Genomic DNA, 56,386 nt, shown 5'->3' with positions numbered 1-56,386 from the left:
TCGGCGACCTCGAAGGACGGCACGGCCATCCCCTACTTCCTCGTCCACAAGAAGGGCTGGAAGCTGGACGGCCAGAACCCGACCCTGCTGCACGCCTATGGCGGCTTCAATCTTTCCAAGCTGCCGGTCTACGATCCCCTGATCGGCAAGCTGTGGCTGGAGCGCGGCGGCGCCTATGCCGTCGCCAATATCCGCGGCGGCGGCGAGTTCGGCCCGGCCTGGCACGAGGCCGCGCTGAAGGCCAACCGCCAGCGGGCCTATGACGACTATTTCGCCGTGGCCGAGACGCTGATCGCCGACAAGGCGACCACGCCGCGCCACCTGGGCGCCTATGGCCGCTCGAACGGCGGCCTGCTGATGGGCGTGGCCCTGACCGAGCGTCCGGATCTGTGGAACGCGGTGGTGGTCGAGAGCCCTCTGCTGGACATGATCCGCTATACCTACCTGCCCGCCGGGGCCTCGTGGATCGGCGAGTATGGGCGACCCCGCCATCCCGGCCGAACGCGCCTGGATCGAGAAGTACAGCCCGTACCAGAACCTGAAGGCGGGCGTGAAATACCCGCTGGCCTACATCACCACCTCGACCAAGGACGACCGCGTCCATCCGGGCCACGCCCGCAAGTTCGCGGCCCGGATGGACGATCTGGGCGTCGACCACCTCTATTTCGAGAACACCGACGGCGGCCACGCCAATGGCGCGGATCCCAAGAACAACGCCCGTCGCTGGGCCCTGCACTACACCTACCTGTCGCGACAGCTGATGGATCACTAAGTGCGTAAGCTTCTGACCGTTCTCTTCGCTTCAACGAGCCTGATGACCATCACCCCCGCGATCGCCGCAGAATCAAAGATGTCAGCCGACCAGCCCAAGGCCGCCGAAGAAGCCCGCACCCCGCTGACCGAGCTGGGCAAGAACGATCCCTATCTCTGGATGGAGGAGATCGAGGGCGCGCGCGCCATGGACTGGGCCAAGGCCCAGAACGCCAAGACGCTGCCCGTTCTGCAGGGTGACAAGCGCTATGCGGACCTGGAGGCCAAGGCCCTGGCGATCCTGAACGCCAAGGACCGCGTGCCCGGCGTTTCGTTCGCCGGCGACGGCTCCCTGCGCAACTTCTGGCAGGACGCCGACCACGTGCGCGGCGTCTGGCGCAAGACCAGCCTGGAGAGCTACCGCACGGCCGATCCGGCCTGGGAGACGATCCTCGACATCGACGCCCTGTCCAAGGTCGAAGGCGCCAACTGGGTGTTCAAGGGCGCGTCCTGCCTGCCGCCCGAGGACACGCGGTGCCTCGTGACCCTGTCGGACGGCGGCAAGGACGCCGTGACGGTCCGGGAGTTCGACACCGCCACGAAGAGCTTTGTGTCGGATGGCTTCGTCCTTCCGGAGGGCAAGCAGAACTACACCTGGCTCGACAAGGACACCCTGCTGGTCGGCCGCGAGTGGAAGCCGGGCGAGCTGACCAAGTCGGGCTATGCCTATGTCCTGAAGACCCTGAAGCGCGGCCAGACCCTGGACCAGGCGGTCGAGGTGTTCCGGGGCGTCGACACCGACGTCTCGGTCAATCCGTTCGTTCTGCGCGACGCCGACGGCAAGGCCGTGGCGGTGATGGCCGGCCGAGGCGTGACCTTCTTCGAGGCGGAAACCTATCTGATCGAGGGCGACAAGCCCGTGAAGCTGGATTTGCCGCTGAAGAGCTCGGTCCAGGGCTATGTCGCCGGTCAGATGATCGTGCTGATGGAGCAGGACTGGAAGGGCTTCAAGACCGGCGACCTGGTCAGCTTCGACCTGGCCAGGCTGAAGGCCGCGCCGGACCACGCCGTGGCGACGCTGGTGCTGCGCCCGACGGCCCGCCAATCGGTCGAACAGGTGACCACCACGCGCACCAAGCTGGTCGTGGGTCTGCTCGACAACGTCAAGGGCGCGGCGCGGGTCCTGACCCACGGCCCGAACGGCTGGACCTCGCAAACGCTGGACCTGCCGGCCAACAGCGCCATCGGCCTGGGTTCGACCGCCGAGAAGGACGAGCGCCTGTTCGTCACCGTCACCGGCTACCTGGCTCCGACCACCTACTGGCTGGCCGACGCCGGCACGTTGAAGCTGGAACAGGTCAAGGCCTCGCCGGCCCGCTTCGACGCCGGGGCCCACGTGGTCGAGCAGTTCGAGGCGACCAGCACCGACGGCGCCAGGATCCCCTACTTTGTCGTGCGGCCGAAAGGCCTCAAGTACGACGGCCAGGCCCCCACCCTGCTCTACGCCTATGGCGGCTTCCAGGTGCCGCTGACCCCCGGCTATTCGGGCGTGATGGGGCAAGCTTTGGCTGGAGCGCGGCGGCACGTATGTCGTCGCCAACATCCGGGGCGGCGGCGAGTTCGGCCCGGCCTGGCACGAGGCCGGCCTGAAGGCCAACCGCCAGAAGGTCTATGACGACTTCTTCGCCGTCTCCCAGGACCTGATCGCGCGGAAGATCACCTCGCCGCGCCGGCTGGGCATCATGGGCGGCAGCAACGGCGGCCTGCTGATGGGCGTGGCCCTGACCCAGCGGCCCGAGCTCTACAACGCCATCGTCGTTCAGGTGCCGCTGTTCGACATGATCCGATACAGCCAGATCGGGGCCGGCGCCTCGTGGGTGGGCGAGTATGGCGACCCGGCCATACCGTCCGAGCGGGCGGTGATCGCCAAGTACGACCCCTCATCCAACCTCAAGGCCGGCCAGAAGTACCCCGAGGTGTTCATCGAGACCTCCACCAAGGACGACCGGGTCCATCCGGCCCACGCCCGCAAGGCGGCCGCCAAGCTCGAGGCCCTGGGCTATCCGGTGCTCTATTACGAGAACATCGACGGCGGGCACGCGGCCAGCGCCAACCTGGCCGAAACCGCCCGCCGCCAGGCGCTGGAATATGTCTATCTCAGCCGCAAGCTGATGGATTGAGCGGGCGGCGCGGCGTTTTCGGATAACGCCGCGCCGTCAACCCGAAACGAAAGTTATCGGCGTCAGGATGCGCTCCGACAAAGCTGTCGGATCCGTCACAGTGCCCATCCAAGTCGTCAAAGCCCTGGACCTTTCCCCCGCCGACATCGCGCGGTGGATGGAGCTAGCTTAGCCAGGCGCGGCTGGACTCGCCGTTCCTGTCGCCGCACTGGGCCTTGGCGGTCGCCCGCGCCCAGGGCGACAAGGGCGAGGCCGTCAAGGTCGCGATCGTGCGCGGCGCCGAGGGCGAGGCCCTGGCCTTTCTTCCAGCCCGCATCCGCCAGGGCGTGGCCATGCCGGCCGGCGCGCCGATGTGCGACTATCAGGCCCTGGTCTCGGCCCCGGGCGTCGCGGTCAATCCGCGCGACCTGCTGGCGGCCCTGCACGCCTCGCGCATCGACTTCTGTCACATGCTGGCCGACGACGAGACCCTGGCCCGCCACGGGCGTGGTCAGGCGGACTCCTGGATCATCGAACTGCCGGACGGCTACGAGGCCTACGCCGCCGAGCGCAAGGCCGCCAATGTCGGCGTGCTCAAGGACATCGACAAGAAGCGCCGCAAGGCCGAGCGCGAGGTCGGGCCCTCGCGCTACACGGCCATGTCGGAAAGCCGCGCCGACTTCGACCAGTTGATCGCCTGGAAGCGGGCGCAGCTGCTGGCCACCGGCCAGACCGACCTCTTCAAGACGCCCTGGGTCAATGACCTCGTTCGAGGCGCTGTTCCAGAATCGCGCCCCCCACTTCGGCGGCGGGCTCTACACCCTGCACCTGGGAGACCAGCTGGCGGCCGTGCACCTGCACCTGCGCGGCGAGCACACGATCCACGGCTGGCTGATCGCCCACAATCCCGAGCTCGACCGCTATTCACCCGGCATGCTGCTGTTCCAGGACATCCTGAAGAGCATGGACGGCGCGGACTATTCGCGTCTGGACCTCGGCACGGGCGACTACCGGTTCAAGCGTGAGCTGTCCAACGCCCGTCAGACGGTGGTGTTCGGCTTCCTGGGCTCGCCCTCGCTGCCGACCCTGGTCCGCCACGCCGCCTACGGCATGCGCAGCGTCGCCGAATCCCTGCCGCTGGGCCGGATCTCCGAGATCCCCGGCAAGGCCATGCGCCGCATCGATCTGCTGCGCGGCCTGCACTGATCCCTAGTGAAGGGCGTTGATCCGCATGGCGCGCGGATCAACCGAACCGGCCGCCCAGGCGCGGGTCCAGCCGTATTTCAGCTCGCCCTCGCGGAAGGCGAAACGGTCCAGGTGCTTGGCGACCACGTCCTCCAGCCGGGCCAGACCCTCGAGGTCGGCGGCCTCGACGGTGATGTTCGAGGCCATCGGGATGGGCCACCATCCGGCAGGTTCCCAACGGCAGCGGAAACACGGCCGAGGTCTCGTCATAGGCGACCTCGAACTTGTGGCTCCAGTGCTTGGCCAGTTGGGTCATGTAACGGGCCGCCTTGTCGGTGGCGACGCGAGCGTGGCTTTCCATGCCGTCCCTCCTTCCGCTTAGATGGCTTCGATGACCGCCGCGGCGTCGTCCATGGCCTTGGCGATGGCGGCGATCTGCTCGGCGCTCAGTTGGCCGCCGTGCAGCTTGAGACGCAGCGCGGTCTTGAGGTTCTCCCGAGCCCGCATGATCTGCGGCGAGAAGGCGGCGCTGGCGGACGCGGCCTCGGCCATGCGCTCGAACAGCGAACGGACGGGCGCGTCGTTGCTGGCCAGGAACGCCTCGCCTTCCGGCGTGATCGTGTAGAGCTTCTTGCCGCCGCCGGCGTCGCTGGCGGTGACGTAGCCCAGCTCTTCCAGCAGGGTCAGGGTCGGATAGACCACGCCCGGGCTCGGGCTATAGGCGCCGCCAGCCGCCGTCTCGATGGCCTTGATCAGTTCGTAGCCGTGGCTGGGCTTCTCGGCGATCAGCTTGAGAACCACGAAGCGCAGGTCGCCATGATCGAAGAACCGGCCCATTCGGCCGCCGCGACCGCGCGGGCCGCCATGATGACCGGCGGGACCGCCGTGGAAACCGAAGGGATGACGGCCGTGATGCTCGTCGGCCTGACCGCGCCAGTGGCCGCGGTGATGGTGATGTCGTCCAAACATTGTGTTTTAGATCCTGTTTCGTTATATCGGATTTATAGATATATCGGATCTGAATTGCGTCAAGAGCTATTTTCGATATATCGGATTATGTCGGAAAACACGACGCCGCGACGTCGCCGCTTTGCGACCGGCTGGTTCAAGTCAGGGCGATTTGAAGCAAGGCCGCCCAACGTGGCCGAAATACAACGTAATCAGTCTTGATACGGATTGCGGCGTGAATACATGCCGGCGTGTAGACTTAGGAGCACGGGCTTGAACGACCAGGATAACGGCCTCCGCCACAGGGCGACCGGTCGGCGCATCGCCGCCATGGGGCTTGCCGCGGCCGCCAGCCTGGCGACGTTCTCGCCGGCCCTTGCTCAAGAACAGGGCGTTACGGGCCAGTCGGTCGGCACCACCGCGAACGTCGAGGCGGCCAACGATCCGCTGGAAGGTTTCAATCGGGGTTCCTTCAAGCTGGGCATGGGCCTGGACCACGTGATCCTGGCGCCGATCGCCCACGGCTACATGGCGGTCACGCCCCGCGTGGTCCGCAACCGGGTCAGCTCGGCCGTCTATAATCTGGGCGAGCCGAACACCGTCATGAACATGGTTCTGCAGGGCAAGCCCAAGCAGGCCATGCGCTCGACCACCCGCTTCGTGGTCAATTCAACCGTCGGGGTGCTGGGCCTGTTCGACGTGGCCTCCAAGATGAACCTGCCGCGCCGCGATTCCGATTTCGGCCAGACCTTTGGCAAATGGGGCGCCAAGCCCGGCGCCTATCTCTATGTGCCCCTGATGGGTCCGCTGAACGTCCGTGACGGCGTCGGCCGCGTCCTGGACATCGTCACCGACCCCGTCTCGCTGTATGTCGGCGGCCTGTCCACCGACTTCGGCAAGGCCCGGACCGGCGTGACCATCGTCGACGTGCGCTCGAACGCCGACCCGGCGTTCCAGGCCTTGAAGGACGCCGCCGACCCCTATGTCACCACCCGTTCGGCCTACACCCAGTATCGCGAGGCCTTCATCCGCGAAGCGACCGGCGACGCCGAGGTGCTTCCCGACTTCGATGCGCCGCCCCCGGAAGCTCCGCCCCAGGACGCTTCACCCGCGGCGCCCAAACCATGACCGGTAAGACCATGACCAACACCCCCTCCACCCGGCGCGCGCCAACGCCGCGCTTTTGGCGTTCTTCGGAGCTGTCGCGATCGGCGGTACGGCCCTGGCCCAGAACAGCGCCCGCGACGCCGGCGCCGAGGCCTTCGTCCAGACCAAGGCCCAGCGCGTGATCACCGTGCTGGCCAACAAGAGCATGAGCGACGCTCAGAAGACCCAGGTCTTCCACCAGGCGGTGGACGAACTGGCCGACGTGCCGCGCATCACCAACTTCGTGCTGGGCAAATACGCCCGCACCATCACGCCCGAACAACGGGCCCGCTTCACGCCGGTGTTCCGCGCCTATGCCGAGAACGTCTATCAGAGCCGCATCGACGACTATCGCGGCGAGCAGCTGAAGGTGGTCGGCTCGGTGGTCAACAAGCCGGGCGACGTGACGGTCAAGACCCTGATCTCGGGCGGCCAGATCACCCAGCCCCTGCCCGTCTCCTGGCGCGTGCTGGGCGGCGGCCAGACCTGGAAGGTCGTCGACGTCCAGTTCAAGGGCATCTGGCTGGCCATCACCCAGCAGCAGGACTTCGTCTCGACGATCGACAACGCCGGCGGCAACATCGACGTGCTGATCAATCAACTCCAGAAGGGCGGCTCGGCGCCTTCTGGCCGTCGCAAGTAGCGGCGGGACGACTGGCTTAAAGACCAAGGGGATTTGGCATTGCGCGAACAATGGGCCGAGACGGCCATGGGCGTCGTCGTCCTCGCCCTGGCGGCGGGGTTCCTGATCTATTCGCTCAGCGTGGGCGGGGTTCACATGAAGAGCGGAAACTATGAGATCAACGCCAAGTTCGGCGAGGCCGGCTCGCTGGCCCCGGGCGCGGCGGTGAGCGTGGCCGGCGTCAAGGTCGGCACCGTCTCGCAGATCACCCTGGAGCCGAAAACCTTCCTGGCCGTGGCCAAGCTGAGCATCGATCCGACCGTGAAGCTGCCGTCGGACTCGACCGCCAAGATCACCAGCGACAGCCTGCTGGGCGGCGCGCACGTCTCGATCGCGCCGGGCGCGGCCATGGACGACATCAAGCCGGGCGGCCAGATCGAGAACACGCAAGGCGCCGTGGACATCTTCGGCCTGATCGGTTCGGTGATCCGTCCGCAGAGTGGTTCGGATGCGACGGCTTCGTCGGACTCCGCCGCGCCGGCCGCCTCGCAACCCGCCGTGAGCTACTGACATGACCGCGGTCGAGGCGACACAGCGGGTCGCCCCTCGTTCTCCTGGCAATCCCGTTCGGGCTCTGGGTCGCTCGACCCTGGCCGCCGTGCGCATGGTCGGGTCGGTCGGCGTCTTCGCCGTGCGCGGCGTCGCCGCCGCCCTGACCCCGCCCTGGTTCCTCGGCCAGCTGTGGCGCCAGTTCGTGGCCATCGGCTTCTTCTCGCTGCCGGTCGTGGGCCTGACCGCCATCTTCACCGGCGCGGCCCTGGCCCTGAACATCTTCACCGGCGGCGGGCGCTTCAACGCCGAGCAGGTGATGCCGCAGATCGTGGCCCTGGGGATCACCCGCGAACTGGGTCCGGTTCTGGCGGCGCTGATGCTGGCCGGCCGGGTCTCGGCCGCCATCGCCGCCGAGATCGGCGCCATGCGCGCGACCGAGCAGATCGACGCCATGCGCACCCTGTCGACCGACCCGTTCCGCTATCTGGTCGGCCCGCGCCTGCTGGCCGGCGTCCTGATGACGCCGCTGCTGACCGCGGTGGCCGACACCATCGGCGTCGCCGGCGGCTGGCTGGTCGCCACGCGGGTGCTGGACTTCAGCTCGGCCGTCTACATTCGCAACACCATCGACTTCCTGCAGAGCTGGGACATCGTCTCGGGCCTGATCAAGGCCGCGGTGTTCGGGTTCATCGTGGCGCTGATGGGCTGCTACCATGGCTACAACGCCAAGGGCGGGGCGCGGGGCGTCGGCCGGGCCACCACCCACGCGGTGGTCTCCTCGGCGATCCTGATCTTCGGCTCCGACTACCTCCTGACCACCCTCTTCACCCACGCTTCATGACCGACGTGACCCCGAAACTCGCCTGGAAGGGCGTCACCAAGCGCTTCGAGGGCCGCGCGGTCCTCGACGGTCTCGACCTGTCGGTCGCGCCGGGCCGGTCGCTGGTCATCATCGGCGGCTCCGGCCAGGGCAAGTCGGTGACGATCAAGACCGCGCTGGGCCTGATGCGCCCGGACGCCGGCAAGATCGAGCTGGACGGCAAGAACACCGTCACCCTGTCGGAAGGCGCCCGCCGCAAGCTGTTCTCCCGCGTGGGCGTGCTGTTCCAGGGCGCGGCCCTGTTCGACAGCCTGACCGTCTGGGGAAAACGTCGCCTTCCGCCTGATCAACGCCGACGGCCTGAACCGCAAGGCGGCCAAGGAGAGGGCGATCGAGGCCCTGGAGCAGGTGCGTCTGTCGCCCGACGTCGCCGACCGATTCCCGTCCGAGCTGTCGGGCGGCATGCAGAAGCGCGCGGGTCTGGCCCGCGCCGTCGTCGCCCAGCCGGAGATCCTGTTCTTCGACGAACCGACCACGGGCCTGGATCCGATCACGGCGGCGGCGATCAACGAACTGATCTCCCACCAGGTGCGGCGCCTGGGCTCGACCGCCGTGTCGATCACCCACGACCTGGCCTCGGCCCAGACCATTGGCGACGAGATCGCCATGCTGCATGGCGGCAAGATCATCTGGCGCGGGCCGGCCGCCGAGCTGCGCACGACCGACAACCCGTATGTCCGCCAGTTCGTCGAAGGCCGCGCCGAGGGTCCGATCTCGCATGCGGTCTAGGATGTCGCGCGCCGCCAGGCCGGCGGCGCGTTAAGCTTCGGTTTCTCGCAGGGTTTCGGCCAGCAGCCGTCCCTCGACGCCCCGGCTGGAACCGGCCCGCCAGGCCACCACGATCTCGCGGCTGGGATGTTCGGTCGCCAGCGGGCGGATCGTCAACGCGGTCTTGTCGGCCAAGCCCGCGTGCACCGCCATGGCCGGCAGGAACGAGACGCCCAGGCCCGAGCCGATCATCTGCACCAGGGTCGGCAGCGAGGTGGCGGCGAAGGTCTCGTCGTCGCCAACGCCGCGCGGAGGCTCGAGGCCGCAGGCGGCCAGAGCGTGATCGCGCAGGCAGTGGCCGTCTTCCAGCAGGATCAGGTCGTCGCCCCGCAGACTGTCGGGATCGACCCGCGTCGAGGCCGCCATCGGATGGTTGGCGGGCGCGGCGGCCAGCAGTTCATCGTCCTCGACATGGGCCCAGTCCAGGCCGGACATGTCGTAGGGCAGGGCGATCAACGCCGCGTCCAGGGCTCCGCTCTTCAAGGCCGCGATCAGGCGCTGGGTCAGGTCCTCGCGCAGGAACAGCTTCAGCTTCGGAAAGCGGTCGCGCAGGACGGGCAGGGCGCGCGGCAAAAGGTAGGCGCCGACGGTCGGGATCACGCCCAGGCGGAAGCGGCCCGCCAATGGCTGGCCCGCGCCGCGCGTGGCCTGCACCAGGTCCTCGGCCCGCGCGAGAATGTCTTCGGCTCGCCGCACCGCCTCCTGGCCGGCGGCGGTCAGGATCACCCCCGAGCGCGCCCGATCGACCACCGGCGCGCCCAGGATCTTTTCCAGTTCCTGGATGCCGGCCGACAGGGTGGGCTGGGTGACATAGGCGCTCTCGGCGGCCCGGCTGAACGAGCCATGCTCCGAGAGGAGCTTCAGATATTGCAGTTGGCGAAGGGTCGGAAGAAGCATGGCCTTTATATAGGCCGCATCTATCGAAAATCCAAAAACTATCGATTGGATATCTGGAAGGCCCGGACATACACCCCTTTCACGGTGAAAGTTCCAGCGTGTCTCCCCCCACCGCCGCTGGATCCCACCCCGTTGTTCCCGGTCCGCCCGCGTCTCCCCTCCCAGCGGCGCGGACCGGGACGAACCTCTCCCTTAGTGCTAAGCCCGCCCCGGATCTCACGGAGCTTGCCATGTCCATTGAGGCCTTGCGCGCCCAGCTACCCGCCTACGCCAAGGACATCGGGACCAATCTGAGCGTCCTGGCCGGCGAGACCGTGTTGAGCGACCAGGCGCGCTGGGGCTGCTTTGTCGCCAGCGCCTGCGCGGTCGGCGAACCTGAGACCCTGCGGGCGATCACCATCGCCGCGCGCGAGGCGGACCTGACTTCCGAGGCCTTCACGGCGGCCAAGACCGCCGCGGCGATGATGGCCATGACCAATATCTACTTCCGCGCCATTCATCTGATGCAGGCGCCCGACTACGGCGCATTGCCTTCGCGCCTGCGCATGAACCGGCTGGCCCATACCGGCGTCGAAGCCGTCGACTACGAACTCTGGTGCGTGGCCGTGTCGGCGATCAACGGCTGCGGCGCCTGCCTCGACAGTCACGAGGCCGAGCTGCGGAAACGGGGCGTGGACCCTCTTCAGATCCAGGCCGCCCTGCGCATCGCCGCCGTGGTTCACGCGGTGGGCCGGGTGCTGGCGGTCGAGGGGCCGGATCGTCCGCAATTTTCGGGCGTCTGAGGCCCATCCGCGACGCCCGGTCGCGGCGCGGGCCCCTCGACATTCACCTTGCCCGTAAACTAAGTTGTTAACCTCTGGGTAAGAGATTCGCGGCGTCCGCAAGGCGACCTGTCGGGTCGCGGCGGGGCCGCACGGGGTGAAGGTGGGCGATATGAGACTGCTGTCGAAGAAATCCTCGCGAGAACAAGAACGGCAAGCCGACCGTTCTTGGTGAAGTCGGCCAGGTCGAAGCCGTGCAGCACCAGATCGAATCCACCCAGGCGATCGGCCAACGCTATGAGACCATTCACGGCGGCCTCGACAGCATCGGCCGCGTGATGGAGCACCTGAAGGCCATCGAGCCGCTGATCGCCGAGATCCGCGGTCCGGTCGCCCAGGAGTTCGAAGCCCGCCGCGCGGAACATGCCGAGCTGATCGCCCTGCGCGCCAACTACGAGCACGCCCAGCGCCAGGTCGCCCAGATCCAGGCCGAGGAACGCGAGGTCAGCGCCCGCCTGGCCGCCGCCGAGACCGCGCTTGGTGAGTCCGACGCCCGTCGCCAGACCCAGGACGCGGCGCTGGAAGACAACGCCCTCGAGATCGACCGCCTGCGCAACGCCCTGCTGCAGTCGGATCTCAAGGTCTCCAGCCTCGACGCCAGCTTGCGCGACTCCACCGCCCGCATCGAACACCTGGTGCAGGACGTTCGAGGGTTCTGCGCCTCCAGGCCCAGGACATCGACACCCGTCGCGGCGACGCCGAGGCGGCGCTCGCCCGCGCCAACCAGGACAACGCCCTGCTGGGCGACGAAGTCGCGACCCTGAAAAAGCGCGTCGACCAGGCCGGCCTGGACGTGGCCCGCCTCTCGCGCATCGAAACCGACCTCGAAGCCCAGCTGGCCGGCGAACGCGCCCGCGCGCAGGCGATCGAGAACGCCCTTTCGGCTCACCAGACCGACAGCGGCCGCACCATCCGCAACCTGGAAAGCCAGGTCGAAGCGGCCCGCGCCGAGATCTCGGCCCTGCAGACCCGCCTGGAGACCGCCACCGGCCGCGCCGACAAGCTGGAAGAGATGAACGGCCAGATCTCGGCCCGTCTCGCCGAGTCGTCCGCGCATCAGAAGGCGGTCGAGCGCCGCGCCGGCGACCTCAACGTCGCCCTGGAACGCGCCCTGGAACGTATCCGCACGCTGGAAGAAGATTCCGAAGGCCTGCGTCAGCGCCACGCCGGCGTCGACACCGCCCGCGCCACCGCGATCGAGCGCGCCGACCAGCTGGCCAAGAGCGCCGTCGCCCAGGAAAAGGCGATGAAGCGCGCCGAGGAACGGGCTCAGCAACTGCGCACGCGCCTCGACGGCATGCAGGAAGCCCAGGACCAACTCCGTCGCGAACACGAGGAAAAGGTCGCCGAACTGCAGGCCACGATCGAGCGCCTCACCTCGGAAGCCGCCCTGGCCGAAGGCGCCCTGGAAGCGGCTCGCCGCGACCGAGCGCGCCTGCAGATGGCCCTGCTGGGCGCATCGGACGAGGGCATGGCCGAGAGCGCCTGAGCCTCGCAGCCCTGAAAGACCAAAGCCCGCCGACCGACCGGTCCGGCGGGCTTTTCTTGCCTATTTCGCTTCGGCCGCCGCCTTCAGCCCAGCCATCTGCTGGCCCAGCACGCCGTCCACCGGCGCGGCGATCTTGTCCAGGCCGCCCTTGAAATAGCCGCCGACGTCGTAGGTGACGGTCACCGTCGTCTGACCGTCCTTCTCGGCGAGCAGGAAGGTCAGCGCCCCGCTGGCGCCGGAGCTCTGCATCGGGCCGAGCGCGCCGACCAGCACCAGCTTGCGGCCCGGCTCGGCGTTGACCGTCGTCATGTGCAGCGCCGAGCCGCCGTTGGGCAGCCGCTCGCAGAAGCAGCCGCCCGAGGCCGCGCCCAGCGACAGGTTGGCGGCCGAACCCGACCAGGTGTGGGCCGAGGCCCACCATTTCGAAGGCTGGACCAGCGTCGCCCAGACGGCGCCGGCGGGCGCGGCGATGACGACCTGACGCCGGACCTCGAATCCGTTGGGCTGGGCGTCCGTAACCTCGGCGCGCGCCGAGCCGGCGACCAGCAGCGCAAGGGCGATGGTGGCGATCTTCGTCTTCATGAGGGGTCCCTCCCTGGCCAAGGTTGAGGGCAGGGGCGGGCGGGCGTCAACGCCCGCTCTTCGTCGTCCTATTCGACGGGCGAGCTCACCGTCGCGCCGCCGGCCTTCAGCCTGTCCAGCACGCCGTTGGCCGGCAGCAGAAAGCCGAGATCGACCACCGCCACCGTGACGCCGGGACGCTTCAGCGCGTCGGTCATGGCGTCGGTCGTCTGGGCGACGCCCTTCTCCAGCAGCGCTGGACCGCCGGGCGCGCGCAGCAGGCAGCGCTGGGCGCCGCTGGCGCGGTAGCGGGCGCGGACAGAGCCCAGATCGCCCTCCGCCCAATCCTGGCCGATCGTGGTGGAATGGGCCCCGTCATAGGCGATCTCGTCCAGCGCCACCCGCAGGCAGTAGAGCTGGTCCTCGGGCGAGAGCTTGGAGACGATCGAGGTCACCGCGCTCATCCGGTACTGGCCGACCGACTTGACCTTCAGCTTGCGGGCCTTGGCCATGCGCTCGACCGTGCTGACCGGCTTGGCTTCGGAGAGGCCCGCCGCCTGGCGGAAATCCGACAGCAGCAGGAAGCCGGCCACGCCCGGCTTCCAGTTCTTGTACTCGCCCGCTCCCTTGCGGGCCTGATTGCGGGACTCCACGAAGCGCGCCTTCAGGTCGGGCGGCAGCTGGTCTTCCAAGTTCTTGCCCATCGGCTGGCGCAGCCCGCCGCCGAAGCTGAGGATGAAACCCGCCGCCTGGGTGACGCCGACCGCCGCCTGGGGCGGAACCAGCACCAGGCTGGCCTTGTCCAGCGCCTTGTTCAGGCGCGGGCTTTCCCATTTCAGCTGATGGGGCAGGGGAGCGGCCGAGCCCAGAATGTAGAGCTTGGCCCCGTCCTTCTCGACCAGCCAGATCGCCGGCCCCTTGGGCTTGGCCACCACGGTCAGCTCGGCGACCACAGCGCTTTCGTCCTGGGCCGGAGCCTGGCCGAGCTCGACCACGGGCGGCGGGGGTATGGTTTGACCGGCGAGAAGCAGGGACAGGGCCAGAACGGCGGACGCGACCATCGAAACTCCTTCAGCCCCCGAGCCCATTTAGCCCTTCTCCCGTGGCGGGAGAAGGGCTTGGGTCAGGCGCCTAAGCGCCCGCCGGGACCGGGAAGCCGCGCTTGCGCATCAGGGCTCCGATCTTCACGTCGCGGCCGCGGAAGGCGCGGAACTGGTCGACGGGGTCGACCGTGTTGCCCTTCGACATAATCGTCTCGTAGAGGCGCTTGGCGGTCGGCTTGTCGTAGAAGCCGCCGGGCGCCTGCTCGAAGGCCTCGGCGACGTCGGCGGTCAGGGTGTCGGCCCACAGATAGCTGTAGTAGCCGGCCGAATAGCCGTCGCCGGAGAACACATGCCCGAACTGCGGGGTGCGGTGACGCATGACGATCTCATGCGGCATGTTCAGCTTGGCCAGCTCCTCGCGCTCGAACTTGTCCGGGTCGATGTCGACGTCGCCGGCCAGGTGCAGCTTCATGTCGATCAGGGCCGAGGCCAGATATTCGGTCGTGCCGAAGCCCTCGCCGAACTTGCCGGCGGCCTCGATCTTGTCGACCAGGGCCTGCGGGATCGGCTTGCCCGTCTGGTAGTGCAGGGCGAACTGGTTCAGCACCTGCGGCGTCGGCAGCCAGTGCTCGTTCAGCTGGCTGGGGAACTCGACATAGTCGCGCGCCACGGCCGTGCCCGACACCGACGGATAGGTCGCGTTGGCGTTCAGACCGTGCAGGGCGTGGCCGAACTCGTGGAACAGGGTGGTGGCGTCATCCCACGAGATCAGCAGCGGCTCGCCCGGCTTGCCCTTGATGAAGTTGGAGTTGTTGGAGACGATCGTGGTGATCTCGCCCTTGAACCGCTCCTGGGTGCGGTAGGCGTTCATCCAGGCGCCCGAACGCTTGCCCGGGCGGGCATAGGGGTCGAAGTACCACAGGCCCACATGCTTGCCGGCGCGGGTCACCTCATAGACGGTGATGTCCTCGTGATAGACGGGGATGCCGGAAAGCTTCTTGAATTCAAAGCCGTAGAGCTGGCCCGAGGCCCAGAACATGCCCTCGCGCAGCTTGTCCAGCTGCAGGTACGGCTTCACCTCGTTCATATCGAGGTCGTACTTCGCCTTGCGGACCTTCTCGGCGTAGTACCGGTAGTCCCAAGGCTCCAGCTTGAACCCGCCGCCCTCCTTGTCGATGATCGCCTGCATGTCGGCGACGTCGATGGCGACCTGGGCGATGGCCGGCTGCCAGACAGCTTCCATCAGGCCCATGGCGTTCTCGGGCGTCTTGGCCATGGCGTCCTCGAGGCGCCAGTGGGCATGGGTCTTGTAGCCCAGCAGCTTGGCCCGCTCGGCGCGCAGCTTCAGGATCTTGCTGATGATGGCGTTGTTGTCGGTCGCGCCGCCATTGTCGCCGCGGTTGACAAAGGCGCGCCAGACCTTCTCGCGGGCGGCGCGCACCGGGCTCTCGGTCAGGAACGGGTCGACGCTGGAGCGGGTGTTCACGACGATGAACTTGCCCGGCAGCTTGCGCGACTCCGCGTTCGAAGCCGCGGCGGCCTTCAGGCCATCCGGCAGGCCGGCCAGGTCGGCGTCGCTCAGCTCGATCCAGGTGTTCTCGTCGGCCAGCAGGTTCTGGCTGAACTTGGTGTAGAGGCCGGCCAGCTCGGTGTTGATCGCGCCGACACGGGCCTTGGCCTCGGGCGACAGCTTGGCGCCGGCGCGCACGAAGTTGGTGTAGTAGATCCACAGCACGCGCTGCTGCTCGGGCGTCAGCTTGGCCTTGTCCGGCGAATTGTAGACCGCCTCGATGCGGGCGAAGAGCGCGGCGTTCTGATTGACCTTGTCGCTGTGCGCCGAGAGCTTGGGATCCATCTCCTCTTCGACGACCTGGAACTCCGGCGTGCTCATGTTCGAGCCCCAGATGTAATAGTAGGTCGACACCGCGTTCAGCATCCGTCCGGCGTCTTCCAGCGCGCCGATCGTGTTGTCGAAGGTCGGCGCGGCCTTGTTGGCGGTGATCGCGTCGATCTCGGCCAGGTTCTTGGCCATGGCCGTTTCCAGGGCCGGCTTGAAGTCGGCGACCTTGACCTTGTCGAAGGCCGGCACGCCGCCGTAGGGGCCGACCCACTTCTGGGTCATGGGGTTCGCGCCTTGGGCCATGGACAAACTCGGATTGAGGGCGGCGACCGCGCCGGTGGCGGCGGCCGAGGCCAGGAATGTACGACGTTGCACGGAGTGTCTCCGGTGAAGATTTGGAAGCGACCCTAACAAGGTTCCCGGGCGTGTCACATGACAGGCGCGTAACCTTTCCGGAACCGCGCCCAGTCCCGTGGACGACGCACGCTTTGACGGCTACAGCTTGGCCCATGATCGGCGTCTTCGACTCCGGCGTGGGCGGCCTCTCGGTCCACCGCGCCCTCGTGCAGCGTCTGCCCAAGGCGGACTTCATCTATCTGGCCGACCAGGCCCATGCGCCCTATGGCGTGCGCACCGGCGAGGACATCGTCGAGCTGACCAAGGCCGGCTGCATCCGTCTGTTCGACCGCGGCGCCGGCCTGGTGGTCCTGGCCTGCAACACCGCCTCGGCCATCGCCCTGCGCCGCCTTCAGCAGACCTGGCTGCCGGGCTACCGCAGGGAGATCGGCCGACCGGTCAACATCCTGGGCATCATCGTGCCGACCATCGAGAAGGCCACGGGCCTTCCCTGGGAGCACGAGGCCGAGCGGCGCGGCGAAAAGGTCGAGCAGCTGGACATCCTGGGCGTCTTCGCCACACCGGCCACGGTCCGCTCGCGCGTCTATGAGATCGAGATCGACAAGCGCAAACAGGACCTGGCGGTGTTCTCCGAGGCCTGCCCGGAGCTCGTGCCCCTGATCGAGGGCGACGCCTCGGTGGTCGAGCTGGCCAAGGCGGTCGAGGGCCACGTCGAAGCGCTGAAGACCCGCATCGGCCGCTATCCGCACCGCGTGGTGCTGGGCTGCACCCACTACGAGATCATCGCCGACCTGTTCCGCGCCGCCCTGCCGGCCGGCACCCCGCTGATCCAGCAGCCCGAGGCCACCGCCGACGCGCTGGAGCTCTATCTGGAGCGCCACCCCGACTATGATCCGGGGACGAGCGGCGGCCGCGTCTTCCTGACCACGGGAACGCCGGGCCCGCAGAACGGTCTGGTGCAAAGCTTCTCGGGGCGCCCCGCTGGCGTTCGAGGCGGCGTAGAGGCTCACGACAGGTCCGCTTCGGGCGTCCATGCCGAAGACGAGTTTCGACCCAAGTCGGACCTGATTGAGGTCCGGTTGTCGGCAAAATGGAGCCGAGATACGGTTCGCCCTGATGGCATGGCTCCCCTTTTCGATATTTGCTTGCTGCTGCGTGGCGCAATTTTGGTTTATACCGAAAGTGGCATCAGCTCTCGCTGCGCGACATCCCGGAATATACGGTCGAATGCGCGGCCTATCTTATTGGAACAATCTGATCTGGTTCGCGCTCTTCCGGCGGGATAGAGGGTTGGATGACGCTGATCTGACGCGCCACACCAAGCGGTTGCAGCTGCTCAGCAGCATCGCGTTTGCGGCGTGGCTCTCATTCGCAGTCCTCGCCATGACTGGGCGCACCTAGAGTCTGACAACCACCCCTCTCAGCCCCTCGGAACGTCCGCTTGCCGCCTCGACGATCGAACGGGCTCGCCCAACAGGCCAGTCACAGCTCCGCACGAGCGCTCCTCCCCTCCACGTCCAGCAAAATCAATAACTTAATCCGATAAGGAACGGGTCGATCCAAAATCGACGCCTCATGCTTTAAACCGTCCGCACAATGCTTCCACCTCGTCGCGAGGAAAGGGCGCATGGCCAGCGACCATTTGCGGCGGCGGGGGGCGGTCGAGCGGGCGCGCTCTTCGGCGCGGGAAAACTCCGCAACTGCATCCCTCTGGCGGCGGTCGGCCCTGGAACACAGAAACGACGTGGGATGTCGGGCCGAAGAGGCGGCAGGCGGCTGGAAACAGCCGCATCCGGGATCGGGCTACGCGGCCTGACCCGCCCGTCGGAGGCTTCAAGGGTGTCGGGGTGCGAACAGCATCACGGCGTCACGCTTCCGGATAACGATCGCGCGGAGCGTCGGGCTTCGTCGAAACGGTATTTCTATTTTCCAACTCCGGACGGATGTCCGGCGCTCCGCATCCCTTTCCACGCCTTCAGCGGCCAGCCGCGTGAAGCCGATGAAACATGTGCCCTTCCCGTCAAGGGGAAGGGAGGATTCCCCAAATACCCGATCACCGCGCGGGGACTCCGAATGGGAAATCCCGCGCGTCCGCGACGTCGTGACCAGCATCCTAACGGACGTCGTAAACAGCCCTTAACGCTCTTGAGGCACAACATGGCGTTTCGACCGGTTCCGCCGGTCCCGAGATACGTTGTTGAGTTCGGAGACTTTTGATGGCGCGAGCCGCGCGGCGATCCACGACGGAGCTCCTCTGGGATGCGATCCGTTACGGCTGGGTCCAGCCCTGGACCGCCCGGTTCCGGGGCGGGATCATCACCGTGATCGGCGCCGTCCTGCTGCTGGCCATCGCCACCTACAACGCCACCGACCCCAGCCTCAACGCCGCCACCGGCGAGCCGGCCCGCAACGCCTTGGGCGCGCCGGGCGCGGCGATCGCCGACCTGCTGATGCAGTCGTTGGGCCTGTCCGGCTGGGGCGTGGCCCTGTTCATGCTGGTCTTTGGCGTCACCCGCGTGGCCCAGGCCGACCCGGACGCCGAGCGCAAGGACCTGCGCCAGCGCGCCGGTGTCGGCGTCCTGGGCCTGCTGGCCTTGTCCGCGACTCTGGCCGCGCCCCCGCCGCCGGCGATCTGGCAACTGGAAAAAGGCCTGGGCGGCTTCTGGGGCGACGCCCTGCTGCACATGGTGGCCGGCGTCCTGCGCTTCGCCCACATCCCCGGCGCGACGATCGTCGCCGCCCTGTTGTTCGCCGTCGCGGCCATCGTCGCTCTGGGCTTCGCCATCGGCGTGCGCGAGGTCGACCCCGACGCCCTCCACGCCGCCGTCAGCAACGCCCTGCAGCCGCGCGTCCGCGCCGAGCCGGAACCCATGCCGGAGCCAGCCCCCAAGCCGGCCCGCGCCAAGCGGGAAAAGGCCGAGGCCCCGCCCAAGCGCGAGCGGCCGGGCCGCCTGCCGCCGATCGACGCCGATGACGATGACGACGAGGCCGTGGTCGCGGCCACGCCGACTCCGGTGTCCCGGCGCGCGCCCGAGCGGGCCTACACCCCGCCGCCGGCTCAGGACGACGAGGACGATTTCGAGGATTCGCTCGACGCTCGTCCGATGGCGATCGCCAAGCCCAAGACCGTGCCCGAGGAGTTCCGGGCGCGAGGCGCGCGAGCAACAGAAGGCCTTCGACTTCGACGACGAGGCCGGCTTCCAGCTGCCCGAGCTGGCCATGCTGGCCAAGTCCAAGCCGCGCTCGTCCGAAGTCGACGCCGCCGCCCTGCGCCAGAACGCCCGCCTGCTGGAAAGCGTGCTGGCCGAGTTCGGCGTCAAGGGCCAGATCGACCAGATCCGCCCCGGTCCCGTGGTCACCATGTACGAGCTGGTGCCGGCCCCGGGCGTCAAGACCGCCCGCGTCGTGGCCCTGGCCGACGACATCGCCCGCTCGATGAGCGTGATCTCGTGTCGCGTGGCCGTGGCCCAGGGCCGCAACGCCATCGGCATCGAGATGCCGAACTCCAAGCGCGAGACCGTCTATCTGCGCGACCTGCTCTCGAGCGCCGACTACGAAAAGGCCAGCCAGATCCTGCCCATGGCGCTGGGCGAGACCATCGGCGGCGAGCCCTATATCGCCGATCTGGCCAAGATGCCCCACCTGCTGATCGCCGGCACCACCGGCTCGGGCAAGTCGGTCGGCGTCAACGCCATGATCCTGTCGATCCTGTACAAGCTGCCGCCCGAGAAGTGCCGCTTCATCATGATCGACCCGAAGATGCTGGAACTGTCGGTCTATGACGGCATCCCGCACCTGCTGGCCCCCGTCGTGACCGATCCGAAAAAAGCCGTCGTGGCCCTGAAGTGGACCGTCCGCGAGATGGAGGACCGCTATCGCCGGATGTCGAAGATCGGCGTGCGCAACATCGGCGGCTACAACGAGAAGGCCAACGAAGCGCTGGACAAGGGCGAGCACTTCGAGCGCACCGTCCAGACCGGCTTCGACGACGCCGGCCGGCCGATCTACGAGACCGAGCAGATCCGTCCCGAGGCCATGCCCTATCTGGTCGTGGTCATCGACGAGGTCGCCGACCTGATGATGGTGGCCGGCAAGGACATCGAAGGGGCCGTGCAGCGCCTGGCCCAGATGGCCCGCGCCGCCGGCATCCACCTGATCATGGCCACCCAGCGCCCGTCGGTCGACGTCATCACCGGCACCATCAAGGCCAACTTCCCGACCCGGATCAGCTTCCAGGTCACCAGCAAGATCGACGCCCGCACCATCCTGGGCGAGCAGGGCGCCGAGCAGCTGCTGGGTCAGGGCGACATGCTCTACATGGCCGGCGGCGGCCGCATTACCCGCCTGCACGGTCCGTTCGTCTCGGACGGCGAGGTCGAGCAGGTCGCCAAGTTCCTGCGCGACCAGGGCATCCCGCAGTACCTGGAAGAAGTCACCGCCGGCGGCGACGAGGAACAGGAAGAGGCCATCGAGGGCGCCTTCGCCGGCGAGGGCGGGTCCAACGACCTCTACGACCACGCGGTGGCCGTGGTCACGCGCGACCGCAAAGCCTCGACCAGCTACATTCAGCGCCGCCTGCAGATCGGCTACAACCGCGCCGCCTCGCTGATGGAGCGAATGGAGAAGGAGGGCGTCGTCGGCGCGGCCAACCACGCCGGCAAGCGCGAGATCCTGGCTCCGCCGCCGCCGCCGATGTAGGAAACCTTGGCCGTGCGGGCGCGTTCCTGACGCTCCCAACCTGAACGGCGCTTCATCGGGGCGCCGGAAAATGGCCTTGCGACGGCCTTCGCGCAGGCAAAGGTTGCCGCTAAGGAGTTCGCATGAACACTCGCCGTTTCCTTCTGGCGGCCGGCCTGGCCGCCGCCATCGCTTCTCCGGCTCTGGCGCAGGGCGCCAAGCCCGTGCCGGCCACCCTGACCGCCGAACAAAAGGCCCTGCTGGACAAGGCCACGGCCTATATCCAGGGCCTGGGCTCGGCCAAGGGCCGCTTCGTGCAGACCGACGCGCGCGGGACCCAGACGCAGGGCGCCTTCTACATGCAGCGTCCGGGCAAGGCGCGGTTCGCCTATGACCCGCCAGCCGGCCTGCTGGTCGTCAGTAACGGCAACAATGTCAACATCTTCGACAGCCGGCTGAAGACCTATGAAAGCTATCCGCTCAGCAAGACGCCGCTGAACCTGCTGCTGGCCCGTGAGGTCCGCCTTGATCGCGGCGTGATCATCACCGACATCCGGCCGCTGGCCGACGGCTTCACCATCGTCGCCCAGGACGCCAAGCGCCAGGCGCTGGGCCGGATCTCGATGGACTTCTCCAATTCGCCGGTCGGCCTGATGGGCTGGACGGTCACCGACATCAAGGGCGGCCAGATTCGGGTGCGCCTGATCGATTTCGCCGAGACTTCGGCGCTGGATCCCAAGCTCTTCGTGCTGACGGATCCCCGTCGTCGGGTCGGCAAGCCCTAGTTGTTCCTGGGCATAAGCTCGATGCCAGGCTGAATGTGACATTACCACAACAGGCAAGAATCAACCGATCTCGGGGTTGACTTAAAGTTTTGAAGTGGCATATTTAACACGCATGGCGAAGAGCGACCGACCCGCGCTTCGCAAACCGTGCCGGATCCTATCCCCTCCCGGCGGCGGCATGAGAGACTAGACTTTCGCCCCAACGCCCCTGCGTTGGGGCGTTTTCTTTTAGTGCGCCGGCCCCTCGGCCGGCTGAGGGCCCCTGCGTTGGGGCGTTTTTCTTTTCAGGCGTCGGCAAACCCCCTAAAGCCAAGCCATGCGCCTTCGTATCGCCACCTGGAACGTCAATTCCGTCCGTCTCCGCGCCGAACAGGCCGCCCGCTTCGTCGACGAGCAGGCCCCGGATGTCCTGTGCATGCAGGAGATCAAGTGCCAGGAGGGCGAGTTCCCGCACGAAGCCTTCGAGGCCATGGGCCTGAAGCACCTGAAGATCGCCGGCCAGAAGGGCTGGCATGGGGTGGCCATCGCCTCGCGCCTGCCGTTCGAGGATGTCCCGACCCTGATGAACTGCCGCGAGGGCCACGCCCGCTGCGTGGCGGTCAAGGTGGCGGGGGTCGACATCCAGAACTTCTATATCCCGGCCGGCGGCGACACGCCCGACCGCATCGGCAATCCGAAGTTCGACCACAAGCTGGACTTCTACGAGACCCTGACCGCCGCCCTGAAGAAGCGCGACCCGAAAGCGCCGCTGATCGTCACCGGCGATCTCAATATCGCGCCGGGCGAGAACGACGTCTGGAGCCACCGCCAGATGCTGAAGGTGGTCAGCCACACCCCGGCCGAGCTCGAGGCCTTCGACGCGATGATGAAGTCGATGGACCTGCTGGACCTGCCGCGCCTGGCGACGCCGGAGCCGGAGAAGCTGTTCAGCTGGTGGAGCTATCGCGCCGCCGACTTCCGCAAGTCCAACCGCGGCCTGCGCCTGGACCACATCCTGGCCAGCCCCGGTCTGCGCGACGCGGCGATCGTGGACGGCAAGGTCTCCTCGCGCGTCCACGACACCGTCCGGGAATGGGAGCGTCCCAGCGACCACGCCCCGGTGACGGCCGACCTGAAGATCTAGCGGATCGGAGCCGGGGCCTTCATCGCCAGGATCTCGCGCGTCTTGCGCGTGATGCCGTAGAGCATGCCCTTGTCGCTCTCGTCCCAATCGATCGCCTGGCCCTCCGCCTCCATGGGCAGGGTCGCCAGATGGTCCAGCACGCCGCCGCCTGCGGGCAGGGCGACGACATAGAGTTCGGGAAGGTCGTGGCCGCTGAGATAGAGCCGCCCGTCCGGCCCCCAGCCGCCGCCCGAAATGCTCATCGGCTTGATGCGCTCCAGGATCGAGGCGGGCAGAGCCCAGGCCTCGAGGCGACGCCACTGGGCGTCGAACTTGACCAAGGTCGTATGGCGATGGTCGCGCGGAGGCTCGCCGCCCTTGCCGTCGTAGTTGGCGAACATCGCCCACCAGAAGCCGTCGCGCCGATCCACCCAGGTGATCGACCCCGCGCCCATGCCCAGGGCGACGCTGCGCCGGTGGGCCAGGGTGACGGGATCGAACATCTCCACCGTGCTGACCTGGGGCACGCCCGGGAAGTTCGAACTGGCGCAGACCAGATCGCCGCCGATCAGGGCGCACGAATTGATGTGCGGGAAGCGCGACTTCTCGCCGACCCACTCCGCTCTGGTTTCGCCGGTCTTCTTGTCCAGGCGCGTGATGCGGAAATTGCTGACCGCGTAGACGTCCTTCGGCCCGACCGCCACGCCCTGACTGGCGGTGCTGGCATAGCGCCGCACGGTCTCGAAGCCCACGGCCTCGAGACCGGGGGGTGAGGGGCGGGCCGGAGCGGGTTCGGCGGCGGCGACCTGGAGGCCCGCCGCCAGGATCAGGGCGATCGACATGGTCTGGTTCCCGATCAGAAGTTGAAGCTCGCGCCGACCCAGTAGGTGCGGCCATAGTTGGCCCATTCCTGCAGGTTGCGGCGCTTGGGACCCGTCACCTCCTGGCGGCCGGTATTGGACAGGTTCTGGCCCTCGACGAACAGGCTGATACGGTCGTTCCAGCGCCAGGATAGGCTGGCGTCGAACACGTGACGACCTTTCCAGTACTGGTCCGAATTGACGTTGCCGTCGTTGATCGTCTCGAGCTGGCCGCCGATATAGTTGTGCGACACCCGGGCCTCGAACGGACCGCGCTGATAGTAGATCGACTCGTTGGTGGTGATCTCGGGCTGCTGGAACAGGCCGGTCACGCGCGGGCCGGTCGAGGTCAGGAACGTGAACTCGGTGTCCAACCAGGTGACGTTGCCGTTGAAGCCGAAGCCGTCGAACGGCGCGGGCAGAAAGGTGAAGGCCTGCTGCACGGCGAACTCGACGCCCTTGATCTTGGCGGTCTCGGCGTTGCGCGGGGTCGAGATCAGCACCGTCTCGATCCCGCGGCCGACGTCCATCTGGGCGGTGGAGGACAGGGTGAAGATCTCGTTCTTGATGTCCTTGGAGAACACGGCCAGCGAAACCATGCCGTCCGTCGGATAGTATTCCAGCGACAGGTCGAGGCCCTCGCTCTCGCGGGCCTTCAGGTCCGGATTGCCGCGCGACAGAGTGGGCTGGCTGCCATCGAAACTGAGGTTTTCCGTCGCCGCCAGCGAGCCGTAGTCTGGACGGCCGATCGTGTTGGTCCAAGCCGCCCGGACGATCACATCGGCGCGTGGCTTCCATTGCAGGTGCAGGCTGGGCAGCCAGTTCCCATAGCTGCCGCTGTTCGAGACCGGCGTCAGGACGCCCGCCGTGGTGCGCACGGCGTCGGACTCGACCTTGGTCCGCTCATAGCGGACGCCGCCCAGCACCGTCAGGTCGCCGAACTGGTAGCTGCCCTGGACATAGCCCGCCTGCACATCCTCGCTGACGTCGTAGTTGCCAGTCGGGGCGGTGACCGTCGTCGTGAAACGGGCGCGATTGGCGCGGAAGAAGGCCATGGCCGCGTCGGCGTCGATGCGCGGCGTCAGAAGATAGCGGCCGGCGATCAGTTCGCTCGGACCCGGCTTGTCGACCTCGGCCAGGGTGTAGGTGAAGCCCGTTCCCGCCCGATAGTTGACCTGCGAGCTCCGGAAGTCCCGGTCGCTGGAGCGCAGCACGCCGCCGAACTTCAACTTCCACGCGCAGCCGTCGTCATGGGCGAGATCGAGCCTGGCCTGGGTGGTGTTCTCGTTGGTCTTGGTCAGGGCCTGGCGATGCTGCTGCAGCACATAGTTGGCCGGATCGCGCATCGCCGCGTCATTTACCGACGTGAAGATCGGGAACAGCGGATTGGTGGTGTCGTAGGTGAAGGCGTAGTTGGCGCCCTGGGCGTCCACCGTGCGGAACTCGACCGACTCGTTGGGCACCTTCAGGCCGGCCAGCGAATAGACCAGGTCCCCGCTCGCCTTCCAGCCCTTGGCGAAGTCCCACGCGAAGCCGGTTCGCGCCAGGCCGATCTCGCGGGTGGTGATCGGCTGGTTCAACTGGATGATGCCCCGGCCGCGGGCGAACGAGCCGCTGGTCTGGGTCTGGTTGGCGACGTTGCCCAGAGGCTCGATGCGATATTCGATCCGCTCCTCGTCGTCTTCCATGCGCGAGGCCAGGACCGAGGCGTCCCAGCGGAAAGCGTCGCTAGGACGGTATTCGATCTTGGCGTTCACGCCGCTGCGCTGCTTGGTGTTGTTGTACCAGAACAGGCGGACCTGGGTGGGCACCTGGATGCCGTTGCCGGTCGGAGACCCCGACGGTGTCGGCGCGCCGGCGGCGGTATATTCGCGGACGCTGGGGTCGGCGGATTCGACTTGTGGAATGTCGTAGTCCAGCTGCTCTTGAGAGGCGCCGATCACGACGCCCCACTGATCCTCGGCCCCGAAGGTGCGGCCGGCGGCGAAGGCCAGGCGGTACGAAGGCTTGTCGTTGCGCACGTCGCCGCTGCGCTCGTAGTGGCCGTAAGAGGCCATGCCGTTGAAGAACGGACGCTTGGCGTCGAAAGCGCTGCGGGTGGTGACGTTGATCACGCCGCCGATGGCGTTGCCGTCGTTCTCCGGCGTCACCGTCTTGATCACCTCCAGCCGGCCCGCCATCACCGAGGGCACGATGTCCATCGGCACGGTGCGGCCGCTCTCGTCGACCGAGGCCAACAGGGCCCCGTCGATGGTCGTGCGGTTATAGGTCGAGCGCAGGCCGCGGATGACCGGGAAACGCGGCTCGCCCTGGTCTTCCATGACCGAAATGCCGGGGATACGGCGCAGGGCGGCGGCGGTGTTGTGGTCGGGGAGCTTGCCGATGTCGTCGGCCGAAACCACGTCCGAAACCACGAAGGCCTCGCGCTTCACCGCGATGGCGGCGCGTTGGGCTTCGCGCTGGCCCGTGATCACCACTTCTTCGACGGCGGTCGAGTCCTGCGCGAAGGCGGCCATCGGCGCGCACAGGGCGCTGGTGGCCAGCAGGCCGGCGATCAGATTCTGAGACTTCGACACGGGACCCCTCCAGCGTTTCGGATGGCTGGGCGATAGGGGGTCTTGGCGACAGGGAGGCGAAGGTTCCGTCTCGTTTCGACGACAAGAAAACTAGGATTTCTCTACAGGCGACGCGCCGTTCGCGCCGGCCGTGTCGTCAGCCCTCGGCCGCGACGATCCCCTGCTTGATCCAGAGCGCCGAGTCCTTGAGGTTCTTTCGGATCCAGGCGGCGTGCAGTTCCCGCTCGGCGTCGGTCGAGCGGGGCGCCAGCGGGCGGGGACGGGCGCCGTACGAGCCCTGGATCGCCGCCGAGACCGACAGGGCCTCGACATGGGTCAGTTCCAGGGCGCGTTCCTTGCCGCCCTGCAGTTCCAGATAGACCTCGGCCAGCAGGTGCGAGTCGATCAGCGCCCCGTGCTTGTCGCGGCTGTCCAGGCTGATCTTGAACCGCTTACACAGCGCGTCGAGCGAGTTGTACATGCCCGGAAAGCGCTTCTTGGCCATGGCCAGGGTGTCGATCCAGCGCTCCTCGTGGATCGGCGCGCGACCGCACTTCTCCAGTTCGAAATTGACGAACGAGCGGTCGAAGGCGGCGTTGTGGGCGACCACGACGCTGTCGCCGACGAAGTCGATGAACCTGTCGGCGATCTCGTGGAACTTCGGCTTGCCCGTCAGGAAGGCCGACGACAGGCCGTGAACCTTTTCGGCCTCGGCCGGCATGTCGCGCAGCGGGTCGCAATATTCATGGAACGAGCGGCCGGTCGGCATGAAGTCGACCACCTCGATGCAGCCGATTTCGACCAGGCGATCGCCCGTCTTCGGATCGAAGCCGGTGGTTTCGGTGTCGAGGATGATTTCCCGGGCCATGTTTCTTCAATGCCGCCGTTCGGGGCGGGCTTCAAGCGGGGCTGGGAGTTCTCAACAGAGTCAGAAGGTCGCGGACCTGGGCGTGGGCGTGCTCGACGCCCTGGCTCGTGTCGATCACGAAGTCGGCGCGGGCGCGCTTCTCCGCGTCGGGAGTCTGGCGGGCCAGGATCGCCTCGAACTTCTCCGGCGTCATTTCGGGACGGGCCAGGACGCGGGCGCGCTGGACGTCGGCAGGCGCCGAGACCACCACCACCTTGTCGACCTTCTTCTCGCCGCCGGTTTCGAACAGCAGGGGGATGTCCAGCACCACGATCTCGTGGCCCTCGGCCTGGGCTTTCTCGAAGAAACCGATGCGATGAGCGCCGACCAGCGGGTGGACGATCGCCTCCAACTTGGCCAGGGCCTCGGAATTGCCGACCACCTGGGCGCTGAGCCTGGCCCGGTCGATCGCGCCGTCGACGACCACGCCGGGGAAGGCGGCCTCCACCGGTCCGACGGCTGCGCCGCCGGCCGCATAGAGCGCGTGAACGGCGGCGTCGGAGTCGTAGACCGGGACGCCCTCGGCCTCGAACAGGGCCGCGGTCGTCGACTTGCCCATGCCGATCGAGCCGGTGAGACCGAGGATCAGCATGTCAGGCCTCGCCCAGCAGCTTGAGGGCGATGGACCGGACGTCGACTTCGGCCGGCGGGGCGATCCCATAGAACGCCTCAAAGCTCGGGACCGCCTGGCGCAGCAGCATTTCCAGTCCGTCGACCGTGCGGCGGCCCGCGGCCTCGGCCCGACGCAGGAACTCGGTTCGCAGAGGCTTGTAGACCATGTCCATGATGACGGCGGTTTTCGGCGTCAGGGTCAGGTCGGCCGCCGGACCCTCGCCGCCGCCGAGGCCCAGGGCGGTGGCGTTGATGACCAGGCCGGCCTCGGGCAACAGGCCGGGCAGGGCGCTGTCCTCGGCCGCGACCACCTGCGGGCCGAACGCCGCGACCAACTCCCGAGCTCGGGCGAGCGTGCGATTGACGATCGTGATCCGCGCCGCGCCGGCCAGCAGCAGGGCCGCCACAGCGCCTCGCGCCGCGCCGCCGGCGCCGAGGATCAAGACCGGCGCGGCCGAGACGTCAAAGCCCTTCGCCTGCTCCGCGATCGCGCCCAACAGGCCCGGCCCGTCGGTGTTGTCGGCGTGGATCGAGCCGTCCGCCGCGAAGATCAACAGGTTCGCCGCGCCCGCCATCCTGGCGAGATCGCTAGCGTGGTCCGCGACCGCGAGCGCGCGTGCCTTGAAGGGTATGGTGACGTTGAGCCCCCGAATGGCGCCGCCTCGGAAGCCGTTCACGAAGGTCTCGAAATTGTTCACGCCCGGCGAGAACGGGATATAGGCCGCGTCGAGGCCGGCCGCGGCGATCCAGGCGTTGTGCAGCGCCGGGCTCAGCGAATGCTTGATCGGCGCGCCACAGACGCCGCCGACGATGGCGGCTCCGGAGATCGTCATGCGGCCAGGGCTCCATGAAGACGCAGGAAGTCGAGCAAGCCGATCAGCGGCAGGCCCAGGATGGTGAAATAGTCGCCGTCTATGGCGTCGAACAGCTGAACGCCCTCGCTCTCCAGCTCGTAGCAGCCGACCGACCACAGCAGGGCTTCACCGCGCCGCTCCATATAGGCGTCGAGCCAAGCGTCGCTGAACGGCCGCACCGACAGCTTGGCGCTCTCGACGATCCGCCAGATCGGCTGGCCGTCGCGGGCCACGACCACGGCCGAGTGCAGCTTGTGGGTCGTTCCGCGCAGTTCCAGCAGGCGTTCGCGGGCCTCGTCCAGGGAATTGGCCTTGTCGACCAGCCGGCCCTTGAGATCCAGAGTCTGGTCGGCGCCGATCACCAGGCCCGGCCGCCTGGTCGAGACCTTGACCGCCTTCATCTCGGCCAGGGCGTCGGCGATGTCGCGGGGCGTGACGTCCTCGGCCAACAGGCCGGCCTTGGCGGCCTCCTCGTCGACACCGGGGCTGACCGCCTCGAAGGCGACGCCGGCGTTCTTCAGGATCATTTGCCGCGCCGAACTCTTGGACGCGAGCGTTACAGGGGTCATCCGAGAACCTCGACCTTGCCGCGGCCGCCCGACAGCAGGTTGATGATCGCCGCCGCCGTCTCCTGGAACGGAGCGACGGGTGATGTCGATGACCGGCCAGTTCATTCGCTCGAACAGGCGGCGAGCGGCGATGATCTCCTGGCGCACGGCGTCGCTGTCGACATAGTCGCTCTCGCGGCTTTCCTTGAGGGAGAGCAGGCGGTTGCGGCGGATCTGGATCAGGCGATCGGGCGAGGTGATCAGGCCGACGATCAGGGTGTTCTTCAGCTCGAACAGATCCTGCGGCGGCGGCCGGCCCGGGACCAGCGGCACGTTGGCGGCGCGCACGCCGCGGTGGGCCAGATAGATGCAGGTCGGAGTCTTGGAGGTCCGCGACACGCCGACCAGGATGACGTCGGCCTGGGTCAGATCCTGTCCGCCCTGGCCGTCGTCGTGGGCGATGGCGTAGTCCAGCGCCTCGATGCGGTCGAAATAGTCGTTGGTCAGGGCGTGTTGGGCCCCGACCCGGGTCGAGATCCGCGCGCCAAGATAGCGGGACATGGCGCTGATCACCGGATCCAGCGCGGCGATACAGGGCATTTCCAGCTTGCGGCACCCTTCTTCCAGGGCCGTGCGCAGGTTCGGGTCGACGATGGTGTGCATCACCACGCCGGGCGCGCCGCCGATTTCCTCCAGCGCCCGGTCCAGCTGACGCGTGGAACGGACAAGCGCGTAGATATGTTCGATAGGAAGAATGTCAGTGAACCGGGCGCAGACCGCGCGCGCCATGGCGTTGAGCGTCTCGCCCGTGGAATCGGACACCAGGTGGATATGGAAGTAGGTGGCGAAGCGCGGCGGCAGCCGTTCCGCTTCCCCCTGAGCCAGACTCTCCTGTGGATCATCCGTTAACGGTTGTTTAACCACTTGTCCTGCCTCTGGGGACGCCCGGGCGCCGAATGGCCCAGGAGGCGTCGTGTCATGGCGCCGCTGTGATCAACGGTCGCATTGCCCGCGTACCATCCCCAGGCTCGCCCCGCATCCCCCGATAAGTGAATCCCGACTGTCCAAGGCTCGGGACAGAGTCCCGCGACGGGTCTTTCTCCCGCCTCCGCGCATTAAGAATTCATTAAGACCTTCAAGGCGCTCGACGGTCTGTCCACATGATTAACAGATCCTTAATCCCATGTGGGAAGGGCTGGGGGTAACGAAGGATCGGCTGTGCGAGTCACTCGCCCGTGAGGCGTTTTCCCCACTATGCAGTTGCCCTCCCACCCCCTCATTCAATCTTAATTTCTTATTAATATATGAGAGGAAGGTCTTAGGAGCCTTACGGACTTGAGCCCGGACGCTCGCCGGGCTTTAACCCGTTCCATGACGTCCTCGGCTCCGACTCCCAAATTTCTCTCCGCGCTTTCGGGGGAGACACACGCGAACCCTCCGATCTGGTTCATGCGTCAGGCGGGACGGTATCTGCCCGAGTACCGGGCGGTGCGCGCCACGGCTCCGGACTTCATCAGCTTCTGCTTCGATCCCGAGAAGGCGGCGGAGGTCACCCTGCAGCCGATGCGGCGGTTTCCCTACGACGCCTCGATCGTGTTCGCCGACATCCTGCTGGTCCCGGGCGCTCTGGGCCAGAAGGTCTGGTTCGAAGCCGGCGAGGGCCCGAAGCTGGGCGAGATGCCGTCGATCGAGTCCATGGCCGAAAAGGCCGGGAACGCGGGCGAGGCCCTCAAGCTCGTCGGGGAGACGCTGACGAGAGTTCGATCGGCGCTCGATCCGTCCAAGGCCCTGATCGGTTTCGCGGGCGCGCCCTGGACCGTGGCGACCTACATGATCGAAGGCGGCTCCAGCGACCGGAGCGGCGCGCGGACCTACGCCTACCAAAATCCCGAAAAGCTGGACGCGCTGATTCAGGTGCTGGTCGACTCGACGGTCGATTATCTGGCCATGCAGGTCGACGCCGGGGCCCAGGCCTTGAAGCTGTTCGAGAGCTGGGCCGAAGGCCTTTCCGAGCCGCTGTTCGATCGACTGGTCACCCAGCCGCACATTCGGATCATCGAGGGCCTGCGCGCGCGCGGCGTCACGGCGCCGATCATCGGCTTCCCGCGTGGCGCCGGGACGCTGGTCGAAGACTACGCGGCCAAGACGCCGGTGCAGGGCGTGGCGCTCGACACCTCGGCCTCGGCCAAGCTGGGTCAAGAGATCCAGAAGACCAAGACCATCCAGGGCGCGCTCGATCCGCTGCTGCTGCGCGCCGGCGGCGACGAACTGCTGCGTCGGGTCGACCAGCTTCTGGAACAGTGGAACCAGGGTCCCTACATCTTCAACCTGGGTCACGGCATCCTGCCCGACACGCCGATCGCCAATGTCGAACTGGTGCTGGAGCGGGTGACCGGCCATAAGGTCGGCGGATGACCCGCAAGCTTGCCGTCGTTCTGTTCAACCTCGGCGGTCCGGATGGTCCGCGCGCGGTGAGGCCATTCCTGTTCAACCTGTTCCGCGATCCGGCCATCATCGGCTTGCCGGCGATCTTTCGCTATCCGCTGGCGGCGCTGATCTCGACCAGCCGCGAGAAGATGGCCAAGGCCAACTACGCGATCATGGGCGGCGGTTCTCCCTTGTTGCCGGAGACGAAGAAGCAGGCCAGCGCTCTGGAAGCAGAATTGGCCAGGAGTTTGCCAGGCGTTCGAGGCCAAGTGCTTCATCGCCATGCGCTACTGGCATCCGCTGACCGGCGAGACCGCGCGCCAGGTCGCGACCTTCGCGCCGGACGAGATCGTGCTGTTGCCGCTCTATCCGCAGTTCTCGACCACCACGACCGGCTCGTCGCTGAAGGCGTGGCGCAAGGTCTATAAGGGCTCAGGCGTCGAAACGACCGTCTGCTGCTACCCGACGGGAGGCGGCTTGGTCGACGCTCACGCCCGAATGATCCGCGAGACCTGGGAAAAGGCTGGCTCTCCGGCGAACCTCCGCCTGCTGTTCTCGGCTCATGGACTGCCGGAGAAAGTCATCCTGGCTGGCGATCCCTACCAGAAGCAGATCGAGGCCACGGCCGCCGCCGTCGCGGCCAGGCTGCCGGCGGGCCTCGACTGGACCGTGAGCTATCAGAGCCGTGTGGGGCCGATGAAGTGGATCGGTCCTTCGACGGATGACGAGATCCGCCGCGCGGGCGCCGAAGGCAAGGGCTTGATCATCACGCCGATCGCCTTCGTTTCCGAGCATGTCGAGACCCTGGTCGAGCTGGACCACGAATATGCCGAGCTGGCGACGACGGTCGGCGCCGCGCCTTACATCCGGGTTCCAGCCCTGGGCTGCGCGCCGGAGTTCATTCAAGGCCTGGCCGGCGCCGTCCGTGACGCCATGGGCGAACGCGCCGGGTCGGTAGCTCCGGCCTGTGGCTGGCGTTGCGGCGCTGAGTGGTCCAAGTGCCCGCGTCAAGAAGGAGCCGCCGCGTGATGGAATTTCTGGTGGCGCACTTCAACCTGGTGCGCGGACTGCACATCCTGTCGGTCATCGCCTTCATGGCCGGGATGCTCTACCTGCCGCGTCTGTTCGTCTATCACAGCAAGGCGACGCCCGGCTCGGAGATGCACGAGACCTTCACGGTCATGGAGCGGCGCCTGCTGCGCGGCATCATCAATCCGGCCTCGATCGCCACGGCGCTGTTCGGTCTTGGTCTGATCCTGGCCGACGCCCAGATCCGCGGCTGGAGTTTCCTGGTCGAGCCCTGGATGGCGACCAAGCTGGTGGCCCTCGTCGGGCTCTACGGCTTCCACGGCTTTCTGTCGGCCTCGCGCAAGAAGTTCGAGAAGGGTGAATATCCCCGGTCCGAAAAGTTCTGGCGGATGGTCAACGAGATCCCGTTCGTGCTGGCGATCGTCATCGTCCTGTCGGTGACGACCAAGTTCCTGAACCACTGAGTCCGGCCGGCGGCTTGACCGCCGGTCCCCCGCGTGGTTTGCATCCAGGGAAGTTCGGATTTTCCGAACTCCCTTTCCACGGACCGGCGCCCGTCCTGGCGCGCCCCGCGAGCGATCGCTCCAAGGTTCGTCCCCCGAACGATCCGCGTCATCGTCAATCGACGCGCTCGCCTGGTCCGTCCGCATGGGCGGACCGGTGTGACCATCGAAGTCTTACCGGCCGGACTCCGTCTTGGGGTCCGCGCCCACTCTTGAGCCTTGTCATGACCGAAGAAACCGAAAACGAAATTCCCGCCTCGGATGGCGAGGCCGCCGAACAGGCGACCACCGAAGCGACCTCCGTCGATATCGATACGACGGTGGAGGCCGCGACCGACGCCGAAGCCGAGGCTGAAGGCGAAGATGAAGGGTCCGGGATCGCCGACGCCATCGCGGCCCTCGGCCTCAAATCCATGTCCCTGCAGGAGCTGAAGGAAAAATCCCCGGCCGACCTGCTGGCGTTCGCCGAGACCTTCGAGGTCGAGAACGCCAACTCCATGCGCAAGCAGGACATGATGTTCGCCATCCTGAAGACCCTCGCCGAGGAAGGCGTGGAGATCTCGGGCTCGGGCACCATGGAAGTGCTGCAGGACGGCTTCGGCTTCCTGCGCTCGCCGGAAGCCAACTATCTGCCGGGCCCCGACGACATCTATGTGTCGCCGTCGCAGATCCGGAAGTATGGCCTGCGCACCGGCGACAGCGTCGATGGCGCCATCCGCTCGCCGCGGGAAGGCGAGCGCTACTTCGCCCTGACCAGCGTGTCGAAGATCAATTTCGAGGCGCCTGACAACGTCAAGCACAAGATCCACTTCGACAACCTGACGCCGCTCTATCCCGAGCAACGTCTGAACATGGAGTTGCCCGATCCGACCGTGAAGGATCGCTCGGGCCGCGTCATCGACATCGTCGCTCCGCTCGGCAAGGGCCAGCGCTGCCTGATCGTCGCCCCGCCGCGCGTGGGTAAGACGGTCATGCTGCAGAACATCGCCAAGTCGATCGAGACCAATCACCCCGAGTGCTACCTGATCGTCCTCTTGATCGACGAGCGTCCGGAAGAAGTCACCGACATGCAGCGCACGGTGAAGGGCGAGGTCATCGCCTCGACCTTCGACGAACCGGCGACCCGCCACGTGCAGGTGGCCGAGATGGTCATCGAAAAGGCCAAGCGCTTGGTCGAACACAAGCGCGACGTCGTCATCCTGCTGGACTCGGTCACCCGTCTGGGTCGCGCCTACAACACCACCGTCCCGTCGTCGGGGAAGGTGCTGACCGGCGGCGTCGACGCCAACGCCCTGCAGCGCCCGAAGCGCTTCTTCGGCGCGGCGCGGAACGTGGAGGAGGGCGGTTCGCTGTCGATCATCGCCACGGCCCTGATCGACACCGGCAGCCGCATGGACGAGGTGATCTTCGAAGAGTTCAAGGGCACCGGTAACTCGGAAATCGTCCTGGACCGCAAGGTCGCCGACAAGCGCATCTTCCCCGCCATCGATGTGCTCAAGTCGGGCACCCGCAAGGAAGAGCTCATCACCCCGCGCGACCAGCTTCAGAAGACCTATGTCTTGCGCCGCATCCTCAACCCGATGGGCGCCTCGGATGCGATCGAGTTCCTGCTGGACAAGCTGCGTCAGTCGAAGACCAACGGCGACTTCTTCCAGTCGATGAACACCTGAGTCCAAACAGACTCATCTCAGAACGAGAAAGGCCCCGGTTCTACCCGGGGCCTTTTTTGTTCGCCGTACTGGTTTGGTCGTGCCGGGCTTGGCCCTACGGAATAAGCACGGTGGCGCCGGTCGTACGGCGGCCTTCCAGCGCTTCGTGCGCGGCGCGCGCCTCGGCCAGCGGGAAGGTCTGGCCGATGTCGATCTTCACCGCGCCCGAGTTGAGGACGGCGAATAGCGCCTCGGCGCTCTCGTCCAGTTCCCTGGTCGTGGCGATGTAGTCGAAGAGGCGCGGGCGGGTGACGAACAACGACTTGCCCGACAGCTCCAGCGGCGCGAAGGGCGGGACCGGACCCGAGGCGTTGCCGAAGGTGACCAGCATCCCGCGTCGGGCCAGGCTCTTGAAGCTGGCGTCCCAGGTGTCCTTGCCGACTCCGTCATAGACGACCGCCACGCCCTGACCGCCGGTGATCTCGGCGACCCGGGCGGCGACATCCTCGCGGCCATAATCGACGACATGGTCCGCGCCGAGCTCGCGGGCGAGCGTCAGTTTGGCCTCGCCGCCGGCCGTGGCGATCACCGTCGCGCCGAGAGCCTTGCACCACTGCACCAGGATTTGGCCGACGCCGCCCGCGGCCGCGTGCACCAGAACGAGGTCTCCGTGTTTCACGTGGAAACACCGGCGGACCAGGAACTCGGCCGTCATGCCCTTGAGCAGGACGGCGGCGGCGGTCTCCAGGCTGACGCCGTCGGGCACCTTGACCGCGCGCTCGGCCGGGACGACCGCCGCTTCGCTATAGGCCCCCAGGGTTCCATTGTAGGCCACGCGGTCGCCGACCTGGAACCGCGTGACGCCATCGCCGATCGCCTCGACCGTCCCGGCCGCCTCCAGCCCGATCACCGCCGGCATCTTCAATGGGTAGAGGCCAGAGCGATGATAGGTGTCGATATAGTTCAGACCGACGGCCTCGTGACGCACAAGGATCTGTCCGGCGGCGGGCGAGGGGACCGGAAGCGCGACGGCTTCCAGCACCTCCGGACCGCCCGAGCGAACCGCCTGGATCGCTAGCATCAGCCGAGCGCCTTCTGGAAGAATGTCAGGCTGCGGCCGTTGGCCTTGGCCGCGTCGGCGGCGTCATAGTGCGCGCCGCCCTCGCGGGCAAAGGCGTGATCGCGGTCCGCGTAGGTGTGCAGCTCGATCTGGGGGTGATCTTTCAGGGCGGAAAGGATCAACTGCTGGGCTTCCGGCGGGACGAACTGGTCCTTCTCGGCGATGTGCATCAGCAGAGGGTGGGTCAGCTTTTCGGCCTCGTTCACGTGCTTCTCGATGCCTACGCCGTAGTAGGAAACGCTGGCGTCGACATCGGTGCGCGTCGCGGTGAGGAAGGCCAGCAGGCCGCCAAGGCAGTAGCCGACCGCTCCGACCTTGCCGTTGACGCCCGGCAACTCGCGCGCCTTGGTGATGGTGGCGGCGATGTCGCCGACGCCGGCGTCCACGTCGAACGCGTTGAACAGTTCGAAGGCGCGCTTCCACTCGGCCTCGGACTGGTCGGTGATGTCGATGCCGGGCTCTATCCGCCAGAACAGGTCGGGCACGATCGCGACATAGCCCTGGGCGGCCAGGCCGTCGGCGATATCGCGCATCACCTTGTTGACGCCGAAGATCTCCTGGATCACGACGATGGCCGGCGCGCTTTCGGCCTTGGGCCGGGCGACATAGGCCGAGAAGTCGCCATCGGGCGTGGTGATCGTGAGGGTCTCACTCATCGCGGGTCTCCGTGCTTACTGTGTCTCAAGTCAGACCGATGTGACTTTCGACCAAAGCGCTCTAACCTGAGCCGACGGGCCTTGGCCCATAACAATATCGTGCCCTGCCCGAAGGGAACCTCCGCATGAAGATGACCATCGAGATTGACTGCACCCCCGTCGAAGCCCGGAGCTTTCTGGGACTGCCCGACGTCAGCGCCTTGAACGAGCATCTGGTGAAAGAGATGCAGAACCGCATGGACGCCAACATGGCCATGCTGGCGCCCGAGGAGCTGATGAAGAACTGGATGGCGTTTGGCACGGGCGCCCAGGAGCAGTTCCGCAAGCTGATGACGGCGGCGGCGGGCGCGGCGGCCGGCAAGCGCGAATAGGTCATGGTGGATACGATCTTCGCCCTGGCCACGGCGGCCGGGCGCGCGGCCGTGGCCGTGGTGCGTGTCTCTGGTCCCGAGACTGTTTCGGTGGTCGAGGCGCTGACAGGCGGCAGGCCCAAGGCGCGGACGGCGGCGCTTCGCACCTTGCGCCATGGCGGCGCCGATCTGGACGAGGCGCTGGTTCTTCGCTTCGAGGGGCCGGCCAGCTATACCGGCGAGGACAGCGTCGAGTTTCACGTGCACGGCGGCCGCGCCGTGGTCGAGGCGTTGATGGTGGCGCTGTCGGAGCTGGGCCTCCGCCTGGCCGAGCCGGGCGAGTTCACCCGTCGGGCATTCGAGAACGGCAAGCTCGATCTTGCCCAGGCCGAGGGTGTCGCCGACCTCATCGACGCCGAGACGGAAGCTCAGCGCAGGCAGGCGCTCGGCCAGGTCGGCGGCGCGCTGAGTCAGCGCTATGACCGCTGGCGCGATTTGCTGATTCAATCCCTGGCCATGCTCGAAGCCGCCGTCGACTTCCCGGATGAGGATTTGCCGGAGGAGGTGGCCGAACGCGCTCGGCCTGGACTGCGGATCCTGAGCGCCGAACTCGACGCGGCCTTGGCTGATGTTTCGCGCGGGCGACGGGTTCGGGACGGCTTTCGCATCGCCCTGGTCGGCGCGCCGAACGCCGGCAAGAGCACCTTGCTGAACGCGCTCGTCGAGCGGGACGCGGCGATCGTCACGGACACACCAGGTACGACCCGGGACGTCATCGAGGCGCCGCTAGTGCTTGGGGGTTACAAGGTTCTGATCGCCGACACGGCCGGTCTGCGCGAAACGGCGGACGCCATCGAGGCGGAAGGCGTGCGCCGCGCCCGAGCCTGGGCTGAGGAAGCCGACCTAAGGCTTTGGGTCATCGATGGGTTTCACGTGAAACATACGGTGAAGCTTGAAGAGGCGGTTCGACCCGGAGACTGGCTTGTACTGAACAAGACCGACATCGCCGACGCCGCGGCGCTGGACGAAGCGACCGCGCGCTGGGCGGGGGAGGGCTTGAAAGTGGTCCGTCTGTCCGCCCGTTCAGCGGATGCGCTGGCTGAAGTTCGCGAGGCGCTTTCCATCTATGTCGCCGAGGTGCTGTCCGGCGCTGATTTTCCCGCCGCCACGCGACTGCGTCACGCCGAACGCCTCGTGGAAGCCCAAGGCTACGTCCGACGAGCGCTCTCCGACGTCGGTCTCGAAGTCGAACTGGCCGCTGAGGACGTTCGCCTCGCCGCGCGGGCGCTTGAGAAGATCACGGGGCGGGTCGACCCGGAGGATGTGCTCGGGCGCGTCTTTTCGACCTTCTGCATCGGCAAGTGATGTTCCACGTGAAACGTCCCCTATATTATCCACAGCGCGCTCACAGCTGGGGTAGGGGTGTTTCACGTGGAACGCCCTTGAGTCACATCGACCGCCTCGCCTGATTGGCGTATAGATCGAGTCCAACGCCCCCGCGGTATGCCGGGGGCGTTCGCATTGAGGCGAGTTCGTTGTCCAACACCTGGGATGTCATTGTCATCGGCGGCGGCCACGCCGGCTGCGAGGCGGCGGCCGCCTCGGCGCGCGTGGGCGCGCGCACCCTGCTGCTGACGCACAAGCTTGAAACGATCGGCGAGATGTCCTGCAACCCGGCCATCGGCGGCCTGGGTAAGGGTCATCTGGTGCGCGAGATCGACGCCCTGGATGGCGTCATGGGTCGCATGGCCGACAAGGCCGGCATTCAGTTTCGGATGCTGAACCGCTCCAAGGGCCCGGCCGTTCGCGGGCCGCGCGCCCAGATCGACCGCAAGCTCTATCGCGAGGCGATGCAGGCCGAACTGGCGGCCACGAAGAACCTCGACATCAACGCCGCCGCCGTCGAGGACCTGATCGTCGAGGACGGCAAGGTCGCCGGCGCGATCGACGGGGAAGGGCGGTCGTATCGCGCGCCCCGAGTTATCCTGACGACGGGCACCTTCCTGAAGGGCGTCATCCATCTGGGCGAGACGCGTATTCCGGCCGGCCGCGTCGGCGACCAGCCGGCCATCGGCCTGTCGGATCGCCTATATGGCCTGGGCTTCCAGATGGGTCGGCTGAAGACCGGCACGCCCGCGCGCCTCGACGGTTCCACCATCGCTTGGGATCGCCTGGAGATGCAGCCCGGCGACGACGAGCCCGTGCCGTTCTCGTTCCTGAACGATCGGATCGAGACCCCGCAGATCGCCTGCGGCATCACCTTCACGACCGCCGAGACCCACCAGATCATCGCCGACCGCCTGAGCGAGTCGCTGGTCTATGGCGGTCGCGCCACGGGGATCGGCCCGCGCTATTGCCCGTCGATCGAAGACAAGGTCGTGCGCTTCGCCGACAAGACCAGCCACCAGGTGTTTCTCGAGCCGGAAGGCCTGGATGACACCACGGTCTATCCGAACGGCATCTCGACCTCGGTCTCGGAAGAGACCCAACTGCTGTTCCTGCGCACCATTCCCGGCCTGGAGGCCGTGGAGGTCAAGCGCTATGGCTATGCGATCGAATATGACTATGTCGATCCGCGCGAGCTCTACGCCACGCTCGAGACCAAGCGCCTGCCGGGCCTCTACCTGGCCGGCCAGATCAACGGCACCACCGGCTATGAAGAGGCGGGCGCTCAGGGTCTGGTCGCCGGCTTGAACGCTGCGCTGGCGGAGCAGGGCCGGGAGGCCGCCGTCTTCGCGCGGGACGAAGCCTATATTGGCGTAATGATCGATGACCTCGTCACCCGGGGCGTCACCGAGCCCTATCGAATGTTCACCAGCCGGGCCGAGTTCCGCCTGACCTTGCGGGCCGACAATGCCGACCAGCGCCTGACCGATCGCGGGATCGCGCTGGGCTTGGTTGGCGAGCGCCGGGCCGTGGCCTGGGCTGAGAAGAAGGAGCGCCTCGAAGCGGCGCGCGGCTTCGCCCGCTCGGTGAGCCTCACCCCGAACGAGGCCGTGAAGGCCGGCTTCAAGGTCAATAGCGACGGCGTGCGCCGCGACCTGTTCGCCATGCTGGCCTATCCGGACGTGACGCTGGACGCGCTCGGCGTCGTCTGGCCGGAGGTTTTCACGTGGAACACAGACGTCCGGGAGCAGATCGAGATCGAGGCGGCCTATGCCGGCTATCTCGACCGCCAGCGCGCCGACGCCGAGTCGCTGCGCAAGGACGAGGATCTGCGCCTGCCGGCCGAGCTCGACTATGCCGATATCGGCAGCCTGTCGAACGAGGTCCGGGAGAAGCTGGCCCGCGTGCGTCCGATGACCCTGGGCCAGGCGGCGCGCATCGAGGGTGTCACCCCCGGCGCGCTGACGGCGCTGCTAGCCCATGTGAGGCGCGGCCGTGCAGCCTGAAGCCATGACCGCTGAACCCCCGGCGCTGGACGCGACTGGTTACCAAGCCCTTACCGGCGTGTCCGACGCCCAGATGGCCGACCTGACGCGCTTCCAGGACCTGCTGGCCGAATGGAACGCGGTCATGAATCTCGTCGGACCGCTGACCATCGCCACCTATTGGACGCGCCATGCGCTGGACAGCTCGCAGCTGCTGGCCTTGGCGCCCGATGCGCGCGTCTGGGCCGACCTTGGCGCCGGCGCCGGTCTGCCCGGCGTCGTGCTGGCCATACTGTTGAAGGGCCAGGGTGGGGCCAAGATCCATCTCGTGGAGAGCATGGCCAAGCGTTGCCGCTTCCTCGAGGTCGCGGCCAAGACGATGGATCTGCCCGTCGAGATCCACAATGTCCGGGCCGAAGAGCTGAAGCTGAAGGTCGATGTGGTCACCGCCCGCGCCTGCGCGCCGATGACCAAGCTGCTGGGCTTCGCCGAACCCTATCTCCATCGCGGCGCGACGGGCTTGTTCCTCAAGGGCCAGGATGTCGCGGCGGAGCTGACGGAGGCCCGCAAGGCCTGGTCGTTCGCCAGCGAGCTACTCCCCAGTCAAAGCGACCCTCGCGGCCGCATCGTTCAAGTGAAGAGGCTTTCCCGTGCCCGCTAATCCTCTCCGCGTCCTGGCCATCGCCAATCAGAAGGGCGGCGTCGGCAAGACCACGACCGCCATCAATCTCGGCACCGCCCTGGCGGCTTGCGGCGAGCGCGTGCTGCTGATCGACGCCGATCCGCAGGGCAACTGCTCGACGGGCCTGGGCATCACACGCATCCAGCGTCGGACCACGCTTTATGACGTGCTGATGGGCGAGTCGCCGGTGATCGACGCGGCGGTAAAGACGGAGCTGCCTGGGCTGGACGTCATACCCGCCGACGCCGACCTTTCGGGCGTCGAGATCGAACTGGGTCAGACCGCCCGACGGTCATACCGTCTGCGCGACGCCTTGGAGACGATCCGCGCCAACGGGCCCTACACCTATGTGCTGATCGACTGCCCGCCGTCGCTGAACGTGCTGACCGTCAACGCCATGACCGCCGCCGACGCAGTGTTCGTGCCGCTGCAGTGCGAGTTCTTCGCCCTCGAAGGCCTGACCCAGCTAATGCGGACCATCGAGCGCATCCGCGGCAGCCTCAATCCGCGCCTGGAGATCCAGGGCGTGGTGCTGACCATGTACGATCGCCGCAACAGCCTGTCAGAGCAGGTCGCTCGCGATGTCCGCGACTATTTCGGCGACAAGGTCTATGACGCGGTCATCCCGCGTAACGTCCGCGTCTCCGAGGCGCCGTCGTTCGGCAAGCCCGTGCTCCTGTATGACCTGAAGTGCGCCGGCAGCCAGGCCTACCTGAAGCTGGCCCGCGAGGTGATCAGCCGCGAGCGCGATCGCCAGGCCCAGGCCGCCTGATCCCACCCGAAATATCGATCCGAGTTAGAACGAGAAGAAGATGGAGTCCGTGGTGGCTGAGGCGAGTGGTTCCGAAGGGCGTCGTGGTCTGGGGCGGGGGCTTTCCGCCCTGCTGGGCGAGGTCGAGAACGCGCCGGCCCAGGCGCCCGGCGACAACGCCCCTGGTTCGCGCGAAGCGCCGATCGAGATCCTGAAGCGCAATCCCGATCAGCCGCGCCGCACCTTCCGGGAAGAAGACCTGGAGGAACTGTCCAATTCGATCCGCGAAAAGGGCGTTCTGCAGCCGATCCTGGTCCGGCCGGCGCCCGGGGCGTCCGGTGAATATCAGATCGTCGCCGGCGAGCGACGCTGGCGTGCGGCTCAGCGCGCGGGCCTGCGCACCGTGCCGATCATGGTGCGCGAGCTGGACGATCTGGCTGTGCTGGAGATCGGCATCATCGAGAACGTCCAGCGCGCCGACCTGAACGTCCTGGAAGAAGCGCTCTCCTACAAGGTGCTGATGGAGAAGTTCGAGCGCACCCAGGAGGCCATCGCTCAGACCATCGGCAAGAGCCGCAGCCACGTCGCCAACACCATGCGCCTGCTGGCCCTACCGGAGGAGGTGCAGTCCTACCTGGTCAGCGGCGAGCTGTCGGCGGGTCATGCTCGCGCCATCGCCGCGGCGGCGGACCCGGTCTCGCTCGCCAAGCAGATCATCGACGGCGGCCTGTCGGTTCGCGAGACTGAAGCTCTGGCCCGCAAGGCCCCGACCGCCACGCCGTCGAAGAACAAGGGCGGCCGTCCCCCGCGGGTGAAGGACACCGACACCCAGGCCCTCGAAGCCGATCTCTCGTCGGTGCTGGGTCTTGATGTCTCGATCGACCATCGCGGGGCGGGGGGCGCCTGACGATCACCTATGCGACGCTTGAGCAGCTCGACGACCTATGCAATCGACTGACGCGCGGAATCTGATCTCGATCTGATCAGGCGCACCTAAAAACGTGCGGATGATCGGATTCTGGAGCCTTCCAAAATCGCGTCTGTCGCGCACCAAACGGCGCTGTTCCGTACTCCGGGAGGCGCCGTTTTCGTCAGAGGAGGGCGGATCGCAGCGATTTCCGCCGCAAACCCTTCTATCAAAAGGCTTTCTCAAGAAGCATCCACAGGCGCGCAAAGAGCCCTTTTAGAGGGGTTTGGAGCCTACAGACCCAAGCGACGCGCGCGCCCCGCGATCATCAGCGCCAGGCGTTCGGAAATCAGCTGGTCGGGGGAGCCGGACGTCTTGCAGGCGCGGTCGGCGTTGAGGATCTCACCCTGGATTTCCAGGATGGCTTCCAGGTTCCAGGCGCGCGCCTGACGCAGGAACTCGCGCTCCTGTTTCCAGAACACGCCGGCGGCCTTGGCGGCGGCCTGCAGGTCGACGCCGTTCTTGTGCAGGGTCAGCACGCGGCGCAGGCGCCCAAGATAGTAGCCCATGGCCCGGACGGCGGCCGGACCGCCTTCGCCCTCGGCGGCCGCGCGGCGAAGAGCCTGCTGGGCAGGACCGGCCTTGCCGCCAAAGGCGTCGGCGGCGGCGTCGCTGAGCGAGGCCTCGGGCTCGACGCCCAGAAAATCGGTCAAGTCGGCGGCGGTGGCGGTGACGCCGCTGTTGGGACCCAGATAGAGCGCCAGCCGTTCGATCTCGGCGCGGGCCACGCCGCGCTCCTTGGGCAGGCGGGAGACGAAGAGGTCCAGCGCTTCGCTGTTCAGCCCGACCTTGTCATTGGCCAGGGTGTCGCGGGTCAGTCGGGCCAGGTCGCCCGCTTCGTCTTCATAGCAAGGGATGACGGCGCAGCCGCTGGCCTTCTCGCCGACCTTGCGCAGCTGGGAGTCGCGGCCTAGCGCCCCGGCCTCGACCAGGAAGAAGGCGTCGGGATTGAGCTGGCCCTCGACGTGGCGGGTCAAGGCCTCGGCGGCCTGCTTGTCGGGTCCGGCCTTCTCGCCGGCCAGCCGCAGGCGGACGAGGCGGCGGCCGCCCATCAGCGACATGGCCGAAAGCTCGTCCTCCAGCTTGGCCGGATCGGCGTCGAGGTCGCCGTCGGTCAGCATGGCGGTGTCGAAGGGATCGTCCGGACGCGGGACCACGCGCTTGGCCAGCGCGTTGGCGCGATCGCGCACGACGCCCCGATCCTTGCCGTAGATGACCACGGCCCGGATGTCCGGGGCCGGCTCCCGCAGGAAGCGTTCGACGTCCGGACGCTTGGAGAGGATCATGACCCGCTAGGCCGCCGGCTTTTTCTTGCCGGCCGCCAGCCAGGTGGCGAGATCCAGCTGGATCTTGCGGGCCGCTTCGGTCGCCGCCCGCTCCTGGCCGTCGTTCTGGGCCGCAATGGCCGCGTAGGGCTGGTCGGCGGAGTCGTAGGTCACCGACACCTCGGTCTTGCCGTTGGTGGCTTCCTTGCCGCTCTTGGCGTCCATCAGCCGCCAGTCGACGCTCATCCGCAGTTCGTAGCGGTTGGCGACGTTGTCGAGACGCACGCCGCGGGCGAAGCGGATCTCCTTGACCGAGAAATAGAGCTTATAGGCGGTGGCGTCGCCCTGCTTATGGCCGAAGGCGTCGTCCAGTTGCTCGCGCAGCAGGTAGCCGCCCCGGCCCTCGGCCGCGACGGTCTCGATGCTGGAGAGGCCGCCCTCGACGCCCGGCTGGCCATACAGCGGCGTGAAGCCGGCGCAGGCCGAGAGGGCGAGGGTCGAGAGCGCGAAAGCGCCAGCCGCCAGGGTGCGTTTCATAGAGGTCCCTTGGGGTCTCAGTTGGCCACGATGTTGACGATGCGATCCTTGACGACGATCACCTTGCGGACCGTGACCCCTTCAAGGTGAGCCAGGACGTTCGGATCCGCCAGAGCGATTTTCTGAACCTCGTCTTCCGGCGCGCCAGCCTTGACCTTGATCTCGCCGCGACGCTTGCCGTTGATCTGGATCGGCAGGACGCGCTCGTCGTCCGCGGCCAGGGCCGGGTCGGCCTTTGGCCAGGGCGCGTTGACGACCATGCCTTCGCCGCCGATGCGGGCCCAGGCCTCTTCGGCCAGGTGCGGGGTGAAGGGGGCCACCAGGCGGGCCAGGATGTTCAGGGCCTCGGCGCGGGCCGCCAGGACGGCGTTCGAAGCGCCTTCGGCCGGAGCGGCCTTCAGCGCGTTCAGGAACTCGTACAGGCGCGCCACGCCGCTGTTGAAGCGGAAGCCCTCGATGCTGTCGGTGACGAAGCCGATCAGCTTGTGAGCCGACTTGCGCAGGGCCAGGGCCGCTTCGTCGCTGTCGTCGTGAGCGAAGTCGCCGGCCGGCTGGCTGTCGAACTCGTTCCACAGGCGATGGGTGAAGCGCCAGCTGCCCTCGACGCCGGAATTGGTCCACTGCACGTCGCGCTCTGGCGGGCTGTCAGACATCACGAACAGGCGGGCGCTGTCGACGCCATAGGCCTCGAAGATGTCCTCGGGGGCGACGACGTTCTTCTTGGACTTCGACATCTTCTCGACGTCGCCGATGATGATCGGCGCGCCGGTCGTGGCGTGGACAGCCGAGCGGGCGTTGCCCTCGACGGTGATACGGATGTCCGACGGCTCGACCCAATCGCCGGCCTCGTTCTTGTAAGCCTCGTGGGTGACCATGCCTTGGGTGAACAGGCCCGCGAAGGGCTCCTCGACCGACAGCAGGCCCTCGTCCTTCAGGGCGCGGGTGATGAAGCGGGCGTAGAGCAGGTGCAGGATCGCGTGCTCGACGCCGCCGATATATTGGTCGACCGGCAGCCAGTGGTCGGCCGCGTCCTTGCCCACCGGCTCGGCGGCGTGGGTGTCGGCGAAGCGCGCGAAGTACCAGCTGGAGTCGATAAAGGTGTCCAGCGTGTCGGTCTCGCGCTCGGCCTTGCCGCCGCACGAGGGACAGGTGGTGTGGCGCCAGGTCGGGTGACGCAGCAGCGGATTGCCCGGTTTGTCGAAGGTGACGTCCTCGGGCAGGGCGACCGGCAGCTGGTCTTCCGGCACCGGCACGACGCCGCAGGCTTGGCAGTGGACGACCGGGATCGGGCAGCCCCAGTAGCGCTGGCGCGAGACGCCCCAGTCGCGCAGGCGATAGACCGTCGCGCCCTGACCCTGGCCGGCCGCCTCGATGCGGGCGACGGCCTCGGCCTTGGCGGCCTCGACGTCCATGCCGTCCAGGAATTCCGAATTGAAGATCTTGCCGGGGCCGACATAGGCCTCCTTGCCGACCTGGAAGCTCGCCGGATCCTCGCCGTTGGGCAACACGACGGGCTTGACCGGCAGGCCGTATTTGCGGGCGAAGTCCAGATCGCGCTGGTCGTGGGCCGGGCAGGCGAAGATCGCGCCGGTGCCGTAGTCCATCAGGATGAAGTTGGCGATCCAGACGGGCAGGGTGATCGACGGGTCCAGCGGGTGCTTCACCCGCAGGCCGGTGTCGTAGCCCAGCTTCTCGGCGCTCTCGATCTCGGCCTCCGAGGTGCCGCCCTTGCGGCAGTCGGCGATGAACTGCTGGATCTGCGGGTTCTCGATAGCCAGGCGCTCGGCCAGCGGATGCTCGGGCGCGACGCCGACGAAGCTCGCGCCGAACAGGGTGTCGGGACGGGTCGTGTAGACCTCCAGGCCGTCCGCCATGCCGTCGGGCGCTTCGCCGTCGAACTGGAACTTGAAGCGCAGGCCCTTCGAGCGGCCGATCCAGTTCTCCTGCATCAGGCGAACCTTGTCGGGCCAGCGGTCCAGGGTCTTCAGGCCGTCGATCAGGGCGTCGGCGTAGTCGGTGATGCGCAGGAACCACTGGGTCAGCTTGCGCTTCTCGACCGTCGCGCCCGACCGCCAGCCCTTGCCGTCGATGACCTGCTCATTGGCCAGGACGGTCATGTCGACCGGGTCCCAGTTGACCGAGGCTTCCTTGCGATAGACCAGGCCGCGCTTCAGCAGGCGCAGGAACCAGGCCTGCTGCTTGCCGTAATATTCCGGGTCGCAGGTGGCGAACTCGCGCGACCAGTCGACCGAGATGCCCAGCGACTTCAGCTGCTCGCGCATGGCGGCGATGTTGTCGTAGGTCCAGCCCTTGGGATGGACGCCGCGCTCCATGGCCGCGTTCTCGGCCGGCATGCCGAAGGCGTCCCAGCCCATCGGGTGCAGGACGTTGAAGCCTTGAGCGCGCTTATAGCGGGCCACCACGTCGCCCATGGCGTAGTTGCGGACGTGGCCCATGTGGATGCGGCCCGACGGGTACGGGAACATCTCGAGGACGTAGTATTTCGGACGGCCGTCGTTGATCTCGCCGGTCTTGAAGACGTCGGCCTTCGCCCAGGCTTCGCGCCACTTGGGTTCGGTGTCTTTGGGATTATAGCGGGCCATCGGAAACCAGGGTCTTGGATGCAGGAACGCGCCGGGCGCGAGATAGCCGAAAGTGTAAGCGGTTTCGGCGGTTATCGTGCGCCCAACTATTGGACTTGGAACCTGCCAAGGCAGGCTCCGCGCGCGTCCGCGACAAGTTAAGCGGTTTCGCGGCTGGAGCGCGTAGAGAAATAGGAAGCCAGGGTCCTCTTCGCCTGGAAGAGGACCCGTGAGCGCCTTAGTTCTTGATGTTCGAAAGTCGAAGCTGACGGGCGCGGGTCAGGATCGCGTTCTCGAGATCGGTGGCGGTCTGATCGGCGACCGGAGCGTCGACCCAGGCGCCGTTGATGTCCTTGGACTGCTTGAAGACCGTGACGTTCAGGCCGTCGGCGCGCAGGCGGGTGTCCAGGATGTAGACGGTGGCCTTGAAGCGCTCGGCCGGCGTTTCCGGGTTCACGTACCAATCGGTGATGATCACGCCGCCGTACGGGTCGGCCGAGGCCAGGGGCATGAAGGCCAGGGTGTCCAGGCTGGCGCGCCACAGATAGCCGTTGACGCCGATCGAGCCTTCCGACGCCGGGGCCTTGGCGCCGCCGCCGAAGCGCTTGAACGGGTTGAGGCCCGGCTCGTCGCTTTGCGTGGAGAAAGTCTTGGGGGGCTTGTTGCTGGCGCATGCGGTCATGCTCAGCATCGACAGAGCCAGGACGCCCGCGGCGACGCCGCGCATCACAGACCCACGTTCAAACGCCATAGTACCTCGCTCCAAATGTCTTTCGGGCGCTCGCGCGCACCCTGGCGCGCCCCCGCGGCCGGGAGCCGGTCTATAGCATGGCTGCGCCGCCTCAAAACAGGAATCGCGTGACCTCGTCGCAACAGGACTCGATTGAATCGCCCAATTTGGCGCCGGGTGCGACCGAAGCGAGGTTGACCGCGTTCCGCTCCAGCCTTTAATCGCAATGTAAGGGGCTCGTTCCTACATGGGATGGGTGGGGACAACTGAGTATAGGCGGCGAGTGGTGATGACCGCGACGCGTTTCTTTCTGGCGGGGACTGCCGCGCTGATCCTGACGGGATCGGCCTCGATGGCGTTCGCCCAAGCCAAGCCGCACGCCGTCACGCCGGATTTCTCGGTCAAGAACGACTTCACCAGCGCCGCCGCCGGCGTCCAGTATCCGCAGGATGACAAGCGCACCCTGCGTTGGGACGCCAAGAAGGGTCGCTGGGGCCTGAAGCTGGACCTCGATCAGCCGTCCAGCCGCGAAATGGAAATGCAGGACGTCCAGGCCGGCGCCTATTTCAAGGTGACTCCGTCGATCCGCGTCGGCGGCGCCGTCAGCCTCGGTGAATCCAACCCGGCGCTCGCCGCCCGCAAGGCCCAGCAGCCCGATCCGGCTCCGCGCGTACGCCTCGAGACCGCCTTCAAGTTCTAAGGTCCGGCCAAGGCCTCCACGGCCGCGATCCCGACAATCCCGCTGCCGATCAGCCGCGAGACCGTGCGCGCGCGCACCCCGCCCAGCGCGTAGACGGGCAGCGACGTCGCTGCGACGAGATCCTTTAGGCCCTCCACGCCCAGCGGCTCGCCGGCCGACGGACTGTTGCTGGGAAAGATCGGCGAGACGACGACGGCGTCGGCGCCCCGCGCTCGGCCGCCTGGATCGCGCCCCGATCATGGGCCGCGACGGTGATCAGCCAGCGACTGTGCTCGGCTCGCAGGCGAGGGATCTCGGCCGAGAGCCGCTCCGGCATGTGCAGGCCATCGGCGCGGACGCCCTCGGCCAGGCCCGGATGGGCGCCGACCAGCAGCAGCAGGCCGCGCTCGGTGGCGATCACCCGCAGCCGGCGTCCGCGCTCGATCGCGTCCTCGGCGCTGAACGCTCTGTAGACGATCCCCGCGCCGGCCGGCAGGCGCTCGGCGATCGCCTCGGGGTTAGGAACCCGCTGCGGATCGGTGAAGAACAGCAGGTGGGGCAGGGCCTGGCCGCGCACGGTCCTTGGCGGAAAGGCCGCGGCCGCACTAGACAGGACTTCCAGTTCGCTCACGTTCCCGTCCAAGGCTGCCCCCAATGTCCCACGCTCTCGCTCGGATCCAGGACCGCATCGCCGTCGCCGAGGCGCGCGCCGGCCGGCAGGCCGGATCGGTGACTCTGGTGGCGGTGTCGAAGACCCAGCCCTGGGAGCATATCGCGCCGGTGCTGGAGGCGGGACAGAAAGTCTATGGCGAGAACCGCGTTCAGGAAGCGATGGAGCGCTGGGGTCCGCGCCGCGAGGGCCTGGAGCTGCGCCTGATCGGCCCGCTGCAGACCAACAAGGCCCGCGAGGCGGTCGATTTCTTTGACGTCATCGAGACGCTCGACCGCGAGAAGCTGGCCCGCGTGCTGGCCGAGGAGATCCAGCGGGTGGGCAAGGCCCCGCGACTCTACGTGCAGGTCAATATCGGCGAGGAGGTCCAGAAGGCCGGCGTCGCACCCTCAGAAGCCGACGCTTTCCTCGCCGCCTGCCGCGAATCCTACAGCCTGACGATCGAGGGCCTGATGTGCATCCCGCCTGTCGGCGCCGATCCCGCGCCCTATTTCGCATCCTTGCGGGCCATCGCCGCGCTCAACGGCGTCGAGAAGCTGTCGATGGGCATGAGCGACGACTTCGAGATCGCCATCGCCGAGGGCGCGACCTCGGTTCGGGTAGGCTCGGCGCTGTTCGGCGACCGCCACTACGGCTAGTCGGCGACGATCTCGACCGCGTCGCCCGGTTTGGCGATGGCCAGCACCGCCTCTAGGTCCGGTCGCGCCAGGGCCACGCAGCCCTCGGTGCCCGGATAGCCGTCGCGGGCCAGGTGCATGAAGATCGCCGAACCCATGCCTGGCGCGGGCGGACGGTCGTTGTGGCCCAGGATGACGACCAGGTCGTAGACGTGGTCATCACGCCACATCCGTTCGGCGCTGGCCGGGTAGGGCAGCAGGACAGGGCGGTTGTAGTTCGGATCGCCCGGGGAGTCGCACCAGCCGTCGTCGGGGCGGGTGGCGTGGAGGGGCAGGGCGGTCTTTGGACCGCCTTTATAGACATCGGGCCGGTACCAGACCTCGCGCATGACCCATGTCCCCGCCGGGCTCTTGTTGTCGCCCTCGCGCTTATCGGCGGCGGCGATCGCGCCAGCCTTGCCGATCGCGCAGCGCACGGTGCGCCCGTTCAGCTCGAAGCGGCCATCCGCATGGGCTCGAAACAGCATCAAAGGTGTCTCCCAGACATTCCTGTTTGGCGCTCAATGGCCGCCGAAACCCGCTACCACTTTCCGCTATTGAGCTTAAGGCCCCGCTCGGGGTTGTCCCCGAGGGCCGCAGCGGTGCATGTTCCGCCTTATGGCGCAACGCAAGACGCTTCTGCTGATCGACGACGACGAGGACCTGCGCGGCGCCCTGGCCGAGCAATTGGCCCTGCACGAGGAATTCGCCGTGGCCGAGGCCGCAACGGCCGGCGAGGGCGTGAAGATGTCGCGCGAGGTCAAGCCTGACTTGATCCTGCTGGACGTCGACCTGCCCGACATGGACGGCCGGGAGGCCTGCCGCCTGATGCGCAAGAACGGGGTCACGGCCCCGGTGATCATGCTGACAGCGGCGGCCAGCGACAGCGACACCATCCTGGGCCTGGAGTCCGGGGCCAACGACTATGTCACCAAGCCTTTCCGCTTCGGGGTGCTGCTGGCCCGCATCCGCGCCCAGCTGCGCAGCTACGAAGCGTCGGAAGACGCGCTGTTCCGCATCGGTCCGTACGAGTTCCGCCCCTCGGCCAAGCTTCTGGTCGACGAAAAGCAGAAGAAGGTGCGGTTGACCGAGAAGGAAACCAACATCCTCAAGTACCTCTACCGCGCCGGCTCCAAGCCCGTGTCGCGCGAGGAGCTGCTGACCGAGGTCTGGGGCTATAATGCCGGGGTCACCACTCACACGCTGGAGACCCACGTCTACCGCTTGCGCCAGAAGATCGAGCCGGATCCAGGGGCGGCCAGGATCCTGATCACCGAGATGGGCGGCTACCGCCTGCAGCCGTAAAGAAAAAAGGCCCGGTCAGCGATGACCGGGCCTTCTTGTATTTTCGCGGTGGCGTTCGAGGCTAGGCGTTGCCCATCACGCCGCCGGCTTCGGCCTGGGCCTTGCGCGCGGCGTAGACGCCGGCGAAGTCGATCGGATCGATCAGGAAGGGCGGGAAGCCGCCTTCGGCCGTGACGTCCGAGATCAGGCGACGCGCATACGGGAACAGGAAGCGGGGGCACTCGATCAGAAGCACCGGCTCCAGGTCTTCCTCAGCGACGCCCGCGATGTGGAACAGGCCGCCGTAGACGACTTCGATGTGGAACACGGCCTGCTCTTCGCGCGTGGCGCGGGCCGAGAGCTTCAGGTCGACTTCGAACAGGCCATCCGGGCGACCACGGGCGTTCATTTCGACGCCCATGTCGATGGCGGGCTGGGCCGCGCCGGCGCGCAGGCTGTCGGGCGCCAGCGGGTTTTCGAACGAGAAGTCGCGGACGAATTGGGCCAGGATACGGATGCCCGATTGCGCGGCGGCGTTGTCGTCCGAAGTCGCCTCGGGGGCGGTGGTGTCGGTCATTAGGATAAAATCCGTAATCGGCGTCTAAAACGCCTAAGAAAGGTGGGCGCTGCTACCATGAGGGCCCGTCCGGCGCAACGCTGGGCGCCTGACGAGAGAACGCGTCTCGCCTATATAGAGATGATATCCTGGGCCCAAAGCCCGTTGCCGGACCTTGAAGTGCTCCAGATCCTGTTCCTCGCCGCGGTCGCCGCGGTCGTCCTGTATCAGCTGTACGCCACCCTGGGGCGTCGTACGGGCCGTCAGCCCGAGGACGTCGTCACGGCCCAGCCCGGCGCGGCTCCGCTTCCGGCCGAGACGCATCCGATCCTGCGCACCGAGGGCCTGGAGGCTCTGAGGTCCAAACAACCGGACTTCGATCCAACCAAGTTCCTGGCCGGCGCCCGTTCGGCCTATGAGCAGATCGTCAAGGCCTACGCCGAAGGCGACCGCGAGACGCTGAAGCCGCTGCTGGCCCCGGACGTCATGGCCAATTTCGAGCAGGCCATGGCCGCCCGCGAGACCGCCGGCCGCAGCGAGAAGGTCGAGTTCATGGCCCCGCCGCGCCTGGACCTCGAGCGGATCGACCTGGTCGGCGACCTGGCCAAGGCGGTGGTGCGGATTCTGGCCGAGGTGCGCACCCGCACCAAGGACGAGCGCGGCGAGGGCGTCGACGACCGCCGCACCGCCGAGCTCTGGACCTTCGAGCGCGAGGTCAAGAGCGCCAATCCCAACTGGCGCCTGGCCTTCGTCGCCGCCGCCGAGGCGTAATGACTCGGATTCTGAGCGTCCAGACCGCCTTCGCCCCCCTGGCTCTGGCGGGCCTGCTGCTGAGCGCCTGCGCCAGCACGACGTCCACGCCGCCGGTCTCGACGGGTCCGGCGCCTTCACCGCCGGCGACACCGCCCCCGACGACCTCGCCCGCGACGACGGTGTCGTTCGCCAGTCTGGTCGGCTGGGCCGAGGAGGATCACGTCGCGGCCCTCGACGCCTTCCGCGCCGGCTGCGGCGTCGCCAAGGATCCGGCCATGGCCCGCGTCTGCGGCCTGGCCCGCAACGCCACCGTCCAGGACGAACCCGGCGCGCGCGCGTTTCTGGAAGCCAATTTCCGGGTCGAGCCGGTTCGCCAGAAGGAGGGGAGCGACGAGGGCCTGCTGACCGCCTATTTCGCCCCCCAGTACGAGGCGCGGATGTCGCGCAACGCCGAGTTCACCGTTCCGGTCCGCGGCGTCCCGGCCGACCTGGTCGTGCTGGACCTCGGCGCCTTCGAGCCCAGCTTCGTCGGCAAGAAGATCACCGGCCACGTCGAGGGCCCGACCTTCGCGCCCTATCCGGACCGGGCCGAGATCGAGGCGACCCCCACCGACAAGCCCCTGGCCTGGATGCGACCGGAGGAGCTGTTCTTCCTGCAGATCCAGGGTTCGGGCGTTCTGGTTCTGCCCGATGGTCGCCGCGTCCGCGCGGTGTTCGCCGGGACCAATGGCAGGCCGTTCGTCGGAATCGCCAACGCCATGCGCGACAAGGGCCTGCTGCCCGACAACAACACCTCGGGCGACGCCATCCGCGCCTGGCTGGCCGACCATCGCGGGCCGGAGGCCGACGCGATCATGCGGCTGAACCCGCGCTACGTGTTCTTCAAGACGCTTCCCGATGACGGCAAGGAGCCCGTGGGCTCGGCCGGCGCGCCGTTGCCTCCGGGGCGAGCCATCGCCATCGATCCCAGCCGCCACGCCATGGGCGAGCTCTACTGGCTGGACGCCGCCGCGCCGAAGCTGGCGGGCGCCTTCCCGGCCTATCGCCGCCTGGCCATGACCCTGGACACTGGCGGGGCGATCAAGGGCGATGTCCGCGCCGATCTCTATATGGGCTCGGGCGCCGCCGCCGGCGCCGAGGCCGGTCGCGTACGCCACACCCTACGCCTGTACCGGCTCGTACCGCGCTGACATGGTCAGGAAGCCGCCGCCCGGACCCGAGGACGACAAGCGCCTCTGGAAGCTCGTCGCCTCGACGGTGACGCCGCGCGCGCCCGGAAAGCCCGAGAAGATGCGCTCCAAGGCGCGGATCCGGCCGTTGAAGAGCGACACGGCCATTCCGGTGGAACAGCCCACGCACCTGGCCTCGATCGCGCCGCTGCGCGTCAGTCCCGAGGAGCTCAAGCCGGCGCCGGCCAAGGTCCTGAAGGGGCCCGTCCACCACATCGAACCCAACCGCAAGCGCCGCATCGTCAAGGAGCACGACCCGATCGGCGCCCGCCTGGACATGCATGGCCTCGACCAGGACCGGGCGAGGGCCACGCTGGAGGGCTTCATCCGCCGCGCCTATGACGATGGCCACCGGGCGGTGCTGGTGATCACCGGCAAGGGTCGGGTCGGCCACGGTGTCTTGAAGCAGCGGACGCCGGAGTGGCTGGCGGGTCCGGCCCTGCGCGAGATGATCGCCGGGGTCTCGACCGCCGATCAGCGGCACGGCGGCGATGGGGCGCTGTATGTGGCGCTGAAGCGCAAGGGCTAGCAGCGAGGCTTTCGGGCGCCTTCAGCGCTTCCGCGACGCCTTCTCGGCGATGCCCGAGGTCCCTTCGCGGGCCTCCAGCTTCTCGGCCACGGCGTCCAGCGACACCCCCGACGCCGCCATCAGCGCCAGCCAGTGGTAGAGCAGGTCGGCGCTTTCGGCCGCCAACGCATCCGGACCTTGAGCCACGGCGGCGATCACCGTCTCGACGGCTTCCTCGCCCAGCTTCTTGGCGGCGAGGGCGGGGTCGTTGAGCAACTTGGCGGTGTAGGACACCGACGGATCACCACCCTTGCGGGCCGCGATCGTGGCGGCCAGGCGTTGCAGGACGTCAGTCAGGCGCTGGCTCATGCGGCGCTCCGGTCCAGGCGCACGGGGATGCCGGCGTCGGCCATGGCCTGCTTGGCCTCGCCGATGCTGATCTCGCCGAAGTGGAAGATCGAGGCGGCCAGCACGGCGGCGGCGTGGCCGTCGCGAGCGGCTTCGACCAGGTGTTCGGTCTTGCCCGCACCGCCCGAGGCGATCACCGGCACGTTCACCGCGCTGGTCACGGCCTTCAGCAGCGGGATGTCGTAGCCGATCTTGGCCCCGTCGCGGTCCATCGAGGTGAGCAGGATCTCGCCCGCGCCGCGCTCGACGAGCTTGGCGGCCCAGTCGACCACGTCGAGGCCGGTGTCCTTGCGGCCGCCATAGGTCCAGACGTTCCAGCCCGAGCCGTCCTCGCGCAGCTTGGCGTCGATGGCCACGACCACGCACTGGGCCCCGAAGGCGTCGGCGCCGGCGGCGATCAGGTCGGGATTCTCGACGGCGGCGGTGTTGGTCGAGACCTTGTCGGCGCCGGCCAGCAGCAGGCGGCGCATGTCGGACACCTGGCGCACGCCGCCGCCCACCGAGACGGGCATGAAGCAGACCTCGGCGGTGCGCGAGATGACGTCCAGGATCAGGCCCCGACCTTCGCTGGAGGCGGTGATGTCCAGGAACATCAGCTCGTCGGCGCCGGCGGCGTCATAGGCGCGGGCCTGTTCCACCGGGTCGCCGGCGTCGCGCAGGGCCACGAAATTGACCCCCTTGACCACCCGCCCGTCCTTCACGTCGAGGCAGGGAATGATCCGGGTCTTCAGCATCAGGCGGCCGCCGCGATCAGGGCTTCGGACGGCTTGATCGTGCCGGCGTAGAGCGAGCGGCCCAGGATAGCGCCGGCGATCTCGACGCCCGGGCGGGCCTTGAGGCGCTCGATGTCGGCGACCGCGGCCACGCCACCGGAGGCGATGACGGGAATGGAGACCGCGTCGGCCAGTTCGCCCACGCCCTCGACATTGACGCCGGTCAGGGCGCCGTCGCGGCTGATGTCGGTGATGATCAGGGCGGCGACGCCGACGTCCTCAAAGCGGCGCGACAGGTCAATCGCGGAGAGGTCCGACAGGCCGGTCCAGCCGTCGATGGCGACCTTGCCGTCACGGACGTCGACGGCCACGGCGATCTGTTCGGGCCACAGGCGCGCGGCCTTGCGGACCAGGTCCGGGTCGTGGACGGCCACGGTGCCGAGGATGACGCGGGACACGCCCGCCTCGATCCAGGCCTCGACGCCTTCCAGCGTACGGATGCCGCCGCCCAGCTGCACGGGGATCGAGATCGACTCCAGGATCGACTCGACGGCGGCGGTGTTGACCGACTTGCCCTCGATGGCGCCGTTAAGGTCGACGACATGCAGCCATGAGAAGCCGTCCTTGACGAAGCGCTGCGCCTGGTCGGCGGGCGAAGTGTTGAAGACCGTGGCCTTCTCCATGTCGCCGTGCAGCAGGCGCACGCACTGGCCGTCCTTCAGGTCGATGGCGGGATAGAGGATCATGGGCGCCATTCCAGGAAGTTGGCGAGCAGGGCGAGCCCTGAAGCTTGTGACTTTTCGGGGTGAAACTGTACGCCCGCGACATTGTCCTTGGCCACCGCCGCGACAAACGGGCCGCCGTGGTCGGTGGTGGCGACGACATCGGCCGGGTCGGCCGCGTCCAGGGCGAAGGAGTTGGCGTAGTACATGTGGGCGCCGTCCTCGATCCCCGCGAACAGGGCGTGAGGGCGGACGAAGCTGATGGCGTTCCAGCCCATGTGCGGGATGGTCAGGGCCGGGTCGTTCGGCTCGAGCTTCTTCACCTGGCCGGCGATCCAGTCCAGGCCCGGCGTGACGCCGAATTCCAGGCCTTCGGTCGCCAGCAATTGGTGGCCGACGCAGATGCCCATGAAGGGAACGCCGCGGCCGTGCACGGCGTGGTTCATCGCGTCGTAGACGCCGGTGGCGTCCAGACCCGCGCGACACGAGGCGAAGGCCCCGACGCCGGGCAGGAAGACGCGGTCGGCCTCGGCGACGAGGTCGGGGTCGGCGGTGACGACGATCTCGGCGTCGAGCGCGCGGCGACGGGCCGCCTCACGCAGGGCCTTCTCGGCCGAACGCAGGTTGCCCGACCCGTAGTCGATCAGGGCGACGGTCTGCATGGAGTATCC

The 56,386-nt window shown here is 67.4% G+C and carries 44 protein-coding genes and 14 pseudogenes (1 of these 58 running past the window's edge); 30 read left to right on the top strand and 28 right to left on the bottom strand.

Annotation, left to right across the window (positions count from 1 at the left end):
- From ACHMW8_RS07840 to ACHMW8_RS07830, 3 pseudogenes are all read left to right on the top strand, one after another.
- Positions 1-772, top strand: a pseudogene (locus tag ACHMW8_RS07840) (prolyl oligopeptidase family protein); it begins 1,372 nt to the left of the window's first position.
- A pseudogene (locus tag ACHMW8_RS07835) lies at positions 773-2,930 on the top strand (prolyl oligopeptidase family protein).
- 100 nt (positions 2,931-3,030) lie between these two features.
- Positions 3,031-4,115 (top strand): annotated as a pseudogene (locus tag ACHMW8_RS07830) (GNAT family N-acetyltransferase).
- Positions 4,116-4,118: 3 nt separating this feature from the next.
- On the opposite strand, the gene ACHMW8_RS07825 reads toward ACHMW8_RS07830, so the two are convergent.
- From ACHMW8_RS07825 to ACHMW8_RS07815, 3 genes and pseudogenes are all read right to left on the bottom strand, one after another.
- Entirely contained in the window at positions 4,119-4,301 is a 183-nt protein-coding gene (locus ACHMW8_RS07825; RefSeq protein ID WP_395445191.1) for a DUF2218 domain-containing protein, read from the bottom strand.
- A 52-nt stretch (positions 4,302-4,353) separates the two neighbouring features.
- Positions 4,354-4,410 (bottom strand): annotated as a pseudogene (locus ACHMW8_RS07820) (DUF2218 domain-containing protein); the annotation flags it as partial.
- A 62-nt stretch (positions 4,411-4,472) separates the two neighbouring features.
- Positions 4,473-5,063: a PadR family transcriptional regulator gene (locus ACHMW8_RS07815; RefSeq protein ID WP_199743566.1), complete on the bottom strand. Its 591-nt coding sequence runs from the start codon at positions 5,061-5,063 to the stop codon at positions 4,473-4,475.
- Positions 5,064-5,285: 222 nt separating this feature from the next.
- Here ACHMW8_RS07815 and ACHMW8_RS07810 point away from each other — a divergent pair, with 222 nt between their 5' ends.
- From ACHMW8_RS07810 to ACHMW8_RS07790, 5 genes and pseudogenes are all read left to right on the top strand, one after another.
- The gene (locus ACHMW8_RS07810) at positions 5,286-6,170 is read left to right on the top strand and encodes a VacJ family lipoprotein (protein ID WP_395445190.1); all 885 of its coding nucleotides are present in this window, start codon (positions 5,286-5,288) and stop codon (positions 6,168-6,170) included.
- Positions 6,167-6,831, top strand: a pseudogene (locus tag ACHMW8_RS07805) (phospholipid-binding protein MlaC). The gene ACHMW8_RS07810 and the pseudogene ACHMW8_RS07805 overlap by 4 nt, the downstream one beginning before the upstream one ends.
- Positions 6,832-6,864: 33 nt before the next feature.
- Complete coding sequence (mlaD, locus tag ACHMW8_RS07800) at positions 6,865-7,380, top strand: outer membrane lipid asymmetry maintenance protein MlaD (protein WP_395445189.1); 516 nt, start codon at positions 6,865-6,867, stop codon at positions 7,378-7,380.
- Between the two features lies 1 nt (position 7,381).
- Complete coding sequence (locus ACHMW8_RS07795; RefSeq protein WP_125158924.1) at positions 7,382-8,203, top strand: ABC transporter permease; 822 nt, start codon at positions 7,382-7,384, stop codon at positions 8,201-8,203.
- A pseudogene (locus ACHMW8_RS07790) lies at positions 8,200-8,971 on the top strand (ABC transporter ATP-binding protein). Before ACHMW8_RS07795 ends, ACHMW8_RS07790 begins: the two are co-directional and overlap by 4 nt.
- A 30-nt stretch (positions 8,972-9,001) precedes the next feature.
- On the opposite strand, the gene ACHMW8_RS07785 reads toward ACHMW8_RS07790, so the two are convergent.
- Positions 9,002-9,907, bottom strand: coding sequence for a hydrogen peroxide-inducible genes activator (locus ACHMW8_RS07785; RefSeq protein WP_395445188.1), 906 nt, complete (start codon positions 9,905-9,907; stop codon positions 9,002-9,004).
- A gap of 230 nt (positions 9,908-10,137) precedes the next feature.
- On the opposite strand from ACHMW8_RS07785, the gene ACHMW8_RS07780 reads away from it, so the two are divergent.
- Both ACHMW8_RS07780 and creS read left to right on the top strand, forming a co-directional pair.
- Positions 10,138-10,689, top strand: a complete 552-nt coding sequence (locus ACHMW8_RS07780) for a carboxymuconolactone decarboxylase family protein (protein ID WP_395445187.1) — start codon at positions 10,138-10,140, stop codon at positions 10,687-10,689.
- A 151-nt stretch (positions 10,690-10,840) separates the two neighbouring features.
- Positions 10,841-12,217: pseudogene (gene creS / locus ACHMW8_RS07775) on the top strand (crescentin).
- Positions 12,218-12,277: 60 nt separating this feature from the next.
- On the opposite strand, the gene ACHMW8_RS07770 reads toward creS, so the two are convergent.
- The 3 genes from ACHMW8_RS07770 to ACHMW8_RS07760 all read right to left on the bottom strand — a co-directional run bounded on the left by ACHMW8_RS07770 (position 12,278) and on the right by ACHMW8_RS07760 (position 16,036).
- Positions 12,278-12,799, bottom strand: a complete 522-nt coding sequence (locus tag ACHMW8_RS07770; protein WP_395445186.1) for an SRPBCC domain-containing protein — start codon at positions 12,797-12,799, stop codon at positions 12,278-12,280.
- Positions 12,800-12,867: 68 nt separating this feature from the next.
- On the bottom strand, positions 12,868-13,839 hold the full coding sequence (locus tag ACHMW8_RS07765; protein ID WP_395445185.1) for a TraB/GumN family protein: 972 nt from the start codon (positions 13,837-13,839) through the stop codon (positions 12,868-12,870).
- 70 nt (positions 13,840-13,909) lie between these two features.
- Positions 13,910-16,036: a M3 family metallopeptidase gene (locus ACHMW8_RS07760; RefSeq protein ID WP_395445184.1), complete on the bottom strand. Its 2,127-nt coding sequence runs from the start codon at positions 16,034-16,036 to the stop codon at positions 13,910-13,912.
- Positions 16,037-16,170: 134 nt separating this feature from the next.
- On the opposite strand from ACHMW8_RS07760, the pseudogene ACHMW8_RS07755 reads away from it, so the two are divergent.
- Positions 16,171-17,020, top strand: a pseudogene (locus ACHMW8_RS07755) (glutamate racemase).
- 578 nt (positions 17,021-17,598) lie between these two features.
- Here ACHMW8_RS07755 and ACHMW8_RS07750 read toward each other — a convergent pair.
- A pseudogene (locus ACHMW8_RS07750) lies at positions 17,599-17,685 on the bottom strand (hypothetical protein); the annotation flags it as partial.
- A gap of 530 nt (positions 17,686-18,215) precedes the next feature.
- On the opposite strand from ACHMW8_RS07750, the pseudogene ACHMW8_RS07745 reads away from it, so the two are divergent.
- The 3 genes and pseudogenes from ACHMW8_RS07745 (at position 18,216) to ACHMW8_RS07735 (ending at position 22,603) form a co-directional block, all read left to right on the top strand.
- Positions 18,216-20,716, top strand: a pseudogene (locus tag ACHMW8_RS07745) (DNA translocase FtsK 4TM domain-containing protein).
- 122 nt (positions 20,717-20,838) lie between these two features.
- On the top strand, positions 20,839-21,480 hold the full coding sequence (locus ACHMW8_RS07740) for an outer-membrane lipoprotein carrier protein LolA (protein ID WP_125158933.1): 642 nt from the start codon (positions 20,839-20,841) through the stop codon (positions 21,478-21,480).
- A 316-nt stretch (positions 21,481-21,796) separates the two neighbouring features.
- Positions 21,797-22,603, top strand: a complete 807-nt coding sequence (locus tag ACHMW8_RS07735; protein WP_395445183.1) for an exodeoxyribonuclease III — start codon at positions 21,797-21,799, stop codon at positions 22,601-22,603.
- On the opposite strand, the gene ACHMW8_RS07730 is transcribed toward ACHMW8_RS07735, so the two are convergent.
- The 7 genes and pseudogenes from ACHMW8_RS07730 to ACHMW8_RS07700 form a co-directional block, all read right to left on the bottom strand.
- On the bottom strand, positions 22,600-23,424 hold the full coding sequence (locus ACHMW8_RS07730) for a hypothetical protein (RefSeq protein ID WP_395445182.1): 825 nt from the start codon (positions 23,422-23,424) through the stop codon (positions 22,600-22,602). The genes ACHMW8_RS07735 and ACHMW8_RS07730 overlap by 4 nt on opposite strands.
- Before the next feature lie 14 nt (positions 23,425-23,438).
- The gene (locus tag ACHMW8_RS07725; RefSeq protein WP_395445181.1) at positions 23,439-26,018 is read right to left on the bottom strand and encodes a TonB-dependent receptor; all 2,580 of its coding nucleotides are present in this window, start codon (positions 26,016-26,018) and stop codon (positions 23,439-23,441) included.
- 136 nt (positions 26,019-26,154) lie between these two features.
- Positions 26,155-26,865 carry a DNA polymerase III subunit epsilon gene (gene dnaQ, locus ACHMW8_RS07720; protein ID WP_125158937.1) on the bottom strand — a complete coding sequence of 237 codons (711 nt, stop codon included), beginning with the start codon at positions 26,863-26,865 and terminating at the stop codon, positions 26,155-26,157.
- A gap of 31 nt (positions 26,866-26,896) precedes the next feature.
- Positions 26,897-27,496 carry a dephospho-CoA kinase gene (coaE, locus tag ACHMW8_RS07715; RefSeq protein WP_125158938.1) on the bottom strand — a complete coding sequence of 200 codons (600 nt, stop codon included), beginning with the start codon at positions 27,494-27,496 and terminating at the stop codon, positions 26,897-26,899.
- A 1-nt stretch (position 27,497) separates the two neighbouring features.
- Positions 27,498-28,349 (bottom strand): shikimate dehydrogenase, encoded by an 852-nt coding sequence (gene aroE / locus ACHMW8_RS07710; protein WP_395445180.1) that lies wholly within the window; start codon positions 28,347-28,349, stop codon positions 27,498-27,500.
- Complete coding sequence (locus ACHMW8_RS07705; protein WP_395445179.1) at positions 28,346-28,939, bottom strand: Maf family protein; 594 nt, start codon at positions 28,937-28,939, stop codon at positions 28,346-28,348. The genes aroE and ACHMW8_RS07705 overlap by 4 nt, the downstream gene beginning before the upstream one ends.
- A pseudogene (locus ACHMW8_RS07700) lies at positions 28,936-29,842 on the bottom strand (pyruvate, water dikinase regulatory protein). The gene ACHMW8_RS07705 and the pseudogene ACHMW8_RS07700 overlap by 4 nt, the downstream one beginning before the upstream one ends.
- 447 nt (positions 29,843-30,289) lie before the next feature.
- Between ACHMW8_RS07700 and hemE the strand changes: the two are divergent.
- From hemE to rho, 4 genes and pseudogenes are all read left to right on the top strand, one after another.
- Positions 30,290-31,333 (top strand): uroporphyrinogen decarboxylase, encoded by a 1,044-nt coding sequence (hemE, locus tag ACHMW8_RS07695; protein ID WP_125158942.1) that lies wholly within the window; start codon positions 30,290-30,292, stop codon positions 31,331-31,333.
- Positions 31,330-32,374 (top strand): annotated as a pseudogene (gene hemH / locus ACHMW8_RS07690) (ferrochelatase). The gene hemE and the pseudogene hemH overlap by 4 nt, the downstream one beginning before the upstream one ends.
- Complete coding sequence (locus tag ACHMW8_RS07685; protein WP_125159059.1) at positions 32,374-32,838, top strand: CopD family protein; 465 nt, start codon at positions 32,374-32,376, stop codon at positions 32,836-32,838. Before hemH ends, ACHMW8_RS07685 begins: the two are co-directional and overlap by 1 nt.
- Before the next feature lie 263 nt (positions 32,839-33,101).
- Positions 33,102-34,547, top strand: a complete 1,446-nt coding sequence (gene rho, locus ACHMW8_RS07680; protein ID WP_125158944.1) for a transcription termination factor Rho — start codon at positions 33,102-33,104, stop codon at positions 34,545-34,547.
- 94 nt (positions 34,548-34,641) lie between these two features.
- Here rho and ACHMW8_RS07675 read toward each other — a convergent pair whose 3' ends face one another.
- Positions 34,642-35,607 carry a quinone oxidoreductase family protein gene (locus ACHMW8_RS07675; RefSeq protein WP_395445178.1) on the bottom strand — a complete coding sequence of 322 codons (966 nt, stop codon included), beginning with the start codon at positions 35,605-35,607 and terminating at the stop codon, positions 34,642-34,644.
- Positions 35,607-36,302, bottom strand: a complete 696-nt coding sequence (locus ACHMW8_RS07670; protein ID WP_125158946.1) for a dienelactone hydrolase family protein — start codon at positions 36,300-36,302, stop codon at positions 35,607-35,609. The genes ACHMW8_RS07675 and ACHMW8_RS07670 overlap by 1 nt, the downstream gene beginning before the upstream one ends.
- Before the next feature lie 125 nt (positions 36,303-36,427).
- Here ACHMW8_RS07670 and ACHMW8_RS07665 point away from each other — a divergent pair, with 125 nt between their 5' ends.
- The 6 genes and pseudogenes from ACHMW8_RS07665 to ACHMW8_RS07640 all read left to right on the top strand — a co-directional run bounded on the left by ACHMW8_RS07665 (position 36,428) and on the right by ACHMW8_RS07640 (position 42,428).
- Complete coding sequence (locus tag ACHMW8_RS07665; protein WP_125158947.1) at positions 36,428-36,673, top strand: DUF6489 family protein; 246 nt, start codon at positions 36,428-36,430, stop codon at positions 36,671-36,673.
- A gap of 3 nt (positions 36,674-36,676) precedes the next feature.
- A complete protein-coding gene (mnmE, locus tag ACHMW8_RS07660; RefSeq protein WP_395445177.1) occupies positions 36,677-38,017 on the top strand; it encodes a tRNA uridine-5-carboxymethylaminomethyl(34) synthesis GTPase MnmE in 1,341 nt (446 codons plus the stop codon).
- A 170-nt stretch (positions 38,018-38,187) separates the two neighbouring features.
- Positions 38,188-40,044 (top strand): tRNA uridine-5-carboxymethylaminomethyl(34) synthesis enzyme MnmG, encoded by a 1,857-nt coding sequence (gene mnmG / locus ACHMW8_RS07655; RefSeq protein ID WP_395445176.1) that lies wholly within the window; start codon positions 38,188-38,190, stop codon positions 40,042-40,044.
- A 4-nt stretch (positions 40,045-40,048) separates the two neighbouring features.
- On the top strand, positions 40,049-40,684 hold the full coding sequence (rsmG, locus tag ACHMW8_RS07650) for a 16S rRNA (guanine(527)-N(7))-methyltransferase RsmG (RefSeq protein WP_395445175.1): 636 nt from the start codon (positions 40,049-40,051) through the stop codon (positions 40,682-40,684).
- Positions 40,674-41,477 carry a ParA family protein gene (locus ACHMW8_RS07645; protein ID WP_125158951.1) on the top strand — a complete coding sequence of 268 codons (804 nt, stop codon included), beginning with the start codon at positions 40,674-40,676 and terminating at the stop codon, positions 41,475-41,477. Before rsmG ends, ACHMW8_RS07645 begins: the two co-directional genes overlap by 11 nt.
- Before the next feature lie 40 nt (positions 41,478-41,517).
- Positions 41,518-42,428 (top strand): annotated as a pseudogene (locus ACHMW8_RS07640) (ParB/RepB/Spo0J family partition protein).
- Positions 42,429-42,656: 228 nt separating this feature from the next.
- On the opposite strand, the gene holA reads toward ACHMW8_RS07640, so the two are convergent.
- The 4 genes from holA to ACHMW8_RS07620 form a co-directional block, all read right to left on the bottom strand.
- Entirely contained in the window at positions 42,657-43,709 is a 1,053-nt protein-coding gene (gene holA, locus ACHMW8_RS07635; protein ID WP_395445174.1) for a DNA polymerase III subunit delta, read from the bottom strand.
- Positions 43,710-43,715: 6 nt separating this feature from the next.
- Positions 43,716-44,225: an LPS assembly lipoprotein LptE gene (gene lptE / locus ACHMW8_RS07630; RefSeq protein ID WP_125158954.1), complete on the bottom strand. Its 510-nt coding sequence runs from the start codon at positions 44,223-44,225 to the stop codon at positions 43,716-43,718.
- A gap of 17 nt (positions 44,226-44,242) precedes the next feature.
- A complete protein-coding gene (leuS, locus tag ACHMW8_RS07625) occupies positions 44,243-46,828 on the bottom strand; it encodes a leucine--tRNA ligase (protein ID WP_395445173.1) in 2,586 nt (861 codons plus the stop codon).
- Between the two features lie 217 nt (positions 46,829-47,045).
- On the bottom strand, positions 47,046-47,573 hold the full coding sequence (locus ACHMW8_RS07620) for a DUF3576 domain-containing protein (RefSeq protein WP_125158956.1): 528 nt from the start codon (positions 47,571-47,573) through the stop codon (positions 47,046-47,048).
- A gap of 253 nt (positions 47,574-47,826) precedes the next feature.
- Here ACHMW8_RS07620 and ACHMW8_RS07615 point away from each other — a divergent pair, with 253 nt between their 5' ends.
- The gene (locus ACHMW8_RS07615) at positions 47,827-48,237 is read left to right on the top strand and encodes an NtrZ family periplasmic regulatory protein (protein WP_199743570.1); all 411 of its coding nucleotides are present in this window, start codon (positions 47,827-47,829) and stop codon (positions 48,235-48,237) included.
- Here the strand turns inward: ACHMW8_RS07615 and ACHMW8_RS07610 are convergent.
- Positions 48,234-48,838, bottom strand: a pseudogene (locus tag ACHMW8_RS07610) (thiamine phosphate synthase). The gene ACHMW8_RS07615 and the pseudogene ACHMW8_RS07610 overlap by 4 nt on opposite strands.
- Positions 48,839-48,870: 32 nt before the next feature.
- Between ACHMW8_RS07610 and ACHMW8_RS07605 the strand changes: the two are divergent.
- The gene (locus ACHMW8_RS07605; protein WP_395445172.1) at positions 48,871-49,524 is read left to right on the top strand and encodes a YggS family pyridoxal phosphate-dependent enzyme; all 654 of its coding nucleotides are present in this window, start codon (positions 48,871-48,873) and stop codon (positions 49,522-49,524) included.
- Here ACHMW8_RS07605 and ACHMW8_RS07600 read toward each other — a convergent pair.
- Positions 49,521-50,030, bottom strand: coding sequence for a L,D-transpeptidase (locus ACHMW8_RS07600; RefSeq protein WP_125158960.1), 510 nt, complete (start codon positions 50,028-50,030; stop codon positions 49,521-49,523). The two genes, ACHMW8_RS07605 and ACHMW8_RS07600, sit on opposite strands and share 4 nt — an antisense overlap.
- Before the next feature lie 130 nt (positions 50,031-50,160).
- Between ACHMW8_RS07600 and ACHMW8_RS07595 the strand changes: the two genes are divergently transcribed.
- Entirely contained in the window at positions 50,161-50,847 is a 687-nt protein-coding gene (locus ACHMW8_RS07595) for a response regulator transcription factor (protein ID WP_199743582.1), read from the top strand.
- 61 nt (positions 50,848-50,908) lie between these two features.
- On the opposite strand, the gene secB is transcribed toward ACHMW8_RS07595, so the two are convergent.
- Positions 50,909-51,403, bottom strand: a complete 495-nt coding sequence (secB, locus tag ACHMW8_RS07590) for a protein-export chaperone SecB (protein ID WP_125158962.1) — start codon at positions 51,401-51,403, stop codon at positions 50,909-50,911.
- Positions 51,404-51,547: 144 nt separating this feature from the next.
- Here secB and timA point away from each other — a divergent pair, with 144 nt between their 5' ends.
- From timA to ACHMW8_RS07575, 3 genes are read left to right on the top strand one after another with little or no spacing between them, the layout of a single operon-like run.
- Positions 51,548-52,153, top strand: a complete 606-nt coding sequence (gene timA / locus ACHMW8_RS07585; protein WP_148099119.1) for a TIM44-related membrane protein TimA — start codon at positions 51,548-51,550, stop codon at positions 52,151-52,153.
- On the top strand, positions 52,153-53,325 hold the full coding sequence (locus ACHMW8_RS07580; protein ID WP_395445171.1) for a murein transglycosylase A: 1,173 nt from the start codon (positions 52,153-52,155) through the stop codon (positions 53,323-53,325). The genes timA and ACHMW8_RS07580 overlap by 1 nt, the downstream gene beginning before the upstream one ends.
- A gap of 1 nt (position 53,326) precedes the next feature.
- Complete coding sequence (locus ACHMW8_RS07575; protein WP_395445170.1) at positions 53,327-53,893, top strand: Smr/MutS family protein; 567 nt, start codon at positions 53,327-53,329, stop codon at positions 53,891-53,893.
- Between the two features lie 21 nt (positions 53,894-53,914).
- Here the strand turns inward: ACHMW8_RS07575 and ACHMW8_RS07570 are convergent, their stop codons facing one another.
- The 4 genes from ACHMW8_RS07570 to hisH are packed head-to-tail and all read right to left on the bottom strand — an operon-like array spanning position 53,915 to position 56,377.
- Positions 53,915-54,241: a phosphoribosyl-ATP diphosphatase gene (locus ACHMW8_RS07570; RefSeq protein WP_395445169.1), complete on the bottom strand. Its 327-nt coding sequence runs from the start codon at positions 54,239-54,241 to the stop codon at positions 53,915-53,917.
- Entirely contained in the window at positions 54,238-55,014 is a 777-nt protein-coding gene (hisF, locus tag ACHMW8_RS07565; RefSeq protein WP_395445168.1) for an imidazole glycerol phosphate synthase subunit HisF, read from the bottom strand. Before hisF ends, ACHMW8_RS07570 begins: the two co-directional genes overlap by 4 nt.
- Positions 55,014-55,748 (bottom strand): 1-(5-phosphoribosyl)-5-[(5-phosphoribosylamino)methylideneamino]imidazole-4-carboxamide isomerase, encoded by a 735-nt coding sequence (gene hisA, locus ACHMW8_RS07560; RefSeq protein ID WP_199170688.1) that lies wholly within the window; start codon positions 55,746-55,748, stop codon positions 55,014-55,016. Before hisA ends, hisF begins: the two co-directional genes overlap by 1 nt.
- Entirely contained in the window at positions 55,736-56,377 is a 642-nt protein-coding gene (gene hisH / locus ACHMW8_RS07555; protein ID WP_125158968.1) for an imidazole glycerol phosphate synthase subunit HisH, read from the bottom strand. Before hisH ends, hisA begins: the two co-directional genes overlap by 13 nt.
- Positions 56,378-56,386 lie beyond the last annotated feature (9 nt).

The sequence above is a fragment of the Caulobacter sp. UC70_42 genome, assembly GCF_044056025.1.
Classification (GTDB): Bacteria; Pseudomonadota; Alphaproteobacteria; order Caulobacterales; family Caulobacteraceae; genus Caulobacter.
Note: the sequence above shows the minus strand (reverse complement) of the source record. Positions and strands in the feature narration are given on the sequence as shown.

Coding starts and splice junctions, on each gene's coding strand:
- hemE (WP_125158942.1), top strand. CDS start 30,290: ATGACGTCCTCGGCTCCGACTCCCAAATTTCTCTCCGCGCTTTCGGGG.
- hisF (WP_395445168.1), bottom strand. CDS start 55,014: ATGCTGAAGACCCGGATCATTCCCTGCCTCGACGTGAAGGACGGGCGG.
- dnaQ (WP_125158937.1), bottom strand. CDS start 26,865: ATGGCCCGGGAAATCATCCTCGACACCGAAACCACCGGCTTCGATCCG.
- ACHMW8_RS07685 (WP_125159059.1), top strand. CDS start 32,374: ATGGAATTTCTGGTGGCGCACTTCAACCTGGTGCGCGGACTGCACATC.
- coaE (WP_125158938.1), bottom strand. CDS start 27,496: ATGCTGATCCTCGGTCTCACCGGCTCGATCGGCATGGGCAAGTCGACG.
- ACHMW8_RS07605 (WP_395445172.1), top strand. CDS start 48,871: ATGTCCCACGCTCTCGCTCGGATCCAGGACCGCATCGCCGTCGCCGAG.
- mnmE (WP_395445177.1), top strand. CDS start 36,677: ATGGTGGATACGATCTTCGCCCTGGCCACGGCGGCCGGGCGCGCGGCC.
- ACHMW8_RS07735 (WP_395445183.1), top strand. CDS start 21,797: ATGCGCCTTCGTATCGCCACCTGGAACGTCAATTCCGTCCGTCTCCGC.
- ACHMW8_RS07580 (WP_395445171.1), top strand. CDS start 52,153: ATGACTCGGATTCTGAGCGTCCAGACCGCCTTCGCCCCCCTGGCTCTG.
- ACHMW8_RS07730 (WP_395445182.1), bottom strand. CDS start 23,424: ATGTCGATCGCCCTGATCCTGGCGGCGGGCCTCCAGGTCGCCGCCGCC.
- holA (WP_395445174.1), bottom strand. CDS start 43,709: ATGATCCTCTCCAAGCGTCCGGACGTCGAACGCTTCCTGCGGGAGCCG.
- hisH (WP_125158968.1), bottom strand. CDS start 56,377: ATGCAGACCGTCGCCCTGATCGACTACGGGTCGGGCAACCTGCGTTCG.
- ACHMW8_RS07595 (WP_199743582.1), top strand. CDS start 50,161: ATGGCGCAACGCAAGACGCTTCTGCTGATCGACGACGACGAGGACCTG.
- ACHMW8_RS07600 (WP_125158960.1), bottom strand. CDS start 50,030: ATGCTGTTTCGAGCCCATGCGGATGGCCGCTTCGAGCTGAACGGGCGC.
- ACHMW8_RS07785 (WP_395445188.1), bottom strand. CDS start 9,907: ATGCTTCTTCCGACCCTTCGCCAACTGCAATATCTGAAGCTCCTCTCG.
- ACHMW8_RS07575 (WP_395445170.1), top strand. CDS start 53,327: ATGGTCAGGAAGCCGCCGCCCGGACCCGAGGACGACAAGCGCCTCTGG.
- aroE (WP_395445180.1), bottom strand. CDS start 28,349: ATGACGATCTCCGGAGCCGCCATCGTCGGCGGCGTCTGTGGCGCGCCG.
- ACHMW8_RS07665 (WP_125158947.1), top strand. CDS start 36,428: ATGAAGATGACCATCGAGATTGACTGCACCCCCGTCGAAGCCCGGAGC.
- rho (WP_125158944.1), top strand. CDS start 33,102: ATGACCGAAGAAACCGAAAACGAAATTCCCGCCTCGGATGGCGAGGCC.
- hisA (WP_199170688.1), bottom strand. CDS start 55,748: ATGGCGCCCATGATCCTCTATCCCGCCATCGACCTGAAGGACGGCCAG.
- lptE (WP_125158954.1), bottom strand. CDS start 44,225: ATGAAACGCACCCTGGCGGCTGGCGCTTTCGCGCTCTCGACCCTCGCC.
- ACHMW8_RS07570 (WP_395445169.1), bottom strand. CDS start 54,241: ATGAGCCAGCGCCTGACTGACGTCCTGCAACGCCTGGCCGCCACGATC.
- ACHMW8_RS07770 (WP_395445186.1), bottom strand. CDS start 12,799: ATGAAGACGAAGATCGCCACCATCGCCCTTGCGCTGCTGGTCGCCGGC.
- ACHMW8_RS07780 (WP_395445187.1), top strand. CDS start 10,138: ATGTCCATTGAGGCCTTGCGCGCCCAGCTACCCGCCTACGCCAAGGAC.
- ACHMW8_RS07825 (WP_395445191.1), bottom strand. CDS start 4,301: ATGGCCTCGAACATCACCGTCGAGGCCGCCGACCTCGAGGGTCTGGCC.
- ACHMW8_RS07670 (WP_125158946.1), bottom strand. CDS start 36,302: ATGAGTGAGACCCTCACGATCACCACGCCCGATGGCGACTTCTCGGCC.
- ACHMW8_RS07740 (WP_125158933.1), top strand. CDS start 20,839: ATGAACACTCGCCGTTTCCTTCTGGCGGCCGGCCTGGCCGCCGCCATC.
- ACHMW8_RS07705 (WP_395445179.1), bottom strand. CDS start 28,939: ATGACCCCTGTAACGCTCGCGTCCAAGAGTTCGGCGCGGCAAATGATC.
- leuS (WP_395445173.1), bottom strand. CDS start 46,828: ATGGCCCGCTATAATCCCAAAGACACCGAACCCAAGTGGCGCGAAGCC.
- secB (WP_125158962.1), bottom strand. CDS start 51,403: ATGACCGACACCACCGCCCCCGAGGCGACTTCGGACGACAACGCCGCC.
- rsmG (WP_395445175.1), top strand. CDS start 40,049: ATGACCGCTGAACCCCCGGCGCTGGACGCGACTGGTTACCAAGCCCTT.
- ACHMW8_RS07810 (WP_395445190.1), top strand. CDS start 5,286: ATGCCGGCGTGTAGACTTAGGAGCACGGGCTTGAACGACCAGGATAAC.
- ACHMW8_RS07765 (WP_395445185.1), bottom strand. CDS start 13,839: ATGGTCGCGTCCGCCGTTCTGGCCCTGTCCCTGCTTCTCGCCGGTCAA.
- ACHMW8_RS07795 (WP_125158924.1), top strand. CDS start 7,382: ATGACCGCGGTCGAGGCGACACAGCGGGTCGCCCCTCGTTCTCCTGGC.
- ACHMW8_RS07815 (WP_199743566.1), bottom strand. CDS start 5,063: ATGTTTGGACGACATCACCATCACCGCGGCCACTGGCGCGGTCAGGCC.
- ACHMW8_RS07675 (WP_395445178.1), bottom strand. CDS start 35,607: ATGCTAGCGATCCAGGCGGTTCGCTCGGGCGGTCCGGAGGTGCTGGAA.
- ACHMW8_RS07615 (WP_199743570.1), top strand. CDS start 47,827: ATGACCGCGACGCGTTTCTTTCTGGCGGGGACTGCCGCGCTGATCCTG.